The organism is Adhaeribacter radiodurans (assembly GCF_014075995.1).
GTDB lineage: Bacteria > Bacteroidota > Bacteroidia > Cytophagales > Hymenobacteraceae > Adhaeribacter > Adhaeribacter radiodurans.
The window spans coordinates 5,075,091-5,132,761 of sequence record NZ_CP055153.1 but is presented as its reverse complement, the minus strand read 5'-3'; the positions used below and the strand labels follow the sequence as shown (position 1 = coordinate 5,132,761).

Below are 57,671 nucleotides of genomic sequence, written 5' to 3'. Positions count from 1 at the left end.
AAAAAGGTTTAAACTTTGGGATGGATCTTTCCAAATATAAATTAGATGAAGATTAACTAATTATACGGCATAATTCCCGATCCCACTTCAGGTTGATCGACGGTATGCACGTGCAAAATCAAAAAAATGAGACACGGTAAAAAAATAAATCACTTAGGTAGAACTTCAGCTCATAGAAAAGCAATGTTATCTAACATGGCTTCTTCTTTGATTCTACATAAACGCGTATCTACAACTGTAGCTAAGGCCAAAGCTTTACGCAAATACGTTGAGCCTTTATTAACAAAATCAAAGAATGATACCACTCATTCAAGAAGAACTATTTTTTCTTATTTACAAAATAAGGAATCGTTAAAAGAGCTCTTCGATCAGGTATCTGGTAAAATAGCAAACCGGCCTGGTGGGTATACCCGTATTTTAAAAACTGGTAACCGTTTAGGTGATAATGCTGATATGTGCATTATTGAATTGGTTGACTATAATGAAGCAATGTTGGGCTCTACTGCTAAATCAACTGAAAGCAGAACCAGAACCAGAAGAAGAGGTGCTAAGAAAAAAGAGGATACTGCTTCTACACCAAGTAATGAGGCTTCAGGCAATGTAGATGCTGATACTTCATCTACTACTTAAGGAGTTCAGGATGTTTAATTTTTCTATAAAGTTTTGAATAAATTTTGAAAGGGATATGATTTAAATCATATCCCTTTTTATTTTTGCCAAACATTTAAATCTATGAAAGAGAAAAAAGCTGTTGATGCTATTTTATTACTAGCAGATGGAACTCAATGGAAAGGTAAAAGCCTGGGCTGTATAGGTACCAATTCTGGTGAATTATGTTTTAACACTGGAATGACCGGATATCAGGAAATATTTACAGATCCTTCTTATTATGGCCAAATTGTAATTACTACTGTGTCACACGTTGGAAATTACGGAGTGTTAAATCAAGAAGTAGAATCGAAACAAATCCAAATTAAAGGATTAGTTTGTAAAGAGTTCTCAGAGTTTTTTTCAAGACGTTCAGCCGAAGGCTCGTTGCAAGAATATTTTGAAAAAGCAGGTGTAGTAGGTATTTGTGAAATTGATACCCGTGAATTAGTCCGTCATATACGCCATAAAGGTGCCATGAATGCCATTATATCTTCCGAAATAATGGATATTGAACGTTTGCAACAAAAGCTAGGCGAGACTCCTTCGATGGATGGCTTAGAATTGGCCTCCCAAGTTAGTACGCGTGATGAGTATGTTATGAAACCGGAAAATCCTGAATTTAGAGTAGCTATTCTTGATCTTGGGGTAAAAAAGAATATCATTCAAAATTTAGTAAGCCGAGGATGTGAGTGTAAAGTATTTCCTTTTGATACCTCTTTCGATGAAATGGAGGAGTGGAAACCAGATGGATATTTTATTTCGAACGGGCCGGGAGATCCGGCGGCAACTACTCAAGCCGTAGAGAGTGTTAATCGGATACTAGAACGAGATAAGCCTTTATTTGGGATTTGTATGGGGCACCAGGTTTTAGCCCAGGCAAATGGTATTGCAACTTATAAAATGCACAATGGACATAGAGGATTAAATCATCCGGTCAAAAATTTGATTACTGGAAAATGTGAAATTACTTCCCAAAATCATGGATTTGCGGTGGATGGAGAGGCGATTAAAAACAACGATCAGGTGGAAATTACGCATATAAATCTGAATGATGGTACCATAGAAGGAATTCGCATTAAAGGGAAAAAGGCTTTTTCCGTTCAATACCACCCAGAGTCTTCACCAGGACCCCATGACTCTAATTACCTTTTTGATAATTTCATTGAATTGCTTAAAAATGGTTAACTACTATTAAGTTATTTAGGACTTAATTAGTAGTATTGCATCCATATTGTTCTTAGTTCATAAAATTTTAACTATTTATAAAAGATGACTTTAATTTCAAGCGTTAAGGCCCGTCAAATTTTTGACTCCAGAGGTAACCCTACTGTAGAAGTAGATGTTGTAACCGAAAATGGCTTTTTGGGCCGCGCAGCAGTTCCATCAGGAGCATCTACTGGTAAGCACGAGGCAGTAGAACTGCGCGACGGCGATAAATCGCAGTACATGGGTAAAGGCGTTCTAAAAGCAGTAAGCAATGTAAATGATATAATTGCCGAGGAGCTAATCGGGGAAAATGTATTTGAGCAAAATTTGCTTGATATTAAAATGCTGGAGTTAGATGGTACATCTAATAAAGGTAAGTTAGGGGCGAATGCCATATTAGGTGTTTCCCTAGCTATTGCTCGTGCTGCAGCGGAGGCTTTAGGTATGCCGTTATACCGGTATGTAGGCGGGGTAAATGCTAATACTTTGCCAGTACCTATGATGAACATTTTGAACGGTGGTAGCCATGCGGATAACTCCATCGATTTTCAAGAGTTTATGGTAATGCCGGTTGGTGCATCTAGTTTCCGCGAAGCTATGCAATGGGGATCTGAGATATTTCATCACTTAAAGAACGTACTACATAAACAAGGTTTATCTACTAACGTGGGAGATGAAGGCGGTTTTGCTCCAAATATCAAATCTAACGAAGATGCAATTAAAATTGTATTGCAAGCAATTGAAGCGGCTGGTCGTAAACCCGGCGATGAAGTGATGATTGCCATGGATGCTGCCTCTTCGGAGTTCTATGATGCTTCTACAGGTCTGTATCACTTTAAAAAATCAACTGGTGATAAATTAACTTCAGCGGAAATGGTGAGCTATTGGACAGATTGGACAAAAAAATACCCAATAGTTTCGATAGAAGATGGAATGGATGAAGATGATTGGGCTGGCTGGAAAGCATTAACAGATTCTATTGGAAGTACTACTCAACTAGTAGGCGACGATCTTTTTGTAACAAATGTAAACCGGTTGCAAAGAGGTATCGACGAATCTATTGCGAATGCTATTTTAATTAAAGTAAATCAGATAGGTACCCTTACTGAAACGATTAACGCTATTAACTTAGGCCGCAGAAATGGTTACAAGAGTATTATGAGCCACCGTTCCGGTGAAACCGAGGATAATACCATTGCTGATTTAGCAGTTGCTTTGAATACTGGTCAAATTAAAACAGGTTCAGCTTCTCGCTCTGACCGTATGGCAAAATACAACCAGCTGCTTCGGATTGAAGAAGAATTGGGTGAAATGGCTTATTTTCCCGGTAAAAAAATGTAAAATCTAAATTCACTATTTAAAGCAGGACGGTAAGCATTTGTTTTACCGTCCTGCTTTTTTTTATATATTTGATGTATGCGGATACGATTGCCAAAATTCATCAGAAGCTTTTATTTTATTTCTACGGTTACTTTCCTTGTATGGATGGTGTTCTTTGACTCTAATGATTTTATGACTCAATATCAGATGAGTAAGAAACTAAATGATTTAGAAGCAGATAAAGAATATTACGTTCAGAAAATAGCCGAAGTACAAAAAGATCGTACCGAACTGATGAGCAACCCCGAGCTATTAGAAAAGTACGCCCGGGAAAAATATTACATGAAACGGCCTACCGAAGAGGTGTTTATTTTAGTAAAAAAGCCTAAGCAAAAGTAAAATTCTTATTAAGTATAGTAAACAAGAAAGCCCTATCTTAAATAGGGCTTTCTTGTTTATAAGAAAAATTTTATAGAAAATACAAAAGATTTAAGCTGTTTTTTGGCAATTATTAAGGCCGGAATGAGTAGTTCTTAATGATTGTTGTTAATAAAGTAAAATGCTATAGCGATGCTTTCCTTGAAATTTTGAGTAATAAACGTATCTGAACTATAAGAAAGTGGATAGTGTTTAGAGAATAAGTATCAAATTTTTGCGACCTGCTACTTATAGATTATTAGTCTTAATATGTTTTTTTACGTATAAGGCAGTTTAAGTTAGTTGAAAGGGTACTATTTTTCTCAAAAAAGAAAAGCAATGGAACAGGAAAAAAAAGATATTATTAGAAAGGTAAAGAAGGGTAATCGTCGAATTCGTCGGATTATTCCTTTTTTGGCGCCTTTTTTCTTTGCGCACTTTCCATTACCAGCCGGAAGTTATAAGACTAAATCCGAGAATACGCATATATCGGGCGCAACCGCCGAAGCTTTACGATTTGCTGCTTTTCAGGTAGATGTTTATAAGCTTTACGAAGAAATTGGTTTAGAAAAGAGTGGCTTAACGCTGGATGTTTTTAATGATGCTTTATTGGGTTATTTAAACCTGAAAGCGCAAGGTCAGCTATCTGATAAAAAGTTGCTTACTGTTGTTGATTTTAATAAACCATCTACCGAAAAACGACTTTGGGTTATTGATTTGGCGGATAAAAAAGTTTTATTTAACTCACTGGTGGCGCATGGTAAGAACTCCGGTGAAAACTTAGCCGAACAATTCGACAATACTGTTAATTCGGAAAAAAGCAGTTTAGGATTCTACGTTACTCAAGATATTTACATGGGTAAACATGGTACGTCCTTGAAATTAGTTGGCATGGATGAGAACTTTAATACCAATGCGCTGGAGCGATGTGTAGTAATGCATGGAGCCGATTATGTAAGCGATGCTTTTATTACCCAGCATGGCCGTTTAGGACGCAGTCAAGGTTGTCCGGCCTTACCTATGGAGAATCACCGGCAGGTTATTGAAGCGGTGAAAGGTAAAACCTGCTTGTTCATTCACGCTAATAAAAAAGAGTTTAATTCTGATTATCTGGATGCGGAAACTGCTTTAGCTTATTACACCTCAGTTGGAAATACACTTATTTAATTAGTAATTTATAAATAAGAAAGCCGTTCTTACCAATAAGAACGGCTTTTTTTATTAACTAAATTGTAAAGAGAACTTTTGCGCCAGAGATTCCAGATCTTTAATTACTGGATCTAATAGTGGAATTCCTTCTTCCCGACGCTTAACTGCCATTATTCTTTCCGGATCACCCGGAATAAGTACAGGTGTTTCCTCTGATTTAGCTTTCGATTGCCGAAAAGTAGTAATCCAGTTATCCATGTGCGCTTTAAATTCATTGGCTGGCCGGAAAGCGTCTATCCGCATAGCGCCAAAAAAATGTCCGATACCTTCGCCTACTGGATTAGTTGGTAAAGGCAAAAAGCTTACAAAAGGTGGTACCCAAGGCCCGTAATTGGCTCCCGATAAAACCGCCGAAAATATATCTACGATAGAACCTAAGCAATAACCTTTGTGGCTGCCTGTTTCTCCACCTAAAGGCATTAACGCGCCTCCTGCTTTTAGTTCGTTAGGGTTAGTAGAATTATGGCCTTTGGCATCTTGGATCCAGCCAAGGGGTGCTTCCTGGTTCTTGCGCTGTAAAATTTCTAATTTGCCGTTAGCCGCCGTGGTAGTAGCAAAATCGGCAACAAAGGCTGGTTGTTCATTGGCCGGAATAGCTACTGCAATGGGGTTAGTACCTAATAAACGCTCTAAGGAATTAGTTGGTGCTACTAGCGGACTAGCATTAGTCATGGCAATACCAATCATATCATTCTCTAGTGCTTTCATGGCGTGGTAACCAGCAATACCAAAATGATTTGAATTTTTTACGGATACCCATCCAGTACCAGCTACCCGGGCTTTTTCAATGGCAATGTCCATGGCTCGGGGGGCTACTATCAAGCCTAAGCCACTATCACCGTCTACTACAGCCGTACTGGGTGTTTCATGCACAACCCGAACGGAAGGAGTAGCGTTAATCCGATTTGTTTCCCAAAGTCGTACGTATCCAATCAGGCGGGCTATGCCATGCGAATCAATTCCTCTTAAATCGGCGGATAATAATACTTCGGTAGCTAAATCAGCGTCTTGCTCCGAACTGCCAATGCTTTGAAAAACTTGCTTAGTAAAAGTGTAAAGTTGATCGTAAGAATACATATTGAAACTATTAATTATGTTAAATCCTTAACCAAAATATAGTTTTAACTCTGACAGATTGGCATAGGTGAAGAAAATAGTGCAGCAAAGTTATTAGCTTTCGGCTTAACACAAACAAAAAATAAAAGGCCATTCGAGGTACGAACAGCCTTTTATTTACTATTTAATAAAACTAGAGATACTACACTAGCCACTTAGCTTTTCTTCTGCCGGAAATAGATTCTGTTCTAATGCAGTTCGTTCCCGAGCAATTGTTTGCATAATTACCGGAATACAACGTTGCAAAGCACTTTCTACAGATGGCATAAGATAAGATTTAGTACTTCCTAAAACTGAGTTGTGCGGCCGGTAAGCAGAAAGCCTAAAAGACGATACCGGTTGACTTATTATTTGAACGTCTTTCAATAAAGCAATATCTGCTATTGATTGAGCTAGTCCTGCCCAGGTAAAGGTTCCTGAATTAGCTAAATGCCAGATGCCATTAGCCTGATCAATTAGTAAATCTAACGAATTCTGAATTAGGTCCGGAATATAAGTAGCTGTAATCTTTATATCGTTTACGGCCTCAAATGGATTACCTTGTAAGAAGGATTGTAAAGCAAAGTAAACAAAGTTATCCCGATCCCCAATGCCAAAAAATGCACTTGTCCGAATTACTAAGGCTTCTGGTAAAATGCGTAATACTTCTTTTTCAGCTAAAAATTTACTATTTCCATACACATTTTGTGGGTTAGGTTGGTCTTCTTCCACATAGGGCGTTGCTTTTTTGCCATCAAAAACTAAATCCGAAGAAAAAGTTAAAAGCTGAATATTAGCCGCCTTGCAAATCTCGGCTAATACAATAGGACCTTTCGTATTTTCCCGGTAGCATTTTCCGGGTTCCTTTTCGGCTTCGTCTACACGCACGTAACCAGCCGTATTAATAATGGCCCAAGGATTATAACGGGCTACTGCGGCAGCTACAGATTCTGGATTGGCTATATCCATTTCAGCCCGGGTTAATAAATGGTAATGCAAACCCCGGTCCTGGCAAATACGACCAAAAGCCTGGCCAAGCGTACCCGTGGCACCTGTAATAAGTAATGGCCTTTGTTTTTTATCTAGAATGGGTTTATGAGTGGGTTTAGAAATATAAACATCGCGGTGCCAATACGCATAACGTTCTTCACGGTCCCACCAGCCTTTGTGTTGCAATACATCGTGTTGATACTTACCAGTTTTACTTAAACTTTTCAGCATCTTCACTAAGGCCGTAGACCAAGGTTTGTTTCCCATCCGCAAATCAAATACGCCATTTTCGTAATGACTATTATTACGCGTCAGGAGCGAATTCCAATCGTAAGAGCCTAACAAAGCCCAGGCAGTTACTGCCCGGATATTTACCCCAGCCTGCTTTAATTCAGTTGCAGCCCCCCAGACTTCCATAAACCAACGCATTTGTTCTTCCCGAGTACAGCATAAATGTGCCTCAGTAATAGCTATTTCACCTTGATAGCGTTGCCAGGTTTCTTGCAAAAGGTTTTTTATACCAGTTCGTTCTACCCCTTTTACCCGCACTGCTTCTACATCGGCGTATTTATGATGGGCATTACTGCCGTGGGTATGCAACGGAAAAATAGATAAATGCTCGTCTAAGTACCGCTCACTGGTTATATAATGGTTAATCCCGAAAATATCGGGTGGGAGAGGGCTTTCTACAAATTCAAGCAATTCTGTAGGTTCTACTCCGTTTTGGATTAAGTAATTCCAGAGCTTATGCTTAGGCGTAACTTTACCGCATAATAAATCAAAGGATAACCAGCGGCGTTCGTTTTCAAATGCTGCTTGATAAGCTAATAGCTTTGTACTATGCGTTTGGCCTAAATCTTCGGTTTGTACTAACTTAGCAGCCGGATTTATCTCTCGAATAGCTTGCATAGCCAGCTTAGTACCTTTTACCTGGTTTAATAAGGCTCGAACAAAAGCTTTATCAGAAGTTTGATGCGGGTACCAAAAACCATACAGGCAGCTAAAACGGGCAGTTGTAAGGGGTTCATTTACGGGGGTGTAATAGGTTACCCATGGGTAGCGTTCGGCTACCATACGGGCATATTGAGCTAGGAGAGGGGCAAAATTATCATTAGATAAATCAGTGTAGACTGGGCCACTACCATGGTGTACCAAACCAACAATCGGATCGATTTGTAACTGCTGCAAGCGCTGCAATCTTTCATCTGACCAAGACCAGTCTGGCGTGTCCAGGCTTTGAGGAGCAACATGCTCCCAAAGCACTGGGTAACGCAATTTTTTAATTCCTAAGGAGGCAAATAGGTCCAGATCGCTTATGCGCTCCCAATGACCGTTTCTGCTTAACTGGTCGAAGAACTGTTCTCCTACCCGGTTACAACTGCATTCAACTCCGCCCCATAAATCAATGATCGCCATTTTTACTGGAGATTTTGATAATAGATCCGTTCAAAGATTTACCTTTTACTACGATCTTCTCAATTTCTGCAATAGTCTTATCTTCTTCGGTTTTCTCGGTCAGCTTTTTATAAAGCGTAAGTGCTTGCGCTACAACCTGATCCATGTTATAATATTTATAAGTAGCTAACCGGCCCACGAAATGTACATTGGGAGTCTGATCAGCAAGTTTCTTATATTTATTATACAACTCGGCGTTTTCAGGCCGTGGAACCGGATAATACGGATCTCCGTCGGCTTGTGGATATTCGTAAACTACGCTGGTTTTCGTATGCTTTTGACCGGTTAGGTATTTAAATTCTGTGATCCGGGTATAAGCGTGCTCGTTCGGATAATTTACTACCGCTGTTGGTAAGAAAGTTTCTGTATTCAGCGTTTCGTGTTTAAAGTCCAGAGAACGGTAAGGTAATTTACCAAACTGGTAATCAAAATATTCATCAACAGGACCCGTAAAAATCATTTCCTTAAACGGAATCAGATCTATAATTTCTTTGTAATCGGTATTCAGCATAACTTTAATGTTCGGGTGCGCCAGCATTTTCTCGAACATAGCTGTAAAACCGTTTAAAGGCATTGCTTGATAGGTATCGGTAAAATACCGGTTATCGCGGTTGGTACGGGTAGGTACGCGTGAAGTTACCGATTTATCTAACTCAGATGGGTCCATGCCCCACTGTTTACGGGTATAATTCCGGAAGAATTTTTCGTATAATTCGCGTCCGACTTTACTTACCACCACATCTTCTGAGGTACGCACAACGGGTACTTGCTCAGCCACGGACTCAAACCAATCTTCTAACTCAAAAGAAGTTAAGTTTAAGCCATATAATTTATTAATAGTATCGAGGTTAATCGGAATAGGAACTAACTGACCATCCACACTGGCTAAAACACGGTGTTCATAAGACCGCCATTCGGTAAACTGCGATAAATAATCAAAAACGTCTTTTGAATTAGTATGAAAAATATGTGGTCCGTATTTATGTACTAAAATACCTTCTTCGTTGTAATGATCGTACGCGTTTCCGGCAATGTGCGATCTTTTATCAATAATTAATACTTTTTTATTAGAACGGGTAGCTAGGCGTTCGGCCAATACACTTCCGGCAAAGCCAGCTCCAACAATAAGATAGTCGAACATATATTTTTTATTTTTTAATAGTTTAACAATTATTTGGGTTAGTTTTTAGTAAGGAGCTTACTTTGATTTTTCGGTTATAGCAATTTGAATTAAGTTTACCATATTCTGCCAGGTATGATCCCAGGAGATATTGGCTAAAAAGGAATCTGTCTGGGCCAGCCATTCAGCGTTGTTTCGCTGTTCCAGTGCTTTTTCCAGGGCAGTTACAAACTCTTGGGCAGTAGCAGCAATATGTACCAGGCTTTGATCGCCATAAGGGCGTATTACATCCCGAATAGGAGTAGATACTACGGGTTTACCGCCAGCTAAATATTCGGGTGTTTTTGTAGGGCTGATGTATTTAGTAGATTCATTAATCGCGAAAGGCATGGTAGCCACATCCCAGGAACTTAAATAAGCGGGTAGTTCCTTATAATCTTTTCCGCCCAGGTAATGAATATTTTCTGCTTTTGGTAACACAGCAGGATCAATTTTAACTACCGGGCCTATAATTACCCAGTGCCAATCCGGGCGCAATGCCGCCACTTCGCGCAACAATTCAATATCAAAACGTTCATCTACCACGCCATAGAAGCCAAAACGCGGATGTTGAATATTTTTTTGATCTTCGGGTTCGCCCATTCCGGTGCGAGCCTGGGCAAAATGAGCTTTATCAATACTGCTCGGGAAGGCATACACTTCGGGATGTTGCGTGCGTTTTGATTCGTAAATGCTGTGCCCACCAGTAAATACTAAATCAGCTTTCTTGAATAGGTCGGCTTCCAGTTCGCGTAACCGGGGCGAAGCGCCTTTAAAAGCCGATAACTCATCCATGCAATCGTAAACAGTTAAGGCAGGCTGCAAATGGCCATACACTTCTAAAGCCATGGGGGTATAATACCAAGCAATATATTTACTAATTTGGTGTTCTTTAACAAACTTATTTACTAATTCAATCTGAGCAGCATCTGATTCCTGTGGGGTTAAACCATGTGGTAAATGCGCTACCACAATATGTACGTTTGCATCGCGACGGCTTACCTCTAAGCGAGGTTGAGCACCATCGTAAAAATAAGGTTCTTCAAAAAAGAATAAGCGTCCGTGTTTCGCAAAACGCGAAAGTAAATGTTGTGGCCGCTGGTAAACAAAATCCCATCGTAAATGCGACAAGCAAACAATATCCGGCATATTTTGAATAAAGCTTTCTAATTGATTGGTCTCAGTCGTACTCCCAGGTGCTTTTACTTCATTCGTTGCAGTAGGTTTAAGATTAGCTGTTATGTTTTTCTCTTCAGGGGTCAAAGAACTATTCTGGTCAAATTTTAGCATAGAAATTACGTACGGTTATTTAGTCACTTTAAATAAATTTGAAATTTGTTAAGAAATTTTCAACGAAAGTTAAGCAGCAATAAGGTTTTGCTTATATATGGACTAATACGCAATATTTTTTAAAAAGATATTGCATAAATCGAAAATAAACCTTAAGAGATATTACTTTAAGTGGAAATCCGTACTTATCAATACGTATTAATTCAAAGTTTTAATAAAGAGATTATAAAACTAATACTTATAAAAATGCAACTTTTATTGTTTTACCTAAAAGTAAATATTATTAAACTTGGCTGAAAATAATGACTAAGTTAATAAAATTTAAATATTTTCAGTAAAAAATTGCATTTTGATTACAATATAGTAGTCTACAATATTGGTAGGAAATAGTTTAAATTATAAAATAGTAAAGAGGGTTCTAACTATTAGAAGTGCGTATAGAAGCGATATTCTGATTAATTTATAAAAAACTTATTCTGATAAAATTTTTTGGAATTCGACAATATCTTGCCAGCCAGCAGCAGTTCTAATCCATTGCTGACGAGTGCCAACTACCGAAAATTCTGCTTTTTCAAATAAACGTAAGCTGCTCACATTTTTGCTGCTAACAGAACAAAAAACCTGGTGCAACAATAAGTGTTCCCGACAATATTTCAATAGTAACTGTAAAGCTTCGGTAGCATAGTGCTGTTGGCGGTAGGTTGGCGCAATTACTATTCCTAACCCTGCTCGTTGGTGGAGAGGTTCAAAATCAAATAAATCGATTGCTCCAACGGCCTGGTGCTGATGCGTGTGGATGAGAAGCCGTAATTGTTTGACAGAAAAGATATCAGCTGCAGCTTGTTCTAAATATTGTTGTAATACATGTTTTGCGTAGGGAGTAGTAGTGTTGCTTACCTGCCAGATGTCGGGGTTATTTTCTAAGCTGTATAAAAATTCCAGGTCATCTGGTTCCAGCGCCCGTAAATAAATATGCTCGCTTTGTAAAAACATACTGTATAGTAAAACAATTACACCTCAATAAAACCTGTAAAAACGTACTGTGCCGGACCAATTAAGTAAATATTGGTAAAGCCGGTAGGAGTTGCCTCAAAAGCTACTTGTAAATTGCCTCCTAAAGTTCGAATCGAAACCGGACTGGTGGCTCCTTTGTAGCTCGCTGCTAAAGCAGTAGCCGTGACGCCGGTACCACAAGAAAAAGTTTCATCTTCTACACCGCGTTCGTAAGTGCGCACAAATAAATGCATTTCAGGTTGTAATTGGGCAAAATTTACGTTCGTTCCCTCCTGCTTAAACCGATTGTTGTATCGGATGTCGCGGCCTTCGGCAAAAACGTTTAACTGTTCCAGGGCCTCTACAAACTGTACATAATGCGGGGAGCCGGTGTTTAAGTAATAATAATCCGCACCCGTTTCTACTTGTTGTACATCATTCATTTTTAAAGATATTTGCCCGGCAGTATCTACGGATGCATAATGATCGCCATCAGCCGCCAGGAAAAAAGCTTTTTCCTTGATTATACCTAATTGTTTAGCAAACTGTACGGTGCAGCGGCCACCGTTACCGCACATAGAACCCGGTCGTCCATCGGCATTAAAGTACACCATCTCAAAATCATAGCCTTCCCGATTTTGTAATAAGATTAATCCGTCGGCACCTATTCCCATGCGGCGCTCGCAAAGTTGGGCAATTAAATTGGCGTTATCTGCTGCAAAAAATAAATGCCGGTTATCAATCATAATAAAATCGTTGCCGGTGCCTTGGTATTTATAAAAAGTAACGTTCATGGTTTAATTAAATACGAAACTGCAAGTTTATTCTTTTCTGCTAAGGAATGATAGGGGTTAAACTAAAAAATAAAATTAAGCTTTCAACAAAAAATAGAAGCTAGAGTAAAGTTAAACGCTAAATGAGTAAACAAATTTATAAGTGTAAAGCATAAAGTTAGATGCAACATAGAATTATTACTTTTACAGTTAATATAAATAGCTGCATTGATAAATGCCTAAAAAGCATTAAAACTAAGTTAGAATCCGGGTAAAATTTATTACTTATTACTTATTATATTGAGGGTTTTATGCTAAACACTTATACATTTTATTAAATTATATTCATGTATTCATTTCTTACTGTAAGCAATTGGCCCGATTACGAATTGGTAGATTCTGGTAATTTTGAAAAGCTGGAACGATTCGGTGATTATTTCCTGGCCCGACCCGAGCCGCAGGCTATTTGGGACCAACATTTACCGCCTTCGGAATGGAGCCGGCTGGCCCAGGCAATTTTTAAACGGGAAAAAGGGAGCACCGAAAAAGGACAATGGCAGTTGCGTAAAGGAATGGCCGAACAATGGTTTATTAATTATGAATACCAGCAAATGAAGTTACGTTTCCGGCTTGGCTTGTCTTCGTTTAAACACGTGGGTTTATTTCCGGAGCAGGACCCCAACTGGAAATTTATTTACGACGCTACTAAACAGCTAAAAACCAAACCACCTAAAATATTAAATTTATTTGCTTATACTGGAGCTGCTTCCCTGGCCGCCAAAGCAGCAGGAGCCGATGTAACGCACTTGGATTCAGTTAAGCAGGTAAATTACTGGGCCCGCGAAAATATGGAGGCCAGCAACTTAAATCAAATCCGGTGGATTGTAGAAGATGCCATGAAATTTGTGCGCCGAGAAGTGAAAAGGGGTAACAAATACCAAGGCTTAATTCTGGACCCACCGGCTTATGGGCGCGGGCCAAATGGCGAAAAATGGCAGCTGGAAGATGAGCTAAACGAATTAATTAAATTATGCGCGCAACTACTAGACCCTGTAGATAATTTATTTCTCATTAACTTGTATTCCTTAGGATTCTCGGGTTTAATCCTGGATAACTTAATCCGTTTAAATTTTACAGATCACGATAAAGCACACCACGAAGTAGGAGAAATTTATTTACAGGACAGGGCACAACGTAAATTGCCTTTGGGAACCTTTTACCGCTTTAGCACCGTTTCGTACAACATAATAGGAACTAAATGAAAAACCGCCGCCTTGCCCTTATTGATATGGGTACCAATACCTTCCATTTATTAATTGCCGAAATTAACCCGGTTGGAGAACCAGAAACTTTAGTAAAGCTGAAAGAATCAGTAAAGTTAGGCCAGGATGGAATTACGCAGGGGGCAATCGCTCCGGATGCTGTAGAAAGGGCTCTGCAAACAATAAGTAGCTTTAAAGCTGAAATAGATAAATACAATGTTTCGGAAGTAAGAGCAGTGGCAACCAGTGCCGTTCGGAATGCAGCGAACGGGACTAAATTAACAACAGCCATTCACGAGCAAGCGGGTATTGAGGTAGAAGTTATTTCCGGCGACCGCGAAGCTGAGTTAATTTATTACGGTGTAAAATCGGCTCTGGAAATAGGTTCTGAACGCAGCTTAATTATCGATATTGGCGGCGGCAGTGTAGAATTTATTATTTGCGACGGTGATACTATTTTTTGGAAACAAAGTTTTGAAATTGGCGCTCAACGCTTAATGGATAAGTTTTTTATTAATGACCCCATCGCAGCGGCTGATGTGGAAGCAGAAATGGCGTTTTTAGAAGAACAACTGCAGCCCTTAACCGAAGCAATAGCCCAATATAAACCTTGTGCCTTAATTGGCTCTTCTGGTACTTTTGATACGCTTTGCGATATTGACGTGAAACGCAAAGGTTTGGATCGTTCCTGCGACCCCTGTACCGAATCCGATTTAGCTTTATCTGATTTTTACGAAATTTACGACGAGATTCTGAAGAAAACACACTCGGAGCGTTTAGCCATTCCGGGTATGATTGAAATGCGCGTAGATATGATTGTGGTGGCTTGTGTTTTAATTGATCATGTATTGGAAAACTACGAACTAAATAAAATTCGGGTATCTTCCTATGCGTTAAAAGAAGGATTATTAAGCGAACAACTTAAACTAGCAGAGAAGTAATATTTTACCTTTGCTGAAGATTAACCTGTGCTGGTATTATTGCCGGTACAGGTTTTTTTATGAATTCCCAAATTTAAGAAAATAACAAAAAAGCTAAGTTTATTGGATTGTTGCCTGACGATTAGTCAGGTTAAATAAAGAAGAAGTAATAAGTAATAACTTAGTGAAAAAAAACAAGATTTTCAAAAAATGAATGGCTTAGAAGCGATAAAGGCTGTTGTAATCGAGTAAAAGTAAATTTTATTCGATTTAAGAAGTAAAAAACTAATTCCTAATACAAAACCATCTATAATAATTTGAGTACCTAAATTATTTAGGCGAATTATTTGTTATTAACAAGCAAGGCTCTGTCGTATAGGTAGCAGGTAAGAGGCTAATCCGGATTGTTTTACCTCACTTTGTACCGATATTTCAGAAAAACCCTGTAATTTTGACCTACATCTATTTTAATTTTTAACGACAAGCGATGTTCGATTTTATTGGAAAAACAGTTGCCAAAATATTCGGCACCAAATCCGAACGTGATATTAAAGAAGTAACTCCCTACGTGGGACAAATCAACGAAGAATATGCCAGACTAGCTGCCATTACAGATGACGAACTTCGGCAAAGAACCCAGACCGTAAAATCCATCATTGATGAGCGGCTGAGTGAAATGGATGCAAAAATTTCTGCTTTATACCAACGGGTGGCAAATGAATCCGAACTGGACATTATGCAGAAAGAAAATATATTCTCTGAAATTGATTCTTTAGAAAAAGAGCGCAATAAACAACTGGAATTAGTATTAATGGAGGTGCTGCCGCAAGCATTTGCCATTGTTAAAGAAACGGCGCGCCGGTTTAAAGAAAATGGCCAGTTAGAAGTTACGGCCACCGAAATGGATCGGTCAATGGCTGCCCGCAAACCTAATGTGCGTGTAGAAGGAGATAAAGCCATTTGGGCTAATAAATGGATGGCTGCTGGTAGCGAAATTACCTGGGACATGCTTCACTACGATGTACAGTTAATTGGGGGGATAGTATTGCACCAAGGTAAAATTGCTGAAATGGGTACCGGTGAAGGTAAAACATTGGTAGCTACCTTGCCGGCCTTCCTGAATGCTTTAGCTAAACGCGGTGTACACGTTGTTACCGTAAACGACTACCTGGCTAAACGCGACTCCGAATGGATGGCCCCCTTGTTCGAGTTTCATGGTCTAACCATAGATTGCATTGACAAACACCAGCCTAATACCGATGACCGTCGCCGGGCTTACCAGGCGGATATTACCTATGGCACTAATAATGAATTTGGGTTTGATTACCTGCGCGATAACATGGCGCGTAATCCTGATGAATTAGTACAACGCAAACACCACTATGCCATGGTGGACGAAGTAGACTCTGTGTTAATTGATGATGCTCGTACGCCTTTGATTATTTCGGGACCGGTACCTCGTGGCGATGAACATGAATTTTATGATCTGAAACCACGGATTGCCATGCTGGTTGAAGCACAAAAGAAAGTGGTAGGTAATTTCCTGGTAGAATCTAAGCGTTTACTTAAAGAGGGGAACGAAAAAGAAGGTGGTTTATCTTTGTTCCGGGCCTACCGGGGTTTACCAAAAAATAAACCATTAATTAAATTCTTAGGCGAAACGGGTATTCGGGCGGCTTTGCAAAAAACCGAAAACTTTTTCTTGCAGGATAATGCCCGCCAAATGCCGCAAGCCGATGAGCCGCTTTACTTTACCATCGACGAAAAAAATAACAACATTGAGTTAACCGAAAAAGGGCTTGATATGATTACCGGCCAGGGAGAAGATCCTAACTTCTTTATTATGCCGGATATTGGTACCGAGTTAGCCTCAATTGAAAACGATAAGACTATTTCGGATGAGGAGCGTTTGCACCGCAAAGAAAAGTTAATGAATGATTTCGCTGAGAAATCGCAGCGGGTTCATACCATTAACCAATTACTAAAAGCTTATACCTTATTCGAAAAAGACGTAGAATACATTGTTACGGAAGATCGGAAAGTAAAAATTGTAGATGAGCAAACCGGCCGGGTAATGGAAGGCCGTCGTTATTCCGATGGTTTACACCAGGCAATTGAAGCTAAAGAAAACGTGCGGGTAGAAGATGCGACCCAAACCTACGCTACGGTTACTTTACAAAATTACTTCCGGATGTACCACAAACTGTGTGGTATGACCGGTACTGCTGAAACCGAAGCCGGTGAATTCTGGGAAATTTATAAACTGGATGTAGTTACTATTCCTACTAACAGACAGGTGGTGCGCGAAGACCGCCACGATAAAGTTTATAAAACTGTACGCGAAAAATTTAATGCAGTAGCCGAAGAGATTCAGGAGTTAACTTCTGCGGGCCGCCCGGTACTGGTAGGTACTACCTCTGTAGAAATTTCCGAATTAGTAAGTCGAATGCTGCAAATCCGGAAAATTCCGCACCAGGTACTGAACGCGAAACTACACCAGAAAGAAGCAGAAATTGTAGCGGAAGCAGGTAAGCCTAGCACCGTAACTATTGCTACCAACATGGCAGGTCGTGGTACTGACATTAAATTAACTCCAGAATCAAAGCATGCTGGTGGTTTGGCTATTATTGGTACCGAGCGTCACGAATCCCGGCGGGTAGACCGTCAGTTGCGCGGTCGTTCTGGCCGGCAAGGTGACCCAGGTTCTTCTCAATTTTTTGTGAGCTTGGATGATAGTTTAATGCGTTTATTCGGTTCAGAAAGAATTGCTAAACTCATGGACCGGTTAGGCTTAGAAGAAGGAGAAGTTATTCAGCACTCTATGATTTCTAACTCTATTGAAAGAGCGCAGAAAAAAGTAGAAGAAAATAACTTTGGTATCCGGAAGCGTTTGCTGGAGTACGACGACGTAATGAACGCGCAGCGCGAAGTAGTATACCGTCGTCGTCGTAATGCACTTTATGGCGAGCGTTTGGAACTGGATATCTGGAACATGATCTATGATCTGAGCGAAGATATGGTACAGAACCACAAGGGCAGTGGCGATTTTGATGATTTTAGCTTAAATATTATTCGGGTATTTGGCTTTGATACAACTATTATTGCCAGTGAATTAGCAAGCCAATCAGCTACCGATTTAACGGAGCGGTTGTACAACGAAGCGCTTAACTTCTACTTAGATAAGAATAAAGCCATCGCAGAACATTCCTTCCCGATTATTACGGATATTTACCAGAACCGGTCTATGATTGAAACCATTGCGGTTCCATTTACCGATGGACGTAAGCAAATTACGGCAATGGCAAATCTGGAGAAGGCTTACCAAACGCATTCCCGGGAGTTGATTAAAGAAATGGAGAAAGCCATTACTTTAGCTACCATCGACCAGGCCTGGACCCAGCATTTACGCGAAATGGACGATTTGAAGCAGTCGGTGCAGAATGCCGTTTACGAGCAGAAAGACCCGTTGTTAATTTATAAGTTTGAATCGTTTGAGTTATTTAAGCGGATGATTGGTAAGGTAAACGAAGAAACTGTTTCTTTCCTGTTTAAAGCCGATATTCCGGTACAGAGACCCGAAGAAGTACAAGAAGCCCGGCAACCCCGGCAACCCAAAGCTCCGGCTTTAAAAATTCAAAAAGAAGAAGTTCATTCTGTTCTGGAAGGCCCGGCTACCGAAGAAGCTGCCGAAGCTCAGGCGGTTGTAAAAGCTGTACCCGCCAGGTCGCACAAAGTTGCCGGCCGTAACGATAAAGTTAGTGTACAGTATAATGATGGCCGGATTGTACGCGATGTTAAGTACAAAAGCGTAGAACAGGATGTGCTCAACCACCGTTGTGTAATCATTGAAGACTAATTCTCACATATCAGATTTTAATATTGCCAGCTACATTGATCATACGCTTCTTCGGCCCGATGCCGATGAGCGTATGATTAAGCAGTTGTGTGCCGAAGCTACTACGTATCAGTTTGCCGCAGTTTGTGTGCCACCCTGCTATGTAAAAATAGCTGCTAACACGTTGGTCGATAGTCAGGTTAATATTGCTACGGTTATAGGTTTTCCGTTGGGCTATCAAACCGCGGAGGTAAAGTTTTTTGAAGCGCATAAAGCTTTAAGTGCGGGTGCTTCCGAAATTGATATGGTGCTTAATTTAGCTGCTTTTAAATCTGACCGCTTGGCCGATGTAGAAAACGAAGTAGGTGAATTAGCTACTCTTTGTCATTTACGCGGCGGATTATTAAAGGTAATTATTGAAACTGCTTTACTAACGGAAGAGGAAATTATTCAAGCGTGTTACTTGTGTGCCCAGGCCGAGGCAGATTTTGTAAAAACTTCTACCGGATTTGCCAGTCGTGGTGCTACTGTGGCAGATGTGGAGTTAATGCGGCAATACTTACCAGAAAAAGTGCGTATTAAAGCTTCAGGAGGTATCCGGGACATTGCCTTTGCTAAAGAACTAATTCAGGCTGGTGCCGATCGCATTGGTACCTCGGCGGGAGTGCAATTAATGAAATATGAAAAAAATCAAAATTAACGGACTGGTTTTATGTTTTTTGGTTCTTATTTCCTGTGCACGTACTCCTGGTACAGTATCTAAATCAGTGACAACAGCGGCAGCAGAAGATCTAAGTGCTTTCCGACCAAAGTTTCCAGCTCCACCCACTGAAACATCAAACGAAACGAAGCCGGTTTCGGAGCCAGTTGTTAGTGTTACTCCTACGCATCATGTAAATAACCGGGTGCTAGCTTTAATCGATACAGTAGCTAATGCCAATAAGGCGATTAAGTACGCGCAGGGATATCGAATTTTAGCTTATACCGGAACCGAAAGAAAAACGGCCATGGAAATGCGACGGGCTATTATTGATCGGATACCGGAAGAACGTGATTACCTGCAATACCGTCAGCCTACGTTCCGGCTTAAAATTGGCGATTACCTGAACCGAATCGAAGCACAACAAGTGCTTTCCCGCATAAAAGATATTTCGCCCAATGCTCTGATTATTTCTGACCAAATTAATGTTAACCGGTAAGTGGTATTTACTATTTATAAATTGCTATTTCTCATTGGTTACTTATAACTTTCAACTTTTAACTTAAAACTATAATAAATGTCTGAACTGAAAGATACCGTAAAAAAGTTGGCTCGTGAATTTGCCCCGGATATAATAAAAATTCGTCAGCATTTACACGCTAATCCTGAGCTTTCTTTCCAGGAATACCAAACAGCCGCATTGGTAACGGAACAATTAAAATCTTTTGGTTTAGAACCTGTTACACTTGCCAAAACGGGTGTAACGGCATTGATAAAAGGAAAGAATCCAGATAAAAAAATAGTAGCTCTACGCGGCGACATGGATGCTTTACCCATTACGGAACAAAATGAGGTGCCGTATAAATCAAAAAACGAAGGAGTAATGCATGCTTGCGGGCATGATGTGCATACTTCATCGTTGTTAGGAACGGCTCGAATTTTAAGTGGGCTGCGCGACCAGTTTGAAGGTACAGTAAAACTTATTTTTCAACCCGGCGAAGAGTTAATTCCGGGGGGTGCCTCTATCATGATAAAAGAAGGAGTGCTGCAAAATCCTGCTCCAACGGCTATTTTTGGTCAGCATGTGTTTCCGCAGTTACCAGCCGGTAAAGTGGGCGTACGGTCCGGAATGTATATGGCCAGTGCCGATGAGTTGTATATTACCGTTACAGGAAAAGGGGGCCATGGGGCAATGCCCGAAATGAATATAGATCCGGTTTTAATTACGGCACATATGATTGTGGCGCTGCAACAAATTGTTAGTAGAGCAGCTAGCCCTAAAACGCCTACTGTTCTTTCTTTTGGTAAAGTAACAGCCAATGGCGCTACCAACATTATACCAAACGAAGTAAAAATAGAAGGAACCTTCCGGACCATGGATGAAAAATGGCGGGCAGAGGCGCACGTGAAAATGAAAAAAATGGCGGAACAATTAGCCGAGGCTATGGGTGGTTCCTGTGATTTCGAGATACGGCGCGGTTACCCTTATCTGGAAAATTCACCTCAGTTAACGGAGAAAATGCGAGTAGCAGCAGAAAATTACTTAGGCAAAGAAAATGTGGTAGATTTGGATTTATGGATGGCCGCCGAAGATTTTGCTTATTATACCCAACAATTGGATGCTTGTTTTTACCGCTTGGGCACCCGCAACGAGGAAATGGGTATTACCTCATCTGTGCATACACCTACTTTTAATATCGACGAAACTGCATTGGAAACTGGTATTGGTTTAATGGCCTGGTTAGCTTTAAGCGAATTACAAAATAGTTAAAGCAAACCGTTTAGCGAAATTGTCGTTCTCTTTTAAGTAACTAAATAGAGAGTAATGTGGTTGGATGTTACAATGCTAAAACGGGTAAGTACTGGCTATTATTTACTGTTTTTTCTGATGGTGAGTTTACCAGCCGCCAATGCTCAGCACAAACAACATGTGGCAACAGAGATATGGCCAGAATTGCAAGCTGAATATGTTTTTAAATCTACCAGTTTTTTCTATTTCCGGCACCAATACCGCTATACTACCAACTCCGACTATAAAGGATTAAATTCTTTTGTACTAAACAATCAGCTTAAGCGCATTCAGTTTCGGTTAGGTTATGAACAAGCATTAACCAATACCTGGGGCTTAGGTGGTTCTCAAATGTTTAGTTTTGAACCTGGCCGGAAGCTTTATTTTACGGATGTATACCTGCGGCATTTAAGTTTTTTGCCTGGCTTGCAAGTAATAAAGCGAGTTATGGTGGATTACCTGCTATATACAAATGCGGCATCCATAGGACGGTTGCGTCCACGTGTGGATCTGGATAAACCTATCAAAATTAGAAATTTTACCCTGCGATTACGCGCCGGTTACGAAGTGTTTTTATACACCGATTTTAAAACAGGTAAACCTTATTCGGCCAGAGTAATTGACCGTACGCGTTTGCGGGGCGAAGTTGTTTTACAGCCCAATCCACATCTCACATTTACACCATTTTTTACGAAGCAAACCGATTATACCAGGCTGCCCAACAAAGAAAGTAATCAATCAACTACTGTTACTTTTGGTGAAAACCGGAATAGTATTACTCCTATATGGGGCGTGGAGTTTCGGTACACTTTCTACCAAGGCAAAAAGCCTTTCCCAAGAGTAATAGCTCCCGTGCAACAAGATTAAATAGCTCGTAGGTTTTTAGGATACTTATTCATAACATTTTAGTAAATTTAAAAGACTTATTGTCATATATGGAATGTTTTTGCTTATGATTTAGTGTCATAAAGTCTGTTTTTGCTCGTTTTTAGCCCTTGGTACAAAATTTACTATAAAGGATATATCAACAGCAAAATAAAACTTTAAACATAAAATAGGAGATTAAAGCGATGACCATCACAAAGTATAACGGTTATTTAACTGATAAAATGCCGCAAACTTTTAGTACCATGTTAGATCGTTTTTTTAACGAAACCGTAAACAACCGTCGCCAATTGGCCGATTTTACGCCGCATGTAGATGCCTTTGAAACCGAAACCCAATACGAATTTAATGTGTCTTTACCTGGTTTAAGTAAAGAAGACATTACCATAGATTTTCAGGAAGGTAAATTAACTATTGCCGGCGAACGTAAGTTTAATAAAGAAGAAGAAAGCCAAAATAAAAAATATCATTTGCTCGAAACCCAATACGGATCTTTCAGCAGAACCTTCTTCTTACCCGATAATGTAAATCCAGCCCAAATAGATGCCCATTTTGAGAACGGTATCTTGCATGTTACCGTACCAAAAGATGAGCAGAAAGTGAAAAAACACCAGATTCAGATTAAATAATTAATTTGAATCTCAAATAAAAAAGGCGCACTTTATCAGCGCCTTTTTTATTTGAGATTGTTATTGATTTAATTGATCTCTTTTAGAAAATTACGTACAAAATAAACTACAATAAGCCTACTACTTGCGCGTTGTAAGTTTAATTATTAAGATTGAATTCAAATAGAAAATAAAATATAGTTAATACTAAAGTGATGAAACCAAGACAGTTTATGTTTGGCCTGGTTCTTTCGGCTGTTATGGGCGGAAGCATGGCAATTGGTGGTTACAAGCTACTGGAAGATGATGAGCCCGTGGTGCAAGCACCTCAGGAGCAACCTGCTCGAAATTTTCGGTACTCGAGCTTAATGCGCGATAGCGAAGTAAAAGTACCAGAAGGTTTAAATTTTGTAACTGCCGCTGAAGCAGTAACTCCAGCAGTAGTACACGTAATGACAGAATATGGGGCGGAACTAGCTCAAAATTCACGTCGAAAAGAAATTGATCCATTTTTTCGGGATTTCTTTGGTGATAGTTTCGAGGATTACCACCGTCGGCAGGGACCTTCTATGGGCTCTGGTTCAGGGGTAATTATTGCTTCTAACGGTTACATTATTACGAATAACCACGTAATTGATAAAGCCGATAAAATTAAAGTAGTATTAGACGACAAACGCGAATTATCGGCAACTTTAGTAGGGGCTGACCCAAGTACCGATTTAGCTTTACTAAAAGTGAATGCCGATAAATTACCAACTGTGCGTTATGGTAACTCCGATAATGTTCGGGTAGGCGAGTGGGTTTTGGCGGTAGGGAATCCGCTTAATCTTAACTCAACTGTTACGGCCGGTATTATCAGTGCCAAAGGCCGTAATGTAGGTATTGTGCAAAACGTAGATGCCAGTGGTAATAACTTAGGCGTAGAATCTTTTATTCAGACGGATGCGGCTGTTAACCCAGGTAACAGTGGGGGAGCATTGGTTAATTTAAACGGTGATTTAATAGGTATTAATACCGCTATTGCCACTCAAACAGGTTCTTTTGCCGGTTATTCTTTTGCCGTTCCTTCTTCCATAGTAAGTAAAGTAATTGATGATTTACTAAAATTTGGCGAAGTACAGCGGGCTTTCTTGGGCATTTCTATGCGGGAAGTAGATGCTAAATTAGCCGAAGATAAAAAAATTAAAACGTTGAATGGTATTTACATTAACGACTTCTCCGATAACAGTGCCGCTAAAGAAGCTGGTTTAGAGAAAGGTGATGTTATTACTCAAATTAACGGAGTAAACGTAAATACCAGCGCGGCGGTACAGGAGCAAGTGGCTCGTTACCGCCCAGGCGATAAAGTTAAAGTAACTTACCTGCGCGACAATGACACCAAAAATACCACTGTTACTTTGCGTAACCGGATGGGTGATACTAATTTGGTAAAACGCGAGTTGGCCAAAGCAGTAAGTTATGGCGGCGCTAAATTTGAGCCTTTATCTAAAGCTGAGATGACGAAGTTAGGCTTAGATGGCGGTGCTAAAATTACTAACGTAAAATCCAGCGAGTTTAAGAGTACCGGTATGGTAGATGGCTTTATCATTACTCGAATTGATAAAAGCAAAGTAGAAAAACCACAAGATGTAGAGCGTTTATTAAAAGGTGCCGAAGATGAATCGGGAGTACTCGTTGAAGGTACTTATCCGGATGGTCGCCGGGCTTTCTACCCAATTGGCCGCAGATAATCAGAATTTAGATAATAACAAAAGCCGTTGCTACTCAGCAGCGGCTTTTTTATTTTTAGCAAATTCCTTCTTTAAAAGCAGTTACAATAATACTACCCGTATTTACAACTTGTTAAGTAAAAAGATACAAGTATCAAGCTATGAGATGGTAGAATTTTGCGAAAGCATGTAGTTGATTATCAATAGTCTATTACCCAATTCTCACATCCGATCTAGTAAATTGGTGTCGGCCAGTTACTTTATAAAAAAAACTAGAAAATATCTGATTTGAAATAAGTTGTCCGGAAACAATCTGGGAAAAACGTATAACTTATAATGTAAAACCTACTACTTTATGAAACAAGCCATTGATGGTAGTCCGCAGCAACTAATTTTAGAAGAAATTAAAACTGCTTTGGGAATTAAGGATAACAACCCAGCTTATAGTACTGGTTTAGCCTGGGGTGGTGCGGCTAATAAAAACTCCAAAACGATTTTCTCTCCCGTAGATGGGCAGCCAATTGCTTCGGTAAACCTGGCTACTCCTGATGATTATGAAACAATAATAAAAGCAGCGCAGCAGGCCTTTGAGCAATGGCGACAGGTACCCGCGCCTAAGCGTGGTGATGTTGTGCGGCAGTACGGTAATAAACTGCGCCAGTACAAAGAACCATTGGGCAAATTGGTATCGTATGAAATGGGCAAGATTTACCAGGAAGGACTAGGCGAAGTACAGGAAATGATCGATATCTGCGATTTTGCGGTGGGACTATCGCGCCAGTTACACGGTTTTACCATGCACTCCGAACGGCCGGGCCATCGCATGTACGAGCAATATCATTCTTTAGGCATTGTAGGAATAATCTCGGCTTTTAACTTTCCGGTAGCCGTTTGGAGTTGGAATGCCATGCTGGCCGCCGTGTGTGGAGATGTTTGTGTATGGAAACCCTCGGAGAAAACCCCGTTAACGGCTATTGCTTGCCAGCATATTTTAAAAGAAGTTTTAGTAGAAAACAATCTGCCCGAAGGAGTTTTTAATTTAATAATTGGTGATGCGGAGATAGGAGCTTTAATGGCAGCGGATGAGCGCTTGCCTTTAATATCTGCTACCGGTTCTACTCGAATGGGTAAAAAAGTAGGTGCCGCCGTAGGTGCCCGTTTAGGTCGCGCTTTGTTAGAATTAGGGGGCAATAATGCTATTATTTTAACCGAACACGCCAACTTGGATATAGCTCTGCGAGCAGTAGTTTTTGGAGCAGTAGGTACTTGCGGTCAGCGGTGCACTTCCACGCGGCGGTTAATAATTCACGATTCGATTTACGAAGAAGTAAAAGAACGATTACTGAAAATTTACCCCAATTTACCCATCGGCAATCCTTTAAGCGATTCTATTTTAGTAGGCCCATTGATTGACAAAGATGCCGTTGAAGGTTTTCAGAAGGCAATGAAAGCGGTGCAGCAGGAGGGAGGTACTTTATTAACGGGTGGTGAAATTTTAACCGGACAAGAATTTGAAACAGGTACTTACGTAAAGCCAGCCTTAATTGAAGCCGAAAACACGTTTAAAACCGTGCAGGAAGAAACTTTCGCTCCTATTTTATATTTAATTAAATATTCCGGTGCGGTAGAAAATGCCATTTCTATTCAAAACAACGTTCGGCAGGGTTTATCTTCTGCTATTTTTTCAACAAATCTGGAACAGACCGAAGCGTTTTTAGCAGCTTGGGGCTCTGATTGTGGCATTGCTAACGTAAACATTGGAACATCTGGTGCCGAGATTGGCGGGGCCTTTGGTGGTGAGAAAGATACGGGTGGAGGTAGGGAATCAGGTTCAGATGCCTGGAAAGTGTACATGCGTCGGCAAACCAACACCATTAATTTTAGTCAGGAATTACCGTTGGCTCAAGGTATTAAGTTTGATCTTTAAGCTTATTAAGCACTTGGGCGAGAATAAGTTTAGTTTTAGTAAATAGAAAGTCCTTCAAAATTATTTATTCTGTTTACTTTTTTATCCGTTGGATATATTTCCGGTAGTTCGCTACAAAGAGAATTTACTAAATCTTTTACTTAATATTGGAATTCTATCGTTTAGAAAGCACAGGTAAACACAGGGTGAAACTTTTTGTTTAAATACAGTACCAACCACCAATAATAATATGAAAACGGCTTTAATTACCGGAGCATCGGGCGGCATAGGCTACGAACTCGCAAAAGAATTTGCCCGGCACCAACATAATTTAGTATTGGTAGCCCGGAGCGAAGCAAGGTTAAACCAGATTGCTAAAGAATTACAAACAACTTACGGCATTCAGGCTATCGCACTCGCGCAAGATTTAAGCGATCCCCAGGCGGTTCCAACCATATTTACTGAGCTGCAATCCAGAAATATCATCATCGACTATTTGGTAAATAACGCTGGTTTTGGTGATTTCGGATTTTTTGTTGAAACGGATTGGGCTAAGGAAGAACGAATGATTAACCTGAACATCACTTGTCTTACCCATCTTACTAAAGTTTTTGCCCGCGAGATGGTAAAGCGCCGTTCTGGTCGTATTCTAAACGTTGCTTCAACGGCTTCTTTTCAGCCAGGGCCTTTAATGGCTGTGTATTTTGCTACCAAAGCGTATGTATTGTCTTTTTCGGAAGCAATTGCCAATGAGTTACAGGGAACCGGGGTAACCGTTACCGCTTTATGTCCTGGTCCTACAGAATCCGGATTCCTGCAAGCTGCCGCTCTGGAAGGTTCAAAATTATTTAAAGGTAAAAAATTGCCGAGTTCCGCCGAAGTGGCGGCTTATGGGTACAAAGCTCTAATGTCGGGTAAAACAGTGGCTATTCACGGTTTCCGAAATTGGTTAACTGCCAACTCTGCCCGTTTTGCTCCCCGTAAATTAGTAACGGCCATTGTTCGCAAAATGACGGAAAGATAGGCCGCTTAGTTTAGAAAAAACCAAACGCAGTTACAAGCGGTATAAATAGCAAATAGCTGGTAAAATAATGTTTTATCAGGTTCTTACTTTTACTAAAGCCTACGATCAGTTAAATATATTCAATAAATAAACTGTCGTTTAAAGCCAAGTTCATCGGACAATCCAGAAAAAACCCGTCAAAAATTTAATATTTTTTGACGGGTTTTCTCCAACCTTATTAAACTAATAAAATTGATGAGACAAATTAGCAATGTAAAAATTGTTTATTCTTTACTCTTCTGGCTAAGCTTACATGCTTGTTCGGGTAAGCAAGAAAATACAGCCGGTACTACTCATCAAAAATCAGAACAGAATAGCCCTATAAACCCCTCTGAAAATGCGAAACCAATTGTTGCGGAAGTAAAAACCAGCCAATTAATTGTGCCTGGGAAAAGCATTGGACTTACTAAACTACAGGAAAAAGCCGAGCAAGTTACCGCCAGCCTGGGTAAACCTGATTTTAGTGATGGGGCTATGGGAAAGGCTTTAGCTACCTGGCTATCGAAACCGGCCGCCGATGCTACCGATACAACCCGCCACCGAACTACTATTTATTTTACTACGAATATGGGGGCTCCCGACGAAGCCAGTCGGGTAAATCAAATTCGCGTTACTTCCCCTTATTTTCGAACTGTTGATTCTGTTCAGGTTGGTTCAGACTGGTCATTTATTCAGAAAAAATATCACGGAACAATAAAAGCTGCCGCTTATAAAGTAACAGGCACGTCTAAAAAAGTAACAATTTACGATGCGGTAGCGGATGGTATTACTTTTGAAATTGATGAACAAGGGCGTTGCGTAGCCATTACTATTCACCAACCTCAGCAAGATATTCGGAATACGTATTTGCCTTTGTTCCCGGATATGGAAAGATTTTGACAAAGCTTTTAGTAATTTTATCTTGTTTAGGTTACCTAAAATCCACAATTTTGGAATAACTATTATGGTTAAAATTAAAATTTTTAGAAGTTTGATTTATGTACCAGTAATCAGAGATTTTCAGTACTTTAGTTCTATTAATAAATACTACCGCTCCTAACCTTTAACCCTTACCTACATGAAAAAAACTACTCTTCTTTTAACCATTTTGTTTTTAGTAGCCTTACTTGCTACGAGCAAAGTTTCCTTGGCAGCTAATCCGCCAGCCAAAAGCCAAATGCTTTTAGATTGGCAACGAGCAAAAACTTATACCAAAGAATATTTAGATGCTATGCCCGAAGCCGGATCAAGTTTTAAACCTACCCCGGAAATGCGTAGTTTTGCGGAACAAATGCTCCACTTAGCTAATGCGAATTTTAACTTTGCTGCCGGCGCTTCTGGTACTGCCAATCCCTATCAAGGTAAAAACCTGGAAAAATTAGATGATTATAAAACCAAAGCGGCACTTAGCAAAGTAGTACTGGAAAGTTATGATTTTGTAATTAACGCCTTAAATAGTACTACCGATGCGCAAATGGCCAGCAACGTAAAGTTATTTAACATGGACGTAAACCGCGGTTTAGCTTTTGAGAAAGCTTTTGAACACCAAACGCACCACCGTGGTCAGACAACGGTTTACCTGCGCCTGAAAGGGGTAACACCTCCCGGCGAAAAGTTATTTTAAAATTTAAGAAACTATAGATTTGTTATTTACCCGCTGAATTTACCGGCGGGTTTTTTTATTTACTTTGTAACACCAACTCTTTTAGAAAAGTAAAAACAACATTTCTCTTACTATTAAACTCTAATAATTGTAAACCATTTTATCCTATAGCAGTAACATCTTAGCGCAAGTTGTTTCTTATACTCTTCGGTTTTTTTGTTACTTATTACTGATTCTCATGATTAAAAATACGGCTGCCGTGGCAGCGCCCGCTTTAACCCGGCTAAACCTTTGGGTAATGGCAATTGCTACCGGGTTAGTAGTAGCTAATTTATACTATAACCAACCCTTACTCGACGAAATTGCCCGAACTTTCGGGATTACGGAAGCCCACGCCGGCAGTATTTCCATGCTTACCCAGATAGGGTATGCTGTCGGTATGTTTTTTATTATTCCTTTAGGCGATATGCTGAAGCGGAAAAAGTTGATCATGTTCAACTTTGGGATGATTATAGCTTCCCTGCTTTTAGCAGCCTTTTCTCCGAACAGTACTTTTTTAATGTTTGCCAGCTTTTTAATTGGAGCTACTTCGGTAACTCCTCAGTTATTAATACCCATGGCTGCTCACCTGGCTCGTCCCGAAGAGCGTGGCCGAACAGTTGGTTTTGTAATGAGCGGCTTATTAATTGGAATTCTATTATCGCGTACTATTAGTGGTTTTGTAGGGGCGCATTTGGGCTGGCGGGCCATGTTTATTATTGCCGGTTTGGTAATGGTGTTGCTTTGGATTTTACTTTCTTTTTTGTTGCCAGAAGTGTATCCGGAATATAAAGGCAATTACAAGAGTTTAATGCAATCCCTTGTATCGCTCATCCGTGACGAGCCCATGTTGCGCATGGCTGCCGTACGTGGGGCTTTGTGTTTTGCCAGTTTTGCCGCCTTCTGGACTACTTTGGTTTTCTTGCTACGGGAACCGCCCTTTAATGCGGGCAGCGATGTGGCCGGTGCCTTTGGTTTAGTGGGCGCTTTCGGGGCTTTAGGCGCTTCGTTCATGGGCCGTATTAGTGATAAAGGCAATTCGCAGCAAGTAACTACTTACAGCATTGGTTTAATTATTTTGTCTTACCTGATCTTTGGCGTTTCCGGTAGTAGTTACCTTGGATTAATTGCCGGGGTAATATTGCTGGACTTAGGCGTGCAAGCCACTCATATATCTAATCAAACGCTTATTTTTTCGTTGCGGCCCGAAGCCCGAAACCGGCTGAATACCGTTTATATGGTAACTTATTTTTTAGGCGGTGCTTCCGGTACTTTTCTGGCAAGTCAGCTTTGGTATCGTTGGCAATGGCAAGGGGTTGTCGCCATAGGAATTATTTTATCCATACTGGCTTTGCTGGTGCATCTGCGTTTTACTAAATCACAGCCAATTATGGAATAAAAGTACATCTGCCCACACCGGTATTTTTGACGAGTTAGATAGAAACGTTAATTTAAGCCTATGAAAATAGAAAATATACCTTTTCAGCACATTAACTGGGACGATATAGAAATAACCGAAATACCTGGTTTAGGTGGTAGCGCCTTGAGCAAAATCTGGAGTATGGGCAATGCCCGGGTGCAATTGGTTCAATACCTCGCCGATTACCAATCAAACCATTGGTGCCACCGGGGGCATGTTGTGCTTGTATTAGCGGGGTCGCTGCAAATTACTTTAGAAGATGACCGTACCATTACTATTCAGGCCGGAGATTCTTTTGCGGTAGCGGATAATATAGATGCGCATAAAATTGCTTCGGTAAATGGAGCTACTGTTTTTATTGTAGATTAGTAAATGCACAAATATTTTAAGTTAGCCATTTCTTTAACGGTAAGCACCAGCATTATTTGGGCGAACAAGTATTGAATGAATTGCTGGTTTTTAGTAGGTTAGAATGGCAGATGAATACATGAAGTTGCTTTTATCTACTCTAATTAATTCGGGCATGCTTCGGAAAATTATTCTTCTTAGTATTTATCTGTTATTCTTATTCCCAGCCTTTGGGCAGCAAAAGAAATTTCCGAACGAACCCAGCCAAGCGCAAAATTAAAGGAATGGTACCCAACTGTTTCTTTCCCGCCTGTTTATTTTGTTATAGGTGCTTTTAATTCGGGCGGCACATCCAGTGCTAACGGACTTATAATTGGTGCCGAAAAGCAAGGAAATTTAAATGGCTTGCCCTCCTTAGTAGCCCACGAACTTATACATTTTCAGCAAACTTTCCCGCAGCGCGCAACTTCTTTGCTCGAACAATCTATTCTGGAAGGGAGTGCCGACTTTATGTCCGAACTGGTGTCAGGCCAAAGCCCAAACGTTGAAGCCCATAAATATGGCAATGCCCACCAAGACGAATTATGCCGGGAGTTTGTACAAGTGATGCATCAGTTTGAAGATACCGATTGGCTCTACAGTGTAAGCGGTAAAGATAAACGGCCGAATGATTTAGGTTATTGGATGGGTTACCAAATTACTAAAGCTTATTTCGATAAAACACCAAATAAAAAGCAAGCCGTAAAAGAGATATTAAACATTAAGGATTATACTAGTTTTCTGAATAAAAGCGGTTATCTTCAGAAATACTTATAATTTACTGCCTTAATAAGTTCTAATTCTTTTGCATTGGCTGGTCATTTAATTAAGATAGACTTTAGCATTAGAGTATCTTATATTAAGAGTGTTATTGCCGTTAGTACTACTAATCTATATAAATAAAAACTTTTATTCTTTAAAGTATGGCACAAAAACCGGGTATCTTTCCTACATTTTTTATTTCCGGTTTTGAGTGCTCTACCTTTCTTTGGAAAGATAAAAAACGGCGCAACTTGGTCCACGAAACGCAACATCACCATTTTGTAAAGCAAGATTATGAGTTGCTCCGGTCGTTAGGTATTGCCGTTGCCCGCGAAGGTATTCCCTGGCCACTCGTAGATACTAATGGGCAATATGATTTTTCGTGTATTGATCCCATGCTGGAGGCTATGCAACAAAATCAGATTTTGCCCATTTGGGACTTGTGCCATTACGGATACCCCGATGATCTGGACCCTTTTTCAGACGCTTTCGTGGAGCGTTTTACCGCTTACTGCCGGGCGGCAGCAGAGTACGTTATTCCGAAACTTCGGGGGCCATATTTTTTTACTCCCATTAACGAAATTACTTTTTTCTCTTTTTGCGGAGGCGAATGGGGTTGGGTGGCACCTTACAAAACTACGAAAGAAGACCGTTTTAAATTACGTTTAAATTTATGTAAAGCCGCCATAGCAGGAGTAAAAGCTATCCGGGAAGTTGAGTCCGAAGCTCGGATGATACACATTGACCCCTTGGTGCAGGTAGTAGCTCCACGCGACCGGCCGGATCTGGAACTTGCGGCGCATCACGAAACGTATGTGGATACTTTCCTGGCATGGGATATAGTTTATGGCAAAGAGCATCCGGAACTAGGCGGTTCTCCTGAAATACTCGACATTGTGGGCGCCAATAATTACTCTTTCGGGCAGATGGAATACCGCGAACACGGGCCACACCAGGCTTTGCCCCCCGACGATGACCGCATTAAACCGCTTTGTGATTTATTGCGATTGGTTTGGGAACGCTACCAACGGCCAATGATTATTGGGGAAACCAGCGGCTTAAAAGAAGGACGAGCTGCCTGGCTAAAAGATGTAATGGAAGAATCGCTGGCGGCAGTAGATGCAGGTATGGACCTACATGGCATTTGTTTGTTTCCGGCGGTAGATATGCCCGACTGGCACACCGGGGAATGGCTGAATAATGGCATCTGCGATTTAATTCCGGAAAGCGACGTACTACGGCGACAACCACATGAACCTTATATAGCGGAACTCCGGCGCTGGCAAAAAGAACTAAACCGGATTACTACTCTGGATACTGATCCTTTTAGCGATCCGGTAGAGTTATCAGATGTAATTGCGGCGGCTAAACGCCTGAATATGAAGCCAGATAAAAATTGGAGTTAATTCTTAAAAAGAACATAAGGAAGGTGGCTGGTTAATACATTCTTCTAATTAGTATAAATTATTAATATTCAGACAATACTTTTTTCAGCAATAAAATATTACTTTTAAATTTAGGCTCTTAGTAAATCCTTAGCATATAAATGGATTACTGAATTTTAATTCAAATAAAATTAACGTAAAGTACTGATCTATGAAAAAGTTATTCGCGTTTTTACTTTCTGCTTCGCCCATTTTTGCCGGTTTTGCTCAAACTACGGTTCCTACGCCCGAAATCCAGATTAAAGCAGCCTTATTGGCGGCTCCGGCGGATAAACGCGACGGTGCAGCGGTATATGGCTATACTGGCAATGGTGCTCTAACCTTACTAAGAAAAGGTACCAACGAGGTAATTTGCTTAGGAGATGACCCGAAGCAAAAAGGATTTAGTGCCTCGTGTTACCATAAAGATCTGGAACCTTTTATGGAAAGGGGCCGCGTTTTACGAAAAGAAGGTAAATCTGGTCAGGAAATTTTTGATACCCGGGAGCAAGAGGCTAAGTCCGGAAAGTTAAAGATGCCAAAAAATCCTACCACATTATTTTCTTTTTCGGCTAACGACGAAGACTTTGATAAAAGTACCGGCGAAGTAAAAAATGGCTATACGCGTTCGGTAGTTTATATTCCGTTTGCTACTTCCGAAAGTACTGGCCTGCCACTTAAACCGGAAGCCCCTGGCTTGCCCTGGATTATGGATCCAGGTAAGCATAATGCCCACATCATGATAAATCCTCCCAGACAAGCTGCTGCCAAGTAATAAGGTAGTTGCGTAAGAGTATTAGGGTTTAGTTAAAGGTTGTATGTTTTACTTTTTATCTACTGGTACCAAGTAATATTTACTAAATGCGCTATGCGATTAGGTATTAGTTTGAGGCTAGAGTTAGGGTAAAGGAGAGCAATCTTTTTTGTCGAGTCATTCAGCAGGACGCTATTTAGCCATTTAGCTAAATAATTTCCTGCTGAATGACTCGTGTATTTTAACGGATTCCCAATCGCATAAACCGTCTTCTATATAACACTTCTTTCAAGTATACGCTCGAACATCCTTACTTTTCTAACCGAACTTATGCAATTGGGCATCATAAACTTATAAGATTTATCTTGCAGGTCCGGAGCTTGATACTAGTTTGAGCTTATTAAGGCCTTTCGTTTGACCCTGCAAATGCCAGAAAACTTCGTTTAACTACCTTTACCTTTGAATTAGTAAATTCAGGCTTACAAAATCTGATAAATATATACATGCTCGTCTTTATACACCCGGGGATTAAGGCGATGTAAAACCTGGTCGTAGAGTGAGGGCGCAATAGTTTGATCGAGCTTAAGGTTAGAATAAAGCCTCCCAAGCCGTTTTAAGCGTTTTGCTAATTCATCCTGGCCTACAACCACTACATAATTAGGTTCATAATTGGGGTCAACTTCAGCTTTAACTTTCTCCAGTGGTTTTTCGTCGTTTAAACTATATACCATCACAAAATCTTTCGGCAAAGGTTTTTTAGCTTTGTAGCGGCGCCACATATTTTTTTTATCGCTAATATAATCTTCTGCTTCGGCGGCCATGTGACCTAAATAAAACAAAGGCGGTACCTTAAAACTTTGATTCCCGAATTCGAGCAATACGCCGTGCAGGTTTTCTTTTTGCGAAAGATATACTAATGGGGTAATTCTACTTTTATTCGGGTAAGTAAAGGCTAGCACCACCGCCGCTGTAATATTTATAATCCAGAAGAAAGTCCAACTGGCAGCTAACAACTTCCGGCGGGTTTGCCAAAACTTAGACTGTTGCACAAAACTTTGCCATCCTACTACTCCTAAAATAACAATTAATGGAATAAGCGGAAGTATAAATTGGGCCTGCTTGTTTGGTACTGCTGTATGAACCACAAGAAATAAAATTCCGGCTACAAAAAGAGAAGGTGCAATTTTAGCTGTACGAGCATACCCAAGGAGCATGTATATACTTAAGGGGGGCACTAAAAAAAGTAAAATAGTAAAAACATAATGGTAAATTGGGCTGTGACTGTGCGCTTTATCTGAATTATATAAAAAATAAGTAACTACCGAGTGGAACGGAAACTTATAAAAAGTAATATCGATAGTGCCCTGAATAAAGAAAGCTATTAAATTAAAACCCAAGCCCAGGTAAATTACTTTTATCCATTGCTTTTGATAGAGCAATACCAAACCAACCGCCACTACAAACAACAAAATATGGTAACGTAGTACGAAGGATAGCGCGAATAATGCTCCCGCCCCAAAATAACGCCCAAATATTACCCGCTTGTTGTTGGTTTCGGGTTTTAGAATTAAATAAAAGGCAGCCAGATAAGGCGGAATACACGTTATTTCTACCAGGTTGCGCACGCTCATAAATGGTATAAACCAAATAAGCGCCAGCATTAAACCTACCAGCCGGGCATTGCGCTGGTTTGATAGTAATTCGGTGATTTTATACCCATAATACACCACCAACAACGAGTAAAGAGCATGCAGCACCCGCACTACCGTCATTTTACCAGTGGGGCTCATTAACCCTAAGGCCTCGCAGCTATAAAAAATTATAGAATGAATGCCGGCATAAAACATACTGTGGCGCGGCGGAATTTTATCATAAATCCAGATAGGTAAACCATATACCCAGTCCTGCGCAATTTCAATAACATCAAAATGCTCATCGTGGAAAGCGTACCCACCAGAAAAAAAAGCGGTTAGCAAACGGATAACCAGTGCAAACAGCATAATAAGCGAAAGCGGTATTAAGTTCTGGTTATTCATTCGCTTTGGTGAGGGTAATGGAGAAGAAGCATTCATATCGGCAACGTTTTTAAAAGTAGAAGACATAAACGGGAAACCCTTAAAAAGAGATGCTGAAATTTTTATGTGTGATAGTAACGGCCATATATTTGATCTATGAATGGCTCCGGACCGAAGCAAATAGTTTGGCCTCGTAAATTATGGCTTCTGCTTTTAATAGTAGGTATAAGTACTGCATTATTTTTTGTATATGATTTCATCCGGTTTAAGCAGCAAATAAAAGTTCTTACTCCGGAGCACCGAAAAGTTGTAATAATAGGCCATGCCGGACGCGCCTTTTTCTCTCCCTTTAATCCTTTTAACCCCTTACCGCCCAATAGTCTGGCCTCGTTGTTAAAAGCGTTGCGGGAGGATGGCGCGGATGGTCTGGAAGTAGATGTACACGTTAGCCGCGACGGCGTGCCTGTTTTGTATCACGATGAAACGTTAAATACGATGTCGGAGGGCAAAGGTAAAATTGAAAATTTACCCGCTGCTTCGGTAATAGGATTAGCTTATAAAGGAGGCTGGCCTTATGATTTTTTTCACCAGGAGAAAATTATTTCGCTGGAAGATTTACTCCGGGAATTGCAAAAGCTTCCGGAATTTCCGGATCTGCACCTGGATTTACGCAATTACACACTGGCCCGAGATGCTTACTTTGCTCGTTCCGTATTAGGTGTACTGCGCAAATTCCATTACCCGGTAGAAAAATTAATTATTGTGTATGCTAAGCCAGAGTTACTGGATGCTTTCCGGGTAATTGAACCAAGAGTTAAATTGCTACTGGATATAGGACCCGATTTTGAAGGAAGTTTGAAAACTATTTTGGCTAACCGCTTGCACGGCCTGGTTGCCGAAGGAAAACAAATTAATGTTTCCCAAATTAAATTAGCGCGTTATTATAATTTGCAAGTAGTGCTGTTCGGGGGTAAGGCGCGTAATACTATTTACAAAATGGTTTTATTACAACCCGATGCCATTGAGGTAAATAATATTAAAGCCCTACGGAAAATAGTACGGTAAATAGTTTAAATCGCGGATTTTCGCTGATGAACAGGATTAAACAGATTTTTTCTAAGTCAGCAGAATCCGAAAATAAAAATGGCGTGATTAAGAGTTACTTAATCACGCCAAATTAAAATTCGTGTAATTCTGTTCATCCGGATAAAACCTGCAATCTAACCAAGCTTCTGTTCCAGAAACAAAATGTTATCCTGAATAGTGGCGGAGGTAAGCACTTCTAATTGTGGCTGCGGCTTGCTAAGATTAAGCAAATAGCCCTTATGGCCATAAAGGTTAGGTAAATCGTGGGTAATGCATAAAACAGTTTTTTGCCGCTGATTAACCCAATCCGTCATTAACTGAAAGACATGCTTTTTATGGTAAACATCTAACTGCTGGGTGGGCTCATCGAGCAGGCACAGGCGGGTATCCTGCAACATTAACTGCGCTAACCAAATTAACTGCTGTTCGCCCCCGGAAAGCTCCGTAAAATCCCGGTGAGCTAAGTGGGCTATCTCTAATTCAACTAAAAGCTGGTCGACTTGCTGGTAATCGGCTGTGTTGTAATTCTCAAGAAAACGTTTTTTCCGAATCAATCCCATTACCGCTAAGTCACGCACCGGTATAGGAAACGAAACGCTGTTTTTCTGGGGTAAATAAGATAAAATATTACTGGCTGCCTGCCGGGGTAATTCTTTAAAATTACTACCATTAAACCGTACTTGGCCCTGATACGGCAATTGGCCGGTTAGTGCTTTAAAAAAAGTGGTTTTGCCGCCGCCATTATGACCTACAATGGCTACAAAAGCCGGTTCGGGCAATGAAAAAAAAAGGTTGCGGATAAGCATGCGCTGCTCATACCCCGCAACCAAATCTTTAATTTCTAACATTACTTGTAATTATGAATCAGAAAAAATTTAGAAACAATAGAATGTCATTTCTAATTTTTAATTTCTAATTCATAATTTCTAATTCATAATTAATTTAATATTCGTCTTCGTTAAACATAAAATCTTCTTTGGTAGGATAATCCGGCCAAACTTCTTCTATATTTTCATATGGCTGACCATCATCTTCCAAGGCCTGCAGGTTTTCTACCACCTCCATCGGGGCGCCGGAACGAATAGAATAGTCAATTAATTCATCTTTTGTAGCAGGCCAGGGTGCATCTTCTAAATACGATGCTAGTTCCAGTGTCCAATACATGTTATAATCTCCTTAAAAAAGTTTAATGTGGAATACAAATAGACTTAAAACACTTAAATCTACTATTTTATATAACTTAATATATAAAAATTAGATATTTATTTTTAACTGACAACGTGCAAAGCTACTTAAATGTTTGACTTTATTTTTAGTTTTTGTTCGCTTAACATTACTCTTAGCCCGTTATACAGCTATATTTTATTTATAAAGGGCTCTTGCTTAATTAAATAAAAACTATAAAAAAATGTTCAAACTTTTTAACTACTTCTTCTCCGCTTTAAAATACAAGTTTTATTTTCTGGTAAAGTAACTTAACTAGCCAGATACTTGCTGGTTTAGTTTACTTTTAAACAATTCAATAAGTTCGGTTTTAGTTTTAATTTTCCGATTAAAGTTCTTGATTTTGCCCTGAATCATGGTACGGAAAGTATCGTTATTGGGAGCGGTCGATAATTTTCCTAAGTTAGTCTCGAGTACTTCCAATTCTTGTTTGTCTGATTTAATAAAGTCGCGTAAGGCATTAATCCGGTTATGAATTTGCTCCGCGTGATTATTTCTATCGGCATTCGGGTATTTTTTGCGCATAAAGTGTTCTAAGCTGCTAATCTCAAAAACTTTATCGCAGGCAATGATAAACTGCTCCCACACCCGGTCTGATTCTTCACCTTTAACCGGACCTACTTTTTTCCAGGCGGCTTGTAATTCCTTGGCGCGGGCTACGGCTTCGTGCGTGTTTAACGAAAGCAAACCTTGCGCTTCGGCTACCAGTTGTTTTTTCTTGCCTAAATTATCTTCAAAGAAACGGTCTTTCGACTCAACTTTAGTAGCCGTAATTTTATTCTTCAGTCTTTCAAAAAAGTAATTATGCGCTTTCCGGAAAGTATTCCAAAGCTCCGTAGAAGTTTTACGCGGTAAGTTGCCGCCAATCGCTTTCCATTGATTTTGTAAATCTTTCAGTTTTTTGGTGGTACCTTCCCAATCTTCTGAATTTTTTAAGATTTCCGATTCCGCAATTAAAGCTTTGTACTTGGCCAAAGTACGAGTAAGCATATTTTGCTTGTCTTCGTAAAACTCTTTTTTACGTTTAAAAAATGTTTCTACTGCATTTCTAAAACGGTCTTCTATTTCATCCGTCAGCGCTTTATCTATGGGACCGGTCTTTATCCAGTTCTGGCGCAGCTCTTTCAGCTTCTCGGTTGTTCCTTTCCAGTCAATGCTATCCTGTAAAACTTCAGCTTCTTCTATTAAAGCAATTTTGGTAGTCAAATTTTTATCCCGGTTTTTGCTAATAGCGGCTTTTATTTCGTTTTCGGCTTGGGTAAGCTGCTGGTGAATAGCTTCGAAGTCGCCGAGCGCATCGTATTTTCCTACTAATTCTTTTAAATGCAGCACCTTCATTAAAAAAGAGCCTTTGTTTTCAGAAGTAGCAATTTTATCAATCAGGGCATTTACTTTTTCCTGAAACGTTTGAAAGCGAAAGGCAAAATACTGCAGCGATTCATCTTCTACTTCTTTCACTTCGCCAACCTGGCGCGCCGGAAAGTTCATAAAAGGCTTCAGCCACACTTGATTGTCCTGAATAAAGCCGTACTTCTTGGCTTCTTCCAATAAATCTTTGTTTTCCATCGAGGGAACGCGGTAAATTTTAAATCTAATTTTTTACAAGTTTAACCATTTCCAACTATTTTCATAATCAGAAACTATTATAATTTGCGATATTTACCCACTTTTAAAGCATAAAGCCATAGTAACGGAACATTGCAAAGGAAATACGTAATAATTGGCGGTTCGATGTGGTTTTAAACCAATCAAATCCCATTTTTAAACATATTTTATTATTAAGGAACAGGAAATTTAAACAATAAGCATGAGTAGCGAAACTATTATTTTCTCGATGGCGGGAGTTAGTAAAATTTATCCGCCGCAGAAACAAGTATTAAAGAATATTTACCTCTCCTTTTTTTACGGTGCCAAGATTGGGGTGCTGGGCTTAAATGGCTCGGGTAAATCAAGCTTGTTAAAAGTAATTGCCGGTGTTGATAAGCAATACCAGGGCGAAGTAGCTTTTTCGCCGGGATACAGTGTGGGCTACCTGGAGCAAGAACCCCAGTTGGATGCTACTAAAACGGTAAAAGAAATAATAGAAGAGGGAGTAGCCGAAGTGGTAGCTCTGTTAAAAGAATTTGACGAAATAAACGAAGCCTTTGCCGACCCGGATGCCGACTACGACAAACTTTTGACTCGCCAGGGCGAAGTGCAGGAAAAACTGGACCAACATAATGCCTGGGAGTTAGATAATAAACTGGAACGGGCCATGGATGCCTTGCGCACTCCGCCCGGCGAAGCAATCATTGGTAATCTATCGGGTGGGGAAAAACGCCGGGTAGCTTTGTGCCGCTTATTGTTACAGGAACCCGATGTTTTGTTATTGGATGAACCAACCAACCACTTGGATGCCGAATCGGTATTATGGTTGGAGCAGCACTTGCAGCAGTACAAAGGAACCGTAATTGCCGTTACCCACGATCGTTATTTTCTGGATAATGTAGCCGGCTGGATTTTGGAACTGGACCGCGGCGAAGGTATTCCCTGGAAAGGTAATTACTCGAGCTGGTTGGAGCAAAAAGCCAATCGTTTAGCCAAAGAAGAAAAGCAAGAAAGCAAGCGTCAGAAAACTCTGCAACGCGAGTTAGAATGGGCGCGCATGTCGCCGAAAGCTCGCCAGGCTAAATCGAAAGCCCGTTTGGGTAACTACGAAAAACTAGCCAGCGAAGAAGCCCGCGAGAAAGAGCAAAAATTAGAGTTATTTATTCCGGATGGCCCTCGGTTGGGTAACGTGGTAATAGAAGCAGAAGGCTTAAGTAAAGCATTTGGCGATAAACTATTATTCGAAAATTTAACTTTTTCGCTGCCACCCGCTGGTATTGTAGGAATTATTGGGCCGAACGGGGCCGGTAAATCTACTTTATTCCGGGTAATTACCCACCGTGAAAAACCGGATGCGGGCACTATTACTGTTGGGCCTACTGTGCAAACCGCTTACGTGGATCAGCAACACGAAGAACTGGACCCGAATAAATCAGTTTTCGAAACGATTACGGGCGGCACCGAAAACATGTTGTTGGCTAACCGCCAAATAAATTCGCGGGCTTACGTAAGTAAATTTAATTTTACGGGCTCCGACCAGGAGAAAAAAGTGGGCGTGTTATCGGGTGGGGAGCGTAACCGCGTGCACCTGGCCATGACTTTAAAACAAGGCGCTAACTTACTTTTACTTGATGAGCCTACCAATGACCTGGACGTAAACGCTATCCGGGCTTTAGAAGATGCACTCGAAAACTTTGCCGGTTGTGCCGTTATTATTTCGCACGACCGCTGGTTCCTGGACCGGATTGCTACCCACATTCTGGCTTTTGAAGGTGAATCGCAGGTAGTATGGTTTGAAGGTAACTTCTCGGATTACGAAGAAGCCAAACGCAAACGCCTCGGCGACGTGGAACCAAAACGGATCCGTTACAAAAAACTGGTTTAAGATGGGTGGTAGGTTTTAAGTAATATGTTTTACGTTTTTATTACACAAAAAAGGCAGCCTTTAAAGCTGCCTTTTTTGTGTTGATTCAGCTTAAATAATGGCTTATTGTATGTAAATAAGTCCGGTTTTAACATTTGTTTTAAGTAAGCAGATAGAATTAAGCATGAATTTGATTTAAGAGGAGTATTTAACAATCAATATTCTGGATACTTATAACGTACAACTTAAAACCTACTACTTACGTGAGCAAAATTTAAATTTATTAAATGCTCTTTTTCGTAAAGGATTTGGAAAACGTAAATTTGTAGTGGGTAAGGCGTAGTACGTTCCGAAAAATAATCTTATGTCTGTAGTCGAAACAAATACTTTTTTTAAGCAAAAACGTACTGCCGCCGAAATAAAATATGAAATACTAAAATCTTATTTTACCGATTGGTGCGCTCAGGTACTTCAAACTACACCACCCGCCGAACTCATTCTGTATATTGATTTATTGGCCGGAAATACTTTTACCGAAGAGAATATAATTACGGGACCCGGATTAATTTTAGAACAGATTTACCAAACAAAAGACAAAGCGGATGATTTAAACTCCGTAGTAAAGACATTTTTTTATGATGCTACCAAGGCCGTTTTAGATAAATTATCTGTAGATTTTGAACAATTATCCTTTTTAGAAAATGTGGAGCACCTACCCGTTATTTTAAATAATCCGGATCAACGGGTTTATTTAGCGGGGCTTTTAAACAAACAAATCCCTGCTTTATTTATCACAAATCCGTTTAGTAATTTATTTACGCAAGAACTATTAGCTCCTGCCGTACTACAAACTCAGGCTGATTTATTTTTACTATTCAGCCCCAATAAGCTGCGTAGTTTCTGGGAGTTAAATCAGGAAACAAATAATCTGTCGTTTCTTATGGGTGAGTCCTTAACCGTATTAAAACAATATGCCCAAAAGGAAAGCAGTGGCCGTAAAAGAGAACAATTTACGGTAGATACGTTGGTGAGCAGTTTGCAGGAAAAAAAGTATTTTCCCTTGGTTTTTAAAATAAACCTGCCCGATAAAGCTCAAACCAGCCATTACCTATTATTTGCTGCCAAAACCCAGGAAGCCTATTTTCTGATGAAAGAAACTATTGCCCGGTACAGCGATTTCCAGGAAGATGGAGTGCCTTTGTTTTCGATAAATCAAAAGCCACAAATGCCTTTATTACCTGGTTTTTTTCAGTATTTAAGTAAATATACCTATGCTGGTTTGCTGGAAACTCTAAGCGACAATCGTCGTCAATTTCACTACCGAACCATTCAGGAAATTTACGAGGAGCATGCCGTTGGTACTAATTTTATTAAGGCTAATTACCTGCAAGCCTTTACCGACTTACGCCAGCAAGGCCGTGTTAATTTAGTAAATGAACAGAATAAGCAGGTAAAAACTGTATCAGAAAAGGCCATTGTATTTTACAAACTGCACAGCAGTAAGTAATTTAACAGTATGCATCACGTAGCATTGTATTTTCAACATTGGTAATTCAGCGCTACTTTACTTTTTTAAACTCCAATTCTGAGAAAATAAAATCCGGATTGTTGGCATCTAAACGCATTTCTAAAATTCCTTCCGGGTTAGTAAAGAAACGCACTTGGGTTGGAGTGAGTAAGGCATATGGGTTTTTCCACTGCAAATCAAAAATATTTTCCTGATTTGAAATAAGTTTGCCCCCTAGCGTGGGGGCTGCCACCAGTTGAAGTTGTAAGGCTTTATTCGTTTCGGTAATTATAGCATCGCCGTAAAGAGTGCTCGTATACCGGCCAATAAATTTTTTAGAAGTAGCTGCTACAATTTTAGTTTTAGTTGATGGAGTGCCTGCCGGCTGACCAGCACCGGCTTCGCTTGCTTTAACAGTTGCTAAATTAATCTGGCTCCAATCGCGTGGGTTAGGTACATTTAAAAAAGCATCTATTGTGCGGTTGGCTAACGCGGTCATTATGCTGCTCATACTATTGGTAAGAACCACAAATCCTAAGTTTTCTTCGGGTACTAATACTGTACGCGAGTTCATTCCTTCGTGACCGCCACCGTGACCAACAATTTTACAACCTTGATAATCGGTTAAAAACCAGCCCAAACCTGTAGCCGAGAAGTGGGTAGAAGGTATGTTTTTTTTAGCTTCCGGGCTTATGGGCAGAGATTGAACGGGGGCCCACATTTCATGCGAAGACTTTTCGCTGAAAATTCGTTTGCCTTTATACGTCCCCCGGTTTAGCTGCAACCGTAACCACTGGGCGTGTTGGTTTACCGAGGTAAAGATTCCGGCAGCAGGATTCCAGGCATCCCAAGGGTTAAAAGTGGTTGGCACTGGTTTGCGTTGGGCATCAAAGCCATGCGGCGAGGCAATATTGGGTTTACCCGTTAATTCTTTTACAGATAAATACGTTTGCTGCATTCCCAACGGTTGCAGAATACGAGTCCGGATGAAGTTTTCCCAAGTTTGACCGGATACCGCCTCAATAACTTGTCCGGCCGCGATAAACATTAGGTTGGAATAACCGTACCCATCGCGGAAAGCGTAAGTAGGTTTTAAGAAACGAGCCCGGCGTACTATTTCTTCGCGGGAGTAAGTGGTATTGTACCAAAGCAAGTCGCCGCTGTAAGTGGGTAAACCTACGCGGTGGCTAAGTAAATCACGAATATTTATAGCTTGACTCACGTAAGGATTGTACAATTGAAAATAAGGCAGATATTTTGTTACCGGATCGTGCCAATCCAATTTACCTTCCTCTACCAGCATAGCTAAGGCCGCCGCCGTATACGCTTTTGTGTTAGAAGCAATTCCGAAAATAGTATTTGCATTTACCGGACCACCGGTTTTATTATTGAGCACGCCGTAGCCTTTCGCAAAAACAATTGAATCATTTTTAACAATAGCAATGGCCATACCCGGTACATCCCAGTCTTGGCGGGATTTTTCATAGTAGGCATCCAGAGCAGTAAAATCAGGGAGTGCAGAGGTATTTTGAGCCTGCAAACTGAAAGATAAAAACAACAAAGATGGCAAGGTAGAAAGCAGCAAAAGCTGCCGCCAGGTAAAAGCAGATAGGCGCATAATAAATAAAGTAAAACTAAAATTTGCCTAAGATACAATTTTACGATTTACTACCCAATGACCTTTGCCTTAGTAAAGATACCGTCTAACCAGAGGCAAAAATCAGGGGCAAACAGATTCTACTATTCAAGCATTATAAAAATAGAATATTTGGAAATTAGAGAAGCCAGCTTATCTAGGTTTGATTTTATGTTTTAGCAGTTTACTACTGTAAATCTTTCTGAATAAAAGATCCAAAACAGTTGAAGTTGGTTTGTGCCTAAAATATCTCTGAGCAGTTTAAAACGCTTCGTGCGCCCGTTCGGGGCTAAAAGAGGGCTGGAGTTTTTGTTTTTCTTCTAGTAAAAGTTGCTTTTGCGTTTCGGTGAGCGGTTGCAAATTACGCAGGTCCGGCTGACCAGCATCTACCCAACTGGTATACCAATAACTGCCTACCATCCGGATGGCTAACCGCATCTGACGTTCTACCTGACCATTTAGCTTTTGGTGGTACGCTTTGGAAAAAGCTGCGGCGTATACTTTTACGGTGGTGCCACCTCGTTCTTCGAAGGCGTATTTGCGATCCGCGGAAAAACTCTCGGAAACTTCTTTTTCGAACCGGAAAACGGAATCTAGTGCGGCATTAGACCGCTGAACGATTTGCCAGGCGAGTTGCTGCGGCCGATCTATGTACTGGGCCGAACCTACAAAGTAATCATACTGGTCAGCGAGCAACTCCGGCAGCCGCGATTCCCATAAACCGTGAATTCCGCGTTGATTGGTAAACTGGCCGTTGTAGTTGTGGGTAGTATGTAAAGGTACACAAGCATCGGCAACGTAATGCCCCAGATCGGCGGAGAGCCGGAGAATGTTAAGTTGATCGTGCTGTTTAAAGGCTTCGGTAAGCTGATTTTTTACGCGGTTAATGTGCCAGGGTACAATGCCATGCTTTAGTAAAGAATCTTCGGAATATTTTGCCATAGCCGCTTGCCAGGTACGAGGTAACTTAACTGCGGCACTGTCGCCATATACATCCAAATCGATAAAATGCCGTGGCCCTTCCTGAGCAATTATGTAGCGGCGTTTATCGGGGTTTACTGCATTTTCTGTAAGATAGGTTAGGTGTTTTTTGTAAAAGCCAATCATTTCTGGCGGTAGGGTAAACACGGCTAAACGGTTTATGCGCTGGTGCCCGAAAAATCCCCACGAAAAAACCTGCGGCGGAAGTAGCAATAAAGTAAATACAATAACCAGACGTATTTTCATTAGATAGAACAGTACTATTGGCTTTAGAACCGGCTAGTCAGGTTGTTACGTTCCTTTTAAAATACATTTATAGAAAAAAAGAAAGGGGTTTTTATTAGTATAAGTTTAGCGTAAAACGTTAATTAAAATTATTTAATATCTCATTTATGTGGTTCAGGAAGAAACTTTAAAGCTCTGTAGCTAAATAGTTTCTTCCTTGGGGCCTTGGGGTTCAGCATTATAATCTGTTTGTATCAACTTAACTTAATAATCGTTTAAGCTAAAATAATACTATCAAGCAATTCGATTCAAATCAACCGCTTACACCCGCACATCGGTTATCTGCAACCGGAATTCTGCCTGCAGTTCTTTGTTAATCATTACGCCGGCTTTAGTACCTTCCGAAGCTGCTACAATTACCAGTTGCATGTCGCGGGCCGCATCGCCGGCTACGTACAGCCCGGGAATATTGGTTTGCTGATGCTGGTAGGTTTTTACTACTCCTTTACTGGTAAAATCGCAGCCCAGATTAATAGCTAAATCGCATTGCTGATCGGAACCAGTAGTAAAAAATAATGATTCGCATTTCAGCCGGCTACCCCCTTGCAGTACAATTTCAGATAGCGCACTTCCTTCCCCCTCCAGGCGTTCGATAGGAGCAGTACAAATATTAATTTCATTAGCTTCCAGCAGGGCATTGTCTTCGCGGCGCAATTTCCGGGTACCATCGGTGTATAAAGTAACATCGCTGCTCCACGTTTTTAAAGAGAGGGATAAACCTACCGCATCACGGCCTTTGCCGTATGCCCCCAATGCTTTATTTCGCGATTCCCAACCATCGCAGTAAGGACAATGGTGCACACTTTTTCCGTATTTTTCTTCTATTCCGGGTATTTCCGGTACCCGGTCTTTTACGCCGGTTGCCAGTAATATTTTTCGGGCCAAGTAGCAGTGGTCATCCTGGTCGGTGACTTCAAAATAGTTACCGGTTTTTTGTACATGTTTTACTACTTTGTTTTTTACCTCAATGCTGTATTTAGTTAACTCCTCCCGGGCGAGCTTAATAAACTCTACGGGGTTATAGCCATCCCGCGAAATAAAACCATTCATGGCATTCGACCATCGGTTCCGGCCCAAACCAGAATCAAATAAAAGAACTTTACGCATGCAGCGTCCCAACAACATGGCAGCACTGGTTCCGGCCGGGCCACCACCCACTATTATTACATCGTACATTTCGGTATTCTATTTTCGATTGAGTAAACGAATTCAAAGCTTAGGAGTTTTCTATATTATCGGTAACCTATTGGTCTAAGATTATTTGTGTTAAGTGAATCATTCAAAAATCAATACTTATTGTTTGTTAAAACAGAATTTACGGATAAAGGTTAAAGGAGAGTTTCTTAACGAAAAATATTCGGAAGAAGTAGCTAAAACCTCTTGACCAAAAAAGGGAAGAAGCTGAAAATGAAGCTGTAAGTTTTGGATTAATTAAGTTTTCTTATTGTGGTATTTATTCAAAATTATCTAAAAACATTTCTGAATTTGTAGGCGTATTTAGATAATTGAACGAATATGGGGTTTAATAATAAATAATTTCTAAAATTAAAGGTAAGGCAAAATATAAATATTTATATTTACTAACACTAAAATTGGGTTAATAGGTTAAACAAGATTTATGAGAGTAAAATTACTGTGTTTACTAGGGGGTACCTTGCTAACAGGAATAACTTACGCGGGTGGTTTTCAGGTTAATTTACAAGGGCAGAAACAAATTGGGATGGGGCATACGGGAGTAGGACTGGCCCGCGACCAGGCAAGCATTTTTTTTAACCCCGGTGCTTTGGCACGTTTACGCCAAAATGGCTTTCAGGTGGGAATAAGTCCCTTAATTTCTAAAACCGCCTACCAAGAGCCAGAACCGGGCAATGCAAGTACTGTTACGGATAATCCGCTGGGAACTCCCTTTCAGGTGTATGGTTCCTATGGTTTTGCCAACGACAAAGCCCGGGTAGGGATTGGGGTATATACTCCCTACGGCTCCTCGGTTAATTGGGGTACTACCTGGCAGGGCCGGTTTGGGTTAAATGAACTTACTCTACGAACTATCTTTATTCAGCCTACTTTCAGCTACGCTATTACCGATAGAATAAGTGTGGGCGCCGGTCCTGTGTTTGCCATAGGCAACGTAAACTTACAGCGTAGTATTCCGCTGCAAGAAGCAAACCGGCAAGAAGGCCACGTTGAACTAGATGGCGGAGCAAAAGGATATGGCTTTAATGCCGGCATTTATTTTCAAGCGACCGATAATATTTCGGTGGGTATTAATTACCGCTCAAAAGTAAAAATGGAGGTAAAAGAAGGAGATGCTATTTTTACTACACCGGCTGCTCCACCCATTGCTTCCCGTTTTCCGGCAGGAACTAACTTTGATGCTACGCTGCCCTTACCGGCTAATATTACGTTGGGGGTAGGAATAAAGGCTAACGACAAATTGACTATTGCCGCTGATGCCCAGTTAGTGCAGTGGAGTGCTTATAAATCATTACGTTTCGATTATAGCCAATTGGTGAATGGAAGCGAGTTTACTGAAAATGCCCGCAACTACCAGGATGTGGTAATTTTTCGTTTAGGAGCTGAATACGCGGTTTCGGATCAATTACAAGTGCGTGCCGGCGCTTACCTCGACCAATCGCCGGTAGAAGATGGTTATTTAACTCCCGAAACTCCTGATTCTGATGCTATTGGTCTTTCCGCGGGGTTGAGTTACCAGGTTACTTCCAATATTGGAATAGATGCTTCTTTTCTGTACGTAAACCGGAAAAAGCGGTCCGATGCCGCTAATTTGTCCGGGGGAGTGCCCGGTACTTTTAAATCAGTAGGTTACATTCCAGGTATTGCGGTAAATTACAATTTTTAAATTTCTTTGGCAGATTACAAAACATGAAAAATAGTTTACAGATAATTGGTGCAGTTGCTCTGGTGGCTAGTACCTTGCTGTTGGCAGGTTGCGAACCGGAAATAGAAAAAATGTCCGTAAGCAAAGGCGAGCTTAACCTGGATAAATACGTTGCGGTAGGTAATTCACTCACGGCGGGCTTTATGGATAACGGCTTGTACCGGGAAGGACAGGAAAGCTCATACCCCAATATTTTGGCGGGACAATTTAAGCAGGTAGGCGGCGGCGACTTTACACAACCTTTATTTACTCCTGAACAGGAAAATGGCAGTGGCTATTTACGTTTATCAGGTTTCAGCCCAACCGGTACCCCGGTATTATCTCCTGTTACCGATAAATTAGCTATCCGGAGCCAAAATCCAACGCTTTATACTAAATACCCCGAAGAAATTAACAATTTGGGAGTGCCTGGTATTCGAATGTCGGATATTAAAATGGTTGGCTACGGCAGTTCCCAAGGTAATCCTTACTTTGAGCGGATTAGTACCGATCCCCAGCAAACGTATTTAGCTCGGGTAGCGGCCAGTAATGCTACATTTTTCAGTTGCTGGTTAGGTAATAACGATGTATTGGGGTATGCTACGGCCGGAGCCTTTGCCAACTCCATTACCCCCACTGATGTTTTTACCGCTAACAATTCCGAAGTTATAAATACTTTAACCGCAAACGGCGCGAAAGGAATTGTAGCTACTATTCCGGATGTAACGGGTATTCCTTTTTTTACTACGGTGGGCCCTACGGTTAAAGGCTTGCTGGCTTCGGCTGGTGTGCCGGGTATGGTTGCCCTTACCAGAAACTCTAGCGCCCGTATACAGTTTGCCCGTACCGATATTAAAGATGCAGCCGGTGGTACTATTTTATTTCCGTTAACATCTATTAGTTACTTGCCATTAATTGGGCAGCCTACCGGTAAATATTGGCGCGATTTAGCCAAACAAGTAGTACCTGCTAATCCAGCGTTGGGCTTATTAGGAATTTTACTAAATTTTCAAATTGACACTACCAAAGTTTTTGGCTTAAGCTCTGGAAATCCGTGGCCTAGTGCGCTTTTGTTAGATGCAGTGGAACAAAAAGATATCAGCGACGCTACTATTAATTTTAATACTATTCTAAAAGCAAAAGCAAGCGAAAAGAATCTGGCAGTATTTGATGCCTATACTTACTTTAATAGTATACAAAGTGGCATGACGCAAAATGGAGTGCCGTATTCGCCGGCTTTTATTACTGGTAATTTGTTCTCGTTAGATGGCGTTCACTTAACGCCGCGCGGCTACGCCATTGTGGCTAACGAAATGATTAAAGCTATCAATACGCAATATAATGCCCGCATTCCAACAGCAGATGTAACCCAATACCGAGCCGTTTTATTTCCGTAAATTCACCTGTATAACAGAAGCCGTTTCAAATTTGGAACGGCTTTTTTTGTGTCTATATTTTCTGTTCTAATATTGAAAGAATAGAAGAATGGACTCTTCACAGGTGATAAGGGAGGCTCTTTGCTAGTTGATAATTGAATAAAATCAAATTAAGGAGTACTGTTGGCTTCCTTCGGCTTAATCCTTAGCTTGCAGTCGAAAGTCAGTTCCGTAATATTCTCTTTTATAAATTTCCTTTATAATGAACAAAATCTTTCTTTTTTTACTAATTAGCCTGTTTTTTAATGGGTCTTTATTGGGGCAACCATTACCAAAGCCGAGTGCCCGGCAATTGGCCTGGCAGCAATTAGAAACTACCGCTTTTTTACATTTTACGGTAAATACCTACACCGATAAGGAGTGGGGAGATGGTACGGAAAGCCCGCAAATTTTTAATCCTACTCAGTTTGATGCCCGTAAGATTGTAAAAACTTTAAAAGAAACAGGTTTTAAGATTGCTATTATCACGGCCAAGCACCACGATGGTTTTTGTTTATGGCCGTCTAAGTTTACCGAACATTCCGTTAAAAACAGCCCCTGGAAAAATGGCCAGGGCGATATAGTAAAAGAAATTGCGGACGCTTGCCGGGAATACGGAATAAAGTTTGGTTTTTACCTCTCGCCCTGGGACCAGCATGAATCTAGCTATGGCACTAACACCTACAACGATTTTTACAAGAATCAACTGAAGGAATTATTAACCAATTACGGCGAAGTGGCAGAAGTTTGGTTGGATGGGGCTAAAGGTAAAAATGCCAAAGACATGCAGTACGACTTTAATGGTTACTGGCAATTAGTACGGCAATTGCAACCTAAGGCAGTTCTATTTTCGGATGTTGGCCCAGATGTACGCTGGGTGGGCAACGAATCAGGTAATGCGGGCCAAACATGCTGGTCTACTATTACTACTACCGGCATGGCACCGGGCAAAGCCGATTCTAAATACCTGAACACTGGTGACCCGAACGGTAAATTATGGATTCCGGCCGAAACCGACGTGTCTATCCGGCCCGGCTGGTTCTACCATGCCAGTGAAGACAACCAGGTAAAAACCGGTAAAGAATTAGTAAATCTGTATTACCAGTCGGTAGGTCGCAATAGCTTGTTATTACTCAATATTCCGCCTAACCGGCAGGGGCTTTTCTCCGAATCAGATACCAAGAGTTTATATGATTTCCGAAGTATTTTAAACGAAACTTTTAAAAATAATTTTGCGAAAGGCAGCGCTAATGCTGTGCTTACCGACGGACAATTAAAAACCAACGTAACAGTAGCGGTAAATAAACCCATCGAGTTCGATTTTAAAAAGTTAATTACCATCGACCGGGCATTGTTTCAGGAAAATATAGCCGAAGGTCAACGCGTAGCCGAGGCTCGGTTAGAGTATTGGAATGGTAAAACCTGGGAAAAAGTAGAAACTTTTACTACCATAGGCTACAAACGTTTACTTCGTTTTCCGGAAATAAAAACCAGCAAAGTACGCTTTACCGTGTTACAAGCCAAACAACCGGTTCAGCTCGCCGAAGTAGGTTTTTATAAAGCTTCCGCAAAAGAATAAATTAATTTCATAGAAAATTAAGAACAGAATAAAGCACGTTGTTTTCGGGTACGCAGCAGAATGGAATAAGTAGTTGTTGGTTATTAGTTGTTCGTTGGTAGTTTAGTAAATTTATAATGCTCAACAACTTACTGTAAATGATAGCTTCAACTAATTTCGTTAAAGTACTTAAGTAACAGGAAAAAGCAGACTTACTTTTTTTATAAAGTAATTAAATCAATCACGGTAACAGGTTTTTATTTCGGAAAAAAGTATGGATGTAAATAATTCTTCCGCCCAAGGTATTATTTCCCGCCGGGCGTTTATAGGTTCTTTAGCTACTGCCGGTGCCTTGTTGCCAATAGCTGCCCTAGCCAAAAATATATCGGCGGTACAACCCGTTAAAACCGACCGACCCATTTGTGTTTTCTCGAAGCATTTGCACTGGCTTACTATTCCGGAAATGGCGAAGAGTGTAGCCAGCCTGGGGTACGACGGCATTGATTTAACGGTTCGGAAAGGCGGCCACATGGAGCCGGCACAAGCTGCAACTGAATTACCGAAAGTTGTAGCCCAGATTCGGAAAGCGGGTTTGGATGTACCGATGATGGTTACCGAAATATCAGATGCTCAACATCCTTTAACCGAACCTATTTTAAAAGCAGCTAGCCAAGCCGGTATTAAATATTACCGTACCGCCTGGGTAAATTATGATCCGCAATTAGGGGTAGTAAAAAGTTTGGAGAAGTATAAAAAACAATTTCAGGAATTATCGGCACTCAACCAGAAATATAATATTCATGGTGCGTACCAAAATCATTCGGGCACAAGCGTGGGAGCCGCTGTTTGGGATTTATGGGAACTGTTCAAAGACCTGGATCCCCGTTGGATGGGCGTACAATATGATATTAACCACGCCACAGCCGAGGGCAGCGCTTCGTGGGTGAACGATGTGGATTTATTAAAAAACTACATTCGGTGCATGGATATCAAGGATTTTTACTGGGCAAAAAAGGAAGGTAAATGGGAACATCAACTGGTACCGCTTGGCGAAGGCATGGTAGATTTTAAAAAGTATTTCAGCCTGGTAAAACAATACGGCATTTCCGGCCCTTTGTCGGTTCACTTTGAATACCCACTCGGGGGAGCCGATCAAGGCAAAAAACAAATTACCATTCCGAAAGAAGAAGTTTTTGCTGCCATGTCCCATGATTTACAAACCTTACGCGCTATGCTTAAAGAAGCGGGCTTGGTATAATAGCTTGTAATATCCATTGGTTCTAAATTTTTTAGGCAGAGTTACGTATTGTTTGTTTTTACTAAGATTTAAATTCTCAAAATTTTAAAAGGCTAGAAATGGAGAAAGTAAAATTTACTTTTTTTTCTTTACTACTCGTATAAAGCACTTCTAAAATAATTTAAATAATTCAGGTAAAGCCTAAGGCTATATTTTTTATTAAAAACTAAACTTTCTATAAATTACAGAACTATGAAATACAATGAGTTAGCTGACAGTGGAGTTAAAGTATCGGCTATTACTTTTGGGGCTTGGGCTATTGGTGGCTGGATGTGGGGCGGATCTGATAAGCAAGATGCCTTAGCAGCTATAAACAAAGCTTTAGAATTGGGAATTACCAGTATTGATACTGCGCCGGTATACGGACAAGGAGTAAGCGAGGAAATTGTAGGTGAAGCACTAAAAGGCCGCCGCCACGAAGCTCAAATTTTAACCAAATACGGCATGCGTTGGGATGTTGACCGGCCCGGTGATTTTATGGCTTCGAAAGATAACAACGGAAACGATTTGAAGATTTACCGGTACGCTGGCAAAGAAAGTGTGATTTATGAATGCGAGCAAAGTTTAAGACGTCTGCAAACTGATTACATCGACTTGTATCAAATCCACTGGCCCGATGTTTCTACCCCCATCGACGAAACCATGGAAGCAGTTGCACGGTTGCTGGAGCAAGGCAAAATCCGGGCTTCGGGCGTTTGTAATTACAGTGCCGAGCAAATGCGTACTGCCGACCAAACCGTAAAGCAAGTAACCAACCAGGTACCCTACAGCATGGTAGAGCGCAAAGTAGAAGCCGACGTAGTTCCGTATTGTCTGGAACATGGACGCGGTATTCTGGCGTACAGTCCTTTGCAGCGGGGAATTTTAACCGGCAAAATTACCGACGATTACCAATTCGAAGAAGGCGATCATCGGCCTAATACCTTGCATTTTAAATCGCAAAACCGAAAAACTATTAATAATTTTCTGCAGCAAATAAAACCTATCGCCGATGGTTACGGGGTAACTTTAGCGCAATTAGTAATTAACTGGACCTTTCAACAACCCGCAATTGTAGCTGCTTTGGTAGGGGCTCGTAACCCGGAGCAGGTAGCCGAAAATGCCAAAGCCGCCAATTTTATGCTTACTCCCGACGAAATTAAACAAATAAATAATTTACTCGCTAATGTAAAAATGATTGCCTAAAAGCTGAGGATATAACTTGATAGATTGTTCTCGAATTTACAATCAGTAAGCTCAGATAAAAGGCTTAAATTGCTTGCATCTGAAAAATAAAAAAGTCTGCGGGAGGTGCTACCAAGCTCGCAGACTTTTTTATTTTAACAGGTTGTTGCTTCCTGTTTGGGATGAAAATTTAATTTGGTATTTTATTTTAAAACCTGAAATTAAAAGGATAATTTGCTCCTGCCTTCTTTCAATACAAAAGCGCCTTCTTCTCTTAATTTTTTATTTAAATGAAACGGTTTTTCCGGTTGCTGTTGAGTTGTGTTCTGGGTTTACTGGTACCGGCTGTTATTTTTCCATGGTTAGTAAAGGCAATAGTACCTGCCAAAAAGGAGGCACCGAAAGTAACCTTTACACCGGCTGCAGATACCACCCAAAAAGAAAATAAGGGATTACCTGCCCCAATTCTTAAATCAAAATCACCTTAATTTACTCTTCTAGCCATTTTGACAAACAAGGCTTTTTGCCAAAGGCAGTACTCCTGGCATTGTAAAAGTAACTACGCTTAAAAGCGGGTAAACTACTAAAGGTTTACTACGTTTTACTTGGCTATTTCTTGTGGTTTGGCCTGATAATATAAGGTAGAGCAATTAGTTGGTGCCAGTACTTCCTGGGCAGTTGCCAGAATTTTGTCGGAATTTATGGCTTGTATTAGTGCCCCTTCTTCGTTTACAAAATTTGCATTTCCTAGTAATTTGCTGTAGGCCAGATTCATTGCCCGGTTCAACAATTCAATTTCTGAGAATACAATGGAAGATTCGGCCTGGTTTTTAACTTTCGTTAATTCCTGCTCATCAATTAACTGTTGCTGTATTTGATGGGTAACAGATTCAACAGCGGCATCTGCTTCGGCTAAAGATACACCTTCGTTTAACTTACCTTGAATAACGAGTAAACCCGGCTCCATAGAACCTGTTATAGAAGCGCTAATAGAATTAAAAAGTTTTTGTTCTTTTACTAAGGCGTTGTACAGACGCGATGATTTGCCTCTACCCAAAATATCGCTGAGTAAATCAACGGCGTAGTAATTCTGGTCTAAGCGGCCTGGCATGTGGTAGGTTTTATAAAGAGCACTTAAGGGTACATCTGCTTCTACTTCTAAACGGCGCGCTTCTGTTTGCACGGGTTCCTGAGGTAATTGGCGCTGATATTTTTCACCGGAAGGAATTGGGCCAAACCATTTCTCGGCTAAAGCTTTAGCTTTATCAAAAGATACATTGCCGGCAACTATCAAAATAGCATTAATGGGCGAATAATGTTTGCGGAAGAAATTTTTAACGTCAGAGATTTGCGCATCCACAATATGGGAAATTTCTTTTCCGATAGTGGCCCATTTGTACGGGTGTTGTTGATAGGCTAAAGGACGTAATTTCAACCATACATCGCCGTAAGGTTGGTTTAGGTAATTTTGCTTAAATTCCTCTACTACCACTTTGCGCTGCACTTCTAAGCCTTGCTCCGAAAAAGCAAGGTCCAGCATACGGTCCGATTCGAGCCAAAAGCCGGTTTCGATATTAACGGCCGGCACTGTTAAATAGTAATTTGTAATATCAGGACTAGTAAAAGCATTGTTTTCACCGCCTACTTTTTGCAAAGGCTCGTCGTAGCTCGGAATATTTACCGAACCACTAAACATTAAATGTTCAAATAAATGCGCGAAGCCCGTCTGGTCTTCCGACTCATCTTTAGAACCTACATCGTACAGCACATTTAATACTGCCATAGGAGTAGAAAAATCTTCGTGCACAATTACGCGCAAACCATTATCTAAGGTAAATTCTTTAAAATTTATCACGGAATAAGAATTAATTCAAGGTTACTAAATTTCTTAATCTTAATTTCAGATTAGGATTTTGGTTTACGAAGTTAACAATAAAAAGTAAAAATTGAATTTGCTTGTTAACACGGAGAATGCTTAAAAATAGTAAAAGCTTACTATACATGTTTTGCTTAAAGTTTTTTTAATAATATGTGGTATCTAATTATATCCATGCATGCGCCAGGAATGCTTTTTATTTTTAAGGAATGCTACTGGAAAAAGTAAAATAGAAATGCAGGATGAAGCGTTTTTCTATAATTTTGATGATTACTTAGAACTTCCTGAATGAATTATAACCGTAAAGATTACTCCGACGACGATTTGCTGCATTTGTACCGTGGTATTTTATTGCCTCGCATGATTGAAGAACGCATGCTGATTTTATTGCGCCAAGGCCGCATAAGTAAATGGTTTTCGGGCATTGGTCAGGAAGCTATTTCGGTAGGAGCAACCCTGGCGCTGGACGCGGACGAATACATACTGCCCTTGCACCGGAATTTAGGTGTGTTTACTTGCCGCGAAGTTCCATTAGACCGATTATTTGCCCAATTTCAAGGTAAAACTACCGGCTTTACCAAGGGCCGGGACCGCTCTTTTCATTTTGGCTCGCAAGAACATCATATTGTAGGTATGATCTCGCATTTGGGCCCGCAACTAGCCGTAGCCGATGGAATTGCCTTAGCCGATTTACTCGAGAAAAAAAGAAAAGTAACGCTGGTATTTAGTGGCGACGGCGGAGCGAGCGAAGGTGATTTTCACGAAGCTTTAAACGTAGCAGCGGTCTGGAATTTGCCCGTAATTTTTATGATTGAAAATAACGGTTATGGTTTATCTACGCCTAATACGGAGCAATTTAAATTTAATTATTTTATTGATAAAGGTCCGGCCTATGGCATAGATACCTTGCAGATTGACGGTAATAATGTACTGGAAGTATACGATACCATACGACAAGCAGCCGCCAGTATCCGTAAAAAACCACGCCCGATATTAATTGAAGCCATGACTTTCCGGATGCGCGGGCACGAAGAAGCATCTGGTACCAAATACGTGCCGCAGGAATTATTCGAGAAATGGTCGAAAAAAGATCCGGTAGAAAATTATGAAAAATACCTGCTAGACGAGAAAGTTTTAACTGCCCGTTTGTTGGCTGCCACCCGCGATGAATTTAAAGCTAGCATTGAACAAGGATTAGAAGCAGCCTTTGCCACTCCTATGCCTACTGCCGATATAGCCGGGGAATTAGCCGATGTATATGCACCTTATCAGCAAATAATAGAAGAACCTGAATCAGAACAGCAGTCCGAAAAACGGTACGTGGATGCGATAACGGATGGCTTGCGCCAAAGCTTAGAGAAATATCCCGAATTGGTAATAATGGGCCAGGATATTGCCGAATACGGTGGGGTTTTTAAAGTAACCGAAGGATTAGTAGAGCAATTTGGCAAAGACCGCATCCGGAATACGCCGCTTTGCGAATCGGCTATTATGGGTATTGGATTAGGTTTATCAGTTAAAGAAAAAAAGTCGGTAATTGAAATGCAGTTTGCCGATTTTGTGAGCTGCGCCTTTAACCAGATTGTGAACAATTTAGCCAAGTCGCATTACCGGTGGGGGCAAAATGCCGATGTAGTAATCCGGATGCCGACTGGAGCTGGTACTGCGGCCGGTCCTTTCCATTCGCAGTCGAAC

The 57,671-nt window shown here is 40.6% G+C and carries 49 protein-coding genes and 1 pseudogene (2 of these 50 cut by a window edge); 35 read left to right on the top strand and 15 right to left on the bottom strand.

The window, feature by feature from the left end:
- The 6 genes from HUW48_RS20415 to HUW48_RS20390 form a co-directional block, all read left to right on the top strand.
- On the top strand, nucleotides 1-56 hold the 3' portion of the coding sequence (locus HUW48_RS20415) for a DNA-directed RNA polymerase subunit alpha (RefSeq protein WP_182412703.1). 934 nt of this gene lie to the left of the window's left edge; 56 of the gene's 990 nt are visible here — the last part of the coding sequence; the start codon falls outside the window, past its left edge; the stop codon is at nucleotides 54-56.
- 70 nt (nucleotides 57-126) lie between these two features.
- Nucleotides 127-630, top strand: coding sequence for a 50S ribosomal protein L17 (gene rplQ / locus HUW48_RS20410; RefSeq protein ID WP_182412702.1), 504 nt, complete (start codon nucleotides 127-129; stop codon nucleotides 628-630).
- 102 nt (nucleotides 631-732) lie between these two features.
- Nucleotides 733-1,836, top strand: coding sequence for a glutamine-hydrolyzing carbamoyl-phosphate synthase small subunit (carA, locus tag HUW48_RS20405; protein ID WP_182412701.1), 1,104 nt, complete (start codon nucleotides 733-735; stop codon nucleotides 1,834-1,836).
- Nucleotides 1,837-1,920: 84 nt separating this feature from the next.
- Nucleotides 1,921-3,198 (top strand): phosphopyruvate hydratase, encoded by a 1,278-nt coding sequence (gene eno / locus HUW48_RS20400; protein WP_182412700.1) that lies wholly within the window; start codon nucleotides 1,921-1,923, stop codon nucleotides 3,196-3,198.
- A gap of 75 nt (nucleotides 3,199-3,273) precedes the next feature.
- Nucleotides 3,274-3,576 (top strand): FtsB family cell division protein, encoded by a 303-nt coding sequence (locus HUW48_RS20395; RefSeq protein WP_182412699.1) that lies wholly within the window; start codon nucleotides 3,274-3,276, stop codon nucleotides 3,574-3,576.
- 357 nt (nucleotides 3,577-3,933) lie between these two features.
- The gene (locus HUW48_RS20390; protein WP_182412698.1) at nucleotides 3,934-4,761 is read left to right on the top strand and encodes a murein L,D-transpeptidase catalytic domain family protein; all 828 of its coding nucleotides are present in this window, start codon (nucleotides 3,934-3,936) and stop codon (nucleotides 4,759-4,761) included.
- A gap of 54 nt (nucleotides 4,762-4,815) precedes the next feature.
- Here HUW48_RS20390 and HUW48_RS20385 read toward each other — a convergent pair whose 3' ends face one another.
- The 7 genes and pseudogenes from HUW48_RS20385 to dapF all read right to left on the bottom strand — a co-directional run bounded on the left by HUW48_RS20385 (nucleotide 4,816) and on the right by dapF (nucleotide 12,579).
- Complete coding sequence (locus HUW48_RS20385) at nucleotides 4,816-5,880, bottom strand: Ldh family oxidoreductase (protein WP_182412697.1); 1,065 nt, start codon at nucleotides 5,878-5,880, stop codon at nucleotides 4,816-4,818.
- A gap of 181 nt (nucleotides 5,881-6,061) precedes the next feature.
- Nucleotides 6,062-6,157, bottom strand: a complete 96-nt coding sequence (locus HUW48_RS27630; RefSeq protein ID WP_394368419.1) for a hypothetical protein — start codon at nucleotides 6,155-6,157, stop codon at nucleotides 6,062-6,064.
- A 47-nt stretch (nucleotides 6,158-6,204) separates the two neighbouring features.
- A pseudogene (locus tag HUW48_RS20380) lies at nucleotides 6,205-8,304 on the bottom strand (family 1 glycosylhydrolase); the annotation flags it as partial.
- Nucleotides 8,291-9,484 carry a UDP-galactopyranose mutase gene (gene glf, locus HUW48_RS20375; RefSeq protein WP_182412695.1) on the bottom strand — a complete coding sequence of 398 codons (1,194 nt, stop codon included), beginning with the start codon at nucleotides 9,482-9,484 and terminating at the stop codon, nucleotides 8,291-8,293. The gene glf and the pseudogene HUW48_RS20380, both read right to left, overlap by 14 nt.
- A gap of 57 nt (nucleotides 9,485-9,541) precedes the next feature.
- Complete coding sequence (locus HUW48_RS20370; protein ID WP_182412694.1) at nucleotides 9,542-10,792, bottom strand: glycosyltransferase family 1 protein; 1,251 nt, start codon at nucleotides 10,790-10,792, stop codon at nucleotides 9,542-9,544.
- A gap of 471 nt (nucleotides 10,793-11,263) precedes the next feature.
- Nucleotides 11,264-11,785, bottom strand: coding sequence for a GNAT family N-acetyltransferase (locus tag HUW48_RS20365; protein WP_182412693.1), 522 nt, complete (start codon nucleotides 11,783-11,785; stop codon nucleotides 11,264-11,266).
- Nucleotides 11,786-11,802: 17 nt separating this feature from the next.
- Nucleotides 11,803-12,579 (bottom strand): diaminopimelate epimerase, encoded by a 777-nt coding sequence (gene dapF / locus HUW48_RS20360; RefSeq protein ID WP_182412692.1) that lies wholly within the window; start codon nucleotides 12,577-12,579, stop codon nucleotides 11,803-11,805.
- 326 nt (nucleotides 12,580-12,905) lie between these two features.
- On the opposite strand from dapF, the gene HUW48_RS20355 reads away from it, so the two are divergent.
- From HUW48_RS20355 to HUW48_RS20265, 19 genes are all read left to right on the top strand, one after another.
- Nucleotides 12,906-13,820 carry a class I SAM-dependent methyltransferase gene (locus HUW48_RS20355; RefSeq protein ID WP_182412691.1) on the top strand — a complete coding sequence of 305 codons (915 nt, stop codon included), beginning with the start codon at nucleotides 12,906-12,908 and terminating at the stop codon, nucleotides 13,818-13,820.
- A complete protein-coding gene (locus tag HUW48_RS20350; RefSeq protein WP_182412690.1) occupies nucleotides 13,817-14,761 on the top strand; it encodes a Ppx/GppA phosphatase family protein in 945 nt (314 codons plus the stop codon). Before HUW48_RS20355 ends, HUW48_RS20350 begins: the two co-directional genes overlap by 4 nt.
- A 466-nt stretch (nucleotides 14,762-15,227) precedes the next feature.
- Nucleotides 15,228-18,596 (top strand): preprotein translocase subunit SecA, encoded by a 3,369-nt coding sequence (gene secA, locus HUW48_RS20345; protein ID WP_182412689.1) that lies wholly within the window; start codon nucleotides 15,228-15,230, stop codon nucleotides 18,594-18,596.
- Entirely contained in the window at nucleotides 18,586-19,275 is a 690-nt protein-coding gene (deoC, locus tag HUW48_RS20340) for a deoxyribose-phosphate aldolase (RefSeq protein ID WP_246343556.1), read from the top strand. Before secA ends, deoC begins: the two co-directional genes overlap by 11 nt.
- Nucleotides 19,256-19,774, top strand: a complete 519-nt coding sequence (locus tag HUW48_RS20335; protein ID WP_182412688.1) for a sporulation protein — start codon at nucleotides 19,256-19,258, stop codon at nucleotides 19,772-19,774. Before deoC ends, HUW48_RS20335 begins: the two co-directional genes overlap by 20 nt.
- A gap of 78 nt (nucleotides 19,775-19,852) precedes the next feature.
- Nucleotides 19,853-21,046 (top strand): M20 metallopeptidase family protein, encoded by a 1,194-nt coding sequence (locus tag HUW48_RS20330; RefSeq protein WP_182412687.1) that lies wholly within the window; start codon nucleotides 19,853-19,855, stop codon nucleotides 21,044-21,046.
- A 54-nt stretch (nucleotides 21,047-21,100) separates the two neighbouring features.
- The gene (locus HUW48_RS20325; RefSeq protein ID WP_182412686.1) at nucleotides 21,101-21,931 is read left to right on the top strand and encodes a DUF2490 domain-containing protein; all 831 of its coding nucleotides are present in this window, start codon (nucleotides 21,101-21,103) and stop codon (nucleotides 21,929-21,931) included.
- A 203-nt stretch (nucleotides 21,932-22,134) separates the two neighbouring features.
- Nucleotides 22,135-22,578, top strand: a complete 444-nt coding sequence (locus tag HUW48_RS20320) for an Hsp20/alpha crystallin family protein (protein ID WP_182412685.1) — start codon at nucleotides 22,135-22,137, stop codon at nucleotides 22,576-22,578.
- A 194-nt stretch (nucleotides 22,579-22,772) separates the two neighbouring features.
- Entirely contained in the window at nucleotides 22,773-24,287 is a 1,515-nt protein-coding gene (locus tag HUW48_RS20315; protein ID WP_182412684.1) for a Do family serine endopeptidase, read from the top strand.
- Nucleotides 24,288-24,621: 334 nt separating this feature from the next.
- Nucleotides 24,622-26,193, top strand: a complete 1,572-nt coding sequence (gene amaB / locus HUW48_RS20310) for an L-piperidine-6-carboxylate dehydrogenase (RefSeq protein ID WP_182412683.1) — start codon at nucleotides 24,622-24,624, stop codon at nucleotides 26,191-26,193.
- Nucleotides 26,194-26,422: 229 nt separating this feature from the next.
- The gene (locus HUW48_RS20305; protein WP_182412682.1) at nucleotides 26,423-27,196 is read left to right on the top strand and encodes an SDR family NAD(P)-dependent oxidoreductase; all 774 of its coding nucleotides are present in this window, start codon (nucleotides 26,423-26,425) and stop codon (nucleotides 27,194-27,196) included.
- Nucleotides 27,197-27,430: 234 nt separating this feature from the next.
- On the top strand, nucleotides 27,431-28,114 hold the full coding sequence (locus HUW48_RS20300; protein WP_182412681.1) for a hypothetical protein: 684 nt from the start codon (nucleotides 27,431-27,433) through the stop codon (nucleotides 28,112-28,114).
- Nucleotides 28,115-28,292: 178 nt separating this feature from the next.
- Complete coding sequence (locus tag HUW48_RS20295; RefSeq protein ID WP_182412680.1) at nucleotides 28,293-28,838, top strand: DinB family protein; 546 nt, start codon at nucleotides 28,293-28,295, stop codon at nucleotides 28,836-28,838.
- A 217-nt stretch (nucleotides 28,839-29,055) separates the two neighbouring features.
- Nucleotides 29,056-30,255 (top strand): MFS transporter, encoded by a 1,200-nt coding sequence (locus HUW48_RS20290; RefSeq protein WP_220463956.1) that lies wholly within the window; start codon nucleotides 29,056-29,058, stop codon nucleotides 30,253-30,255.
- 60 nt (nucleotides 30,256-30,315) lie between these two features.
- Nucleotides 30,316-30,645, top strand: a complete 330-nt coding sequence (locus tag HUW48_RS20285; RefSeq protein ID WP_182412679.1) for a DHCW motif cupin fold protein — start codon at nucleotides 30,316-30,318, stop codon at nucleotides 30,643-30,645.
- 103 nt (nucleotides 30,646-30,748) lie between these two features.
- Nucleotides 30,749-30,904 carry a hypothetical protein gene (locus tag HUW48_RS20280; protein ID WP_182412678.1) on the top strand — a complete coding sequence of 52 codons (156 nt, stop codon included), beginning with the start codon at nucleotides 30,749-30,751 and terminating at the stop codon, nucleotides 30,902-30,904.
- Nucleotides 30,838-31,440, top strand: coding sequence for a gliding motility protein GldB-related protein (locus tag HUW48_RS20275; protein ID WP_182416460.1), 603 nt, complete (start codon nucleotides 30,838-30,840; stop codon nucleotides 31,438-31,440). The genes HUW48_RS20280 and HUW48_RS20275 overlap by 67 nt, the downstream gene beginning before the upstream one ends.
- Nucleotides 31,441-31,586: 146 nt before the next feature.
- On the top strand, nucleotides 31,587-32,831 hold the full coding sequence (locus HUW48_RS20270) for a family 1 glycosylhydrolase (protein WP_182412677.1): 1,245 nt from the start codon (nucleotides 31,587-31,589) through the stop codon (nucleotides 32,829-32,831).
- Between the two features lie 190 nt (nucleotides 32,832-33,021).
- Nucleotides 33,022-33,624 (top strand): hypothetical protein, encoded by a 603-nt coding sequence (locus tag HUW48_RS20265; RefSeq protein ID WP_182412676.1) that lies wholly within the window; start codon nucleotides 33,022-33,024, stop codon nucleotides 33,622-33,624.
- A gap of 458 nt (nucleotides 33,625-34,082) precedes the next feature.
- Here HUW48_RS20265 and HUW48_RS20260 read toward each other — a convergent pair whose 3' ends face one another.
- The gene (locus HUW48_RS20260; RefSeq protein ID WP_182412675.1) at nucleotides 34,083-35,705 is read right to left on the bottom strand and encodes a glycosyltransferase family 39 protein; all 1,623 of its coding nucleotides are present in this window, start codon (nucleotides 35,703-35,705) and stop codon (nucleotides 34,083-34,085) included.
- A gap of 69 nt (nucleotides 35,706-35,774) precedes the next feature.
- Between HUW48_RS20260 and HUW48_RS20255 the strand changes: the two genes are divergently transcribed.
- Nucleotides 35,775-36,683: a glycerophosphodiester phosphodiesterase gene (locus tag HUW48_RS20255; RefSeq protein WP_182412674.1), complete on the top strand. Its 909-nt coding sequence runs from the start codon at nucleotides 35,775-35,777 to the stop codon at nucleotides 36,681-36,683.
- Nucleotides 36,684-36,838: 155 nt separating this feature from the next.
- Here HUW48_RS20255 and HUW48_RS20250 read toward each other — a convergent pair whose 3' ends face one another.
- The 3 genes from HUW48_RS20250 to HUW48_RS20240 all read right to left on the bottom strand — a co-directional run bounded on the left by HUW48_RS20250 (nucleotide 36,839) and on the right by HUW48_RS20240 (nucleotide 39,494).
- Complete coding sequence (locus tag HUW48_RS20250) at nucleotides 36,839-37,552, bottom strand: ABC transporter ATP-binding protein (RefSeq protein WP_182412673.1); 714 nt, start codon at nucleotides 37,550-37,552, stop codon at nucleotides 36,839-36,841.
- Nucleotides 37,553-37,646: 94 nt separating this feature from the next.
- Nucleotides 37,647-37,868 carry a DUF2795 domain-containing protein gene (locus tag HUW48_RS20245; protein WP_019948259.1) on the bottom strand — a complete coding sequence of 74 codons (222 nt, stop codon included), beginning with the start codon at nucleotides 37,866-37,868 and terminating at the stop codon, nucleotides 37,647-37,649.
- A gap of 315 nt (nucleotides 37,869-38,183) precedes the next feature.
- On the bottom strand, nucleotides 38,184-39,494 hold the full coding sequence (locus HUW48_RS20240) for a DUF349 domain-containing protein (RefSeq protein WP_182412672.1): 1,311 nt from the start codon (nucleotides 39,492-39,494) through the stop codon (nucleotides 38,184-38,186).
- A 241-nt stretch (nucleotides 39,495-39,735) separates the two neighbouring features.
- Between HUW48_RS20240 and ettA the strand changes: the two genes are divergently transcribed.
- Both ettA and tcmP read left to right on the top strand, forming a co-directional pair.
- A complete protein-coding gene (gene ettA, locus HUW48_RS20235) occupies nucleotides 39,736-41,400 on the top strand; it encodes an energy-dependent translational throttle protein EttA (RefSeq protein WP_182412671.1) in 1,665 nt (554 codons plus the stop codon).
- A gap of 343 nt (nucleotides 41,401-41,743) precedes the next feature.
- The gene (gene tcmP, locus HUW48_RS20230; RefSeq protein WP_182412670.1) at nucleotides 41,744-42,886 is read left to right on the top strand and encodes a three-Cys-motif partner protein TcmP; all 1,143 of its coding nucleotides are present in this window, start codon (nucleotides 41,744-41,746) and stop codon (nucleotides 42,884-42,886) included.
- Between the two features lie 52 nt (nucleotides 42,887-42,938).
- On the opposite strand, the gene HUW48_RS20225 is transcribed toward tcmP, so the two are convergent.
- From HUW48_RS20225 to HUW48_RS20215, 3 genes are all read right to left on the bottom strand, one after another.
- A complete protein-coding gene (locus HUW48_RS20225; protein ID WP_182412669.1) occupies nucleotides 42,939-44,504 on the bottom strand; it encodes a serine hydrolase domain-containing protein in 1,566 nt (521 codons plus the stop codon).
- Nucleotides 44,505-44,783: 279 nt separating this feature from the next.
- Nucleotides 44,784-45,749 (bottom strand): zinc dependent phospholipase C family protein, encoded by a 966-nt coding sequence (locus HUW48_RS20220; RefSeq protein ID WP_182412668.1) that lies wholly within the window; start codon nucleotides 45,747-45,749, stop codon nucleotides 44,784-44,786.
- Nucleotides 45,750-46,049: 300 nt separating this feature from the next.
- Nucleotides 46,050-46,964, bottom strand: coding sequence for an NAD(P)/FAD-dependent oxidoreductase (locus HUW48_RS20215; RefSeq protein WP_182412667.1), 915 nt, complete (start codon nucleotides 46,962-46,964; stop codon nucleotides 46,050-46,052).
- 442 nt (nucleotides 46,965-47,406) lie between these two features.
- Between HUW48_RS20215 and HUW48_RS20210 the strand changes: the two genes are divergently transcribed.
- From HUW48_RS20210 to HUW48_RS20185, 6 genes are all read left to right on the top strand, one after another.
- Nucleotides 47,407-48,648 carry an OmpP1/FadL family transporter gene (locus tag HUW48_RS20210; RefSeq protein WP_182412666.1) on the top strand — a complete coding sequence of 414 codons (1,242 nt, stop codon included), beginning with the start codon at nucleotides 47,407-47,409 and terminating at the stop codon, nucleotides 48,646-48,648.
- A 23-nt stretch (nucleotides 48,649-48,671) separates the two neighbouring features.
- Nucleotides 48,672-50,063, top strand: coding sequence for an SGNH/GDSL hydrolase family protein (locus HUW48_RS20205; protein ID WP_182412665.1), 1,392 nt, complete (start codon nucleotides 48,672-48,674; stop codon nucleotides 50,061-50,063).
- Between the two features lie 241 nt (nucleotides 50,064-50,304).
- Nucleotides 50,305-51,660 carry an alpha-L-fucosidase gene (locus tag HUW48_RS20200; RefSeq protein ID WP_182412664.1) on the top strand — a complete coding sequence of 452 codons (1,356 nt, stop codon included), beginning with the start codon at nucleotides 50,305-50,307 and terminating at the stop codon, nucleotides 51,658-51,660.
- A 253-nt stretch (nucleotides 51,661-51,913) separates the two neighbouring features.
- A complete protein-coding gene (locus HUW48_RS20195) occupies nucleotides 51,914-52,897 on the top strand; it encodes a sugar phosphate isomerase/epimerase family protein (protein WP_182412663.1) in 984 nt (327 codons plus the stop codon).
- Nucleotides 52,898-53,128: 231 nt separating this feature from the next.
- Nucleotides 53,129-54,121: an aldo/keto reductase gene (locus tag HUW48_RS20190; RefSeq protein ID WP_182412662.1), complete on the top strand. Its 993-nt coding sequence runs from the start codon at nucleotides 53,129-53,131 to the stop codon at nucleotides 54,119-54,121.
- A 269-nt stretch (nucleotides 54,122-54,390) separates the two neighbouring features.
- On the top strand, nucleotides 54,391-54,588 hold the full coding sequence (locus HUW48_RS20185; protein WP_182412661.1) for a hypothetical protein: 198 nt from the start codon (nucleotides 54,391-54,393) through the stop codon (nucleotides 54,586-54,588).
- Between the two features lie 113 nt (nucleotides 54,589-54,701).
- Here the strand turns inward: HUW48_RS20185 and HUW48_RS20180 are convergent, their stop codons facing one another.
- A complete protein-coding gene (locus HUW48_RS20180) occupies nucleotides 54,702-55,955 on the bottom strand; it encodes a M16 family metallopeptidase (protein WP_182412660.1) in 1,254 nt (417 codons plus the stop codon).
- Nucleotides 55,956-56,264: 309 nt separating this feature from the next.
- Here HUW48_RS20180 and HUW48_RS20175 point away from each other — a divergent pair, with 309 nt between their 5' ends.
- Nucleotides 56,265-57,671: the 5' portion of an alpha-ketoacid dehydrogenase subunit alpha/beta gene (locus HUW48_RS20175; RefSeq protein ID WP_182412659.1), read on the top strand. It continues 573 nt past the right edge of the window; 1,407 of the gene's 1,980 nt are visible here — the first part of the coding sequence; the start codon lies at nucleotides 56,265-56,267; its stop codon lies off the right edge, out of view.

What these genes read in the sequence shown, in the direction of transcription:
- HUW48_RS20290 (WP_220463956.1), top strand. Translation starts at nt 29,056, where the DNA reads ATGATTAAAAATACGGCTGCCGTGGCAGCGCCCGCTTTAACCCGGCTA.
- eno (WP_182412700.1), top strand. Translation starts at nt 1,921, where the DNA reads ATGACTTTAATTTCAAGCGTTAAGGCCCGTCAAATTTTTGACTCCAGA.
- HUW48_RS20185 (WP_182412661.1), top strand. Translation starts at nt 54,391, where the DNA reads ATGAAACGGTTTTTCCGGTTGCTGTTGAGTTGTGTTCTGGGTTTACTG.
- secA (WP_182412689.1), top strand. Translation starts at nt 15,228, where the DNA reads ATGTTCGATTTTATTGGAAAAACAGTTGCCAAAATATTCGGCACCAAA.
- HUW48_RS20245 (WP_019948259.1), bottom strand. Translation starts at nt 37,868, where the DNA reads ATGTATTGGACACTGGAACTAGCATCGTATTTAGAAGATGCACCCTGG.
- tcmP (WP_182412670.1), top strand. Translation starts at nt 41,744, where the DNA reads ATGTCTGTAGTCGAAACAAATACTTTTTTTAAGCAAAAACGTACTGCC.
- amaB (WP_182412683.1), top strand. Translation starts at nt 24,622, where the DNA reads ATGAAACAAGCCATTGATGGTAGTCCGCAGCAACTAATTTTAGAAGAA.
- HUW48_RS20320 (WP_182412685.1), top strand. Translation starts at nt 22,135, where the DNA reads ATGACCATCACAAAGTATAACGGTTATTTAACTGATAAAATGCCGCAA.
- carA (WP_182412701.1), top strand. Translation starts at nt 733, where the DNA reads ATGAAAGAGAAAAAAGCTGTTGATGCTATTTTATTACTAGCAGATGGA.
- HUW48_RS20295 (WP_182412680.1), top strand. Translation starts at nt 28,293, where the DNA reads ATGAAAAAAACTACTCTTCTTTTAACCATTTTGTTTTTAGTAGCCTTA.
- HUW48_RS20280 (WP_182412678.1), top strand. Translation starts at nt 30,749, where the DNA reads ATGGCAGATGAATACATGAAGTTGCTTTTATCTACTCTAATTAATTCG.
- HUW48_RS20255 (WP_182412674.1), top strand. Translation starts at nt 35,775, where the DNA reads ATGAATGGCTCCGGACCGAAGCAAATAGTTTGGCCTCGTAAATTATGG.
- HUW48_RS20385 (WP_182412697.1), bottom strand. Translation starts at nt 5,880, where the DNA reads ATGTATTCTTACGATCAACTTTACACTTTTACTAAGCAAGTTTTTCAA.
- HUW48_RS20355 (WP_182412691.1), top strand. Translation starts at nt 12,906, where the DNA reads ATGTATTCATTTCTTACTGTAAGCAATTGGCCCGATTACGAATTGGTA.
- HUW48_RS20240 (WP_182412672.1), bottom strand. Translation starts at nt 39,494, where the DNA reads ATGGAAAACAAAGATTTATTGGAAGAAGCCAAGAAGTACGGCTTTATT.
- HUW48_RS20250 (WP_182412673.1), bottom strand. Translation starts at nt 37,552, where the DNA reads ATGTTAGAAATTAAAGATTTGGTTGCGGGGTATGAGCAGCGCATGCTT.
- HUW48_RS20260 (WP_182412675.1), bottom strand. Translation starts at nt 35,705, where the DNA reads ATGTCTTCTACTTTTAAAAACGTTGCCGATATGAATGCTTCTTCTCCA.
- dapF (WP_182412692.1), bottom strand. Translation starts at nt 12,579, where the DNA reads ATGAACGTTACTTTTTATAAATACCAAGGCACCGGCAACGATTTTATT.
- HUW48_RS20215 (WP_182412667.1), bottom strand. Translation starts at nt 46,964, where the DNA reads ATGTACGATGTAATAATAGTGGGTGGTGGCCCGGCCGGAACCAGTGCT.
- HUW48_RS20220 (WP_182412668.1), bottom strand. Translation starts at nt 45,749, where the DNA reads ATGAAAATACGTCTGGTTATTGTATTTACTTTATTGCTACTTCCGCCG.
- HUW48_RS20210 (WP_182412666.1), top strand. Translation starts at nt 47,407, where the DNA reads ATGAGAGTAAAATTACTGTGTTTACTAGGGGGTACCTTGCTAACAGGA.
- HUW48_RS20200 (WP_182412664.1), top strand. Translation starts at nt 50,305, where the DNA reads ATGAACAAAATCTTTCTTTTTTTACTAATTAGCCTGTTTTTTAATGGG.
- HUW48_RS20265 (WP_182412676.1), top strand. Translation starts at nt 33,022, where the DNA reads ATGAAAAAGTTATTCGCGTTTTTACTTTCTGCTTCGCCCATTTTTGCC.
- HUW48_RS20190 (WP_182412662.1), top strand. Translation starts at nt 53,129, where the DNA reads ATGAAATACAATGAGTTAGCTGACAGTGGAGTTAAAGTATCGGCTATT.
- HUW48_RS20370 (WP_182412694.1), bottom strand. Translation starts at nt 10,792, where the DNA reads ATGCTAAAATTTGACCAGAATAGTTCTTTGACCCCTGAAGAGAAAAAC.
- HUW48_RS20350 (WP_182412690.1), top strand. Translation starts at nt 13,817, where the DNA reads ATGAAAAACCGCCGCCTTGCCCTTATTGATATGGGTACCAATACCTTC.
- HUW48_RS20315 (WP_182412684.1), top strand. Translation starts at nt 22,773, where the DNA reads ATGAAACCAAGACAGTTTATGTTTGGCCTGGTTCTTTCGGCTGTTATG.
- HUW48_RS20325 (WP_182412686.1), top strand. Translation starts at nt 21,101, where the DNA reads ATGTGGTTGGATGTTACAATGCTAAAACGGGTAAGTACTGGCTATTAT.
- HUW48_RS20270 (WP_182412677.1), top strand. Translation starts at nt 31,587, where the DNA reads ATGGCACAAAAACCGGGTATCTTTCCTACATTTTTTATTTCCGGTTTT.
- HUW48_RS20395 (WP_182412699.1), top strand. Translation starts at nt 3,274, where the DNA reads ATGCGGATACGATTGCCAAAATTCATCAGAAGCTTTTATTTTATTTCT.
- HUW48_RS20225 (WP_182412669.1), bottom strand. Translation starts at nt 44,504, where the DNA reads ATGCGCCTATCTGCTTTTACCTGGCGGCAGCTTTTGCTGCTTTCTACC.
- HUW48_RS20390 (WP_182412698.1), top strand. Translation starts at nt 3,934, where the DNA reads ATGGAACAGGAAAAAAAAGATATTATTAGAAAGGTAAAGAAGGGTAAT.
- ettA (WP_182412671.1), top strand. Translation starts at nt 39,736, where the DNA reads ATGAGTAGCGAAACTATTATTTTCTCGATGGCGGGAGTTAGTAAAATT.
- HUW48_RS20300 (WP_182412681.1), top strand. Translation starts at nt 27,431, where the DNA reads ATGAGACAAATTAGCAATGTAAAAATTGTTTATTCTTTACTCTTCTGG.
- rplQ (WP_182412702.1), top strand. Translation starts at nt 127, where the DNA reads ATGAGACACGGTAAAAAAATAAATCACTTAGGTAGAACTTCAGCTCAT.
- HUW48_RS20285 (WP_182412679.1), top strand. Translation starts at nt 30,316, where the DNA reads ATGAAAATAGAAAATATACCTTTTCAGCACATTAACTGGGACGATATA.
- HUW48_RS20365 (WP_182412693.1), bottom strand. Translation starts at nt 11,785, where the DNA reads ATGTTTTTACAAAGCGAGCATATTTATTTACGGGCGCTGGAACCAGAT.
- HUW48_RS20305 (WP_182412682.1), top strand. Translation starts at nt 26,423, where the DNA reads ATGAAAACGGCTTTAATTACCGGAGCATCGGGCGGCATAGGCTACGAA.
- HUW48_RS20205 (WP_182412665.1), top strand. Translation starts at nt 48,672, where the DNA reads ATGAAAAATAGTTTACAGATAATTGGTGCAGTTGCTCTGGTGGCTAGT.
- HUW48_RS20195 (WP_182412663.1), top strand. Translation starts at nt 51,914, where the DNA reads ATGGATGTAAATAATTCTTCCGCCCAAGGTATTATTTCCCGCCGGGCG.
- HUW48_RS20335 (WP_182412688.1), top strand. Translation starts at nt 19,256, where the DNA reads ATGAAAAAAATCAAAATTAACGGACTGGTTTTATGTTTTTTGGTTCTT.
- HUW48_RS20330 (WP_182412687.1), top strand. Translation starts at nt 19,853, where the DNA reads ATGTCTGAACTGAAAGATACCGTAAAAAAGTTGGCTCGTGAATTTGCC.
- glf (WP_182412695.1), bottom strand. Translation starts at nt 9,484, where the DNA reads ATGTTCGACTATCTTATTGTTGGAGCTGGCTTTGCCGGAAGTGTATTG.